Origin of the sequence: Flavobacterium araucananum, from assembly GCF_002222055.1 — a bacterium.
In the GTDB taxonomy this organism is placed as follows: Bacteria; Bacteroidota; Bacteroidia; order Flavobacteriales; family Flavobacteriaceae; genus Flavobacterium; species Flavobacterium araucananum.
This window is the reverse complement of sequence record NZ_MUGS01000009.1, coordinates 637-58,307: the sequence shown is the minus strand read 5'-3', so window position 1 is coordinate 58,307 and position 57,671 is coordinate 637. Positions and strand designations below refer to the sequence as shown.

Sequence of the window (57,671 nt, the reverse complement as noted above, 5' to 3'; positions counted from 1 at the left end):
TCCTCGAATTAATTTTAAAAATGATAAATGACCAAGCAAGACTGATCTAAAGTCATAATTTAATTTGTTAGGAGGTTGATGTTTTTTAAATGTTTCTTCCGCAGACCTCAATCCTCCTTTTTCCCAATTATTAAGCATTGCACGGACCTTTTGCAAATATTCTCTCTTGATATTTACTTTTTCATTAACAACTAATCCTGTAACTTCTTGACTTTCTCTTGAAGTGCGCAACCTAGTTTTTTCATCATTTATTCTAAAATTTTCATCTTCAACAATATTTTTAATTGATTTTACAAATGACTCATCTAAAATATTTCTGTTTGTAGAAAAACTCAAATCATCTGCATATCGTGAATATTTAATTCTATGTGTTAGGCAAAATTTAGAAATTTTTCTATCTAATTTTTGAGTAACAATGTTCGATAATAAAGGACTCAACGGAGAACCTTGAGGTAAATAATTTTTGTAAGTTCCAAGATTGGCGATTATGAAAGCTATTTTTTCTCGTTCATCGATCAAATTAAAAGGAGACAGTCCTAAAACAACTTTCACTCTTCTAAAATTTATTGATGGAAAAAAATCTTCAATATCCACATTTAAAACAAATTTTTTATTTGTGTGTGGAATAGCGTTTCTTTTAATATCTCTCCCAAGTAAAAACCCATTAGAACAATAATGCGATTGAGATTCAAAAATAATCTGAAGCAAAATATTAATTAAGCTTTGAACTCTTTTTAATAATTTATCAGGTGAATTTATTTGTCTGAGTTTACCACTTTTCTTTAAAATAGCAAATTCTGTATATCTACTGTCTTTTGATTTTGATAAATAATAAAGATGGGAAAAAGTTAGTTCAAAAATCTCTTCAGTAGAAGTTGAAATCTGACTTTCGATATAATTTAAAAGAGACACGAACTCTCGAACATTTCGAATTCTTTCAAATCTCACTTTAATTTCCGACTTAAATAAGTCATTTAAAAAGACACCAGCCATATTCTCTTGTGTAGGGTATAAGGATTTAAACCATCATAAGTTAAAAGCAATAGAGCAATAAAGCAATAATAGCATTATAGTAAAACAGCAATTAAGAAAATAGTCATATTAAGTAAATTAATAATAACTTGAATATAAAATATAAATTTGAAGGTAATTTGTATAAACAACCTTTCATCTATTTCCTAACATTAGTATTGACATCTCGATATCGAAATGCATGATCAATTTGCTGGTGTCTTAATTTTTTAATACTTCTAAAAAGCTAAAGTATTATTTTTTATCTACAAGCGAGAAAGATTGATAATCTTATTATAACTTTAATTACTAGAAACAAACTTCAGCCCAATGATCGAAGCAATTAAAGTCGACAGAAAAAATATTCTCCAGAATGTTGCGGGTTCTTTAAAAACCAAAATCCCAACTAAAACAGTTCCTACGGCTCCAATCCCTGTCCAAACGGCATAAGCGGTTCCTATGGGTAGAACCTGAGTGGCTTTATACAACAATAACATACTGATCGAAAGACAAACAAAAAAACCAACCATCCAATAGGTCGAAATCATTCCTGTGGTTTCTTTGGCTTTGCCCAGACAAGAGGCAAAACCTACTTCAAAAAGTCCTGCTATGATTAATAAAATCCAGTTCATATTCTTTTCATTTTTAAATTAAGTACAAATATGAGAAAAGCTGACGTAGAATCGTACAAAACATTCAAATTTTACAAAATAACACCATATCGATTATGTTAACAAACAGTAAAAACGAACTGATTATTTATGATTTAGAGCACTTTTCACTACATTTGCATCCATTTTAAAGAATTTATGAAAAACGCTGTACAAGTTGGATTCTGGGAAAAACTAGCCCGAATCATACTTAAGAACCGAATTATAATACTAGTAATCCTATCTGCTTTAACGATTTTCCTTGGTTATCAATGGAAAAACCTTTCTATGACATATACTGAAGCGAACTTGCTTCCTAAAAATCATATCGTAAACAGACAGTATCAACAGTTTTTAGACAAATTTGGCGAAGAAGGAAATCTAGTCGTAATTGGGTTTCAGGATCCGAAATTTTTTACTCCTAAAAACTACGCGGCCTGGAATGAATTAATGACAGGTTTAAAAAATTCTAAAGAAGTAGATTTGGTCGTTTCCTTAAACGATTTAAAGAAATTAGAAAAAGATACGGTTAACGAAAAATTTGTTCTGACTCCGTTTATCGACCAACAAAAAGCACTTGATCCTGAATATCTAAAAAAGGTACAATATGATTTGTTTCACAATTTGCCTTTTTACGAAGGATTATTGTTTAACAAACAAAGTGGTAGTATCCGTTCTGCAATTTATATTAATAAAGCGCTTGTAAATACGCCGGAAAGAAAGACTTTTATTCTTGAAAATCTGGTTCCGAAAATCGATAAATTCGAAAAAACTACGGGAGTTGATTTAAAAGTTTCCGGAATGCCATACATCAGAACGATTAATGCTGATAATATGAAAGGCGAAATTGGGCTATTTATTGGTGCAGCTTTATTCACTGTTTCCCTGATTTTCTTTTTCTTTTTCCGTTCGTTTAGAGCTACTTTTATTTCTATTTGTATTTTAATCATTGGTGTAATCTGGTCTTTCGGGACACTTGGATTATTTCATTATAAAATCACGATTCTAACGGCTATTATTCCGCCATTAATTATCGTAATTGGTATCACGAATTGTATTTTCCTGATCAATAAATACCAGCAGGAAATTAAACTGCACAACAATCAGGCAAAGGCTTTGCAACGTATTATTTCAAAAATTGGAGTTTCGACTTTAATGACGAATTTAACGACAGCAATAGGTTTTGCAACGTTTATGATTACCGGAAATGATTTGCTTTTTGAGTTTGGTCTGGTAACCTCGATCAACGTGATTTCGGTTTATCTGCTAACGCTTTTAATTGTACCAATTGTATATAGTTTTATGGAAATTCCGGGCGAAAGACATTTGTATCACTTAAACAAAACCTACATTTCGACTTTATTGAATTTTGTAGAAAATGTGGTAAAAAACAAACGAAAAGTAATTTATACAATCTATGGTTTGCTTTTGGTTTTGAGTGTTATTGGAGTTTCGCAAATGAAAGTTTCCGGAAGTCTGATTGGAGAAATGCCCAAAAGCGCTTCCTTTTATAAAGACATTTTATTTTACGAAAAAGAATTCAACGGCGTTATGCCGCTGGAAATAATGATTAACACCAAACATAAAAAAGGGGTTATGAAATTATCGACCATGCGCAAAATGGATGAATTGCAAAATACAATTGCAGAACTTCCTGAATTATCAAAACCGGTTTCTGTAGTAAATCTGGTTAAATATTCGAAACAGGCATTCTATAACGGAAATCCGGAATATTACCAATTACCAACGTCGCAGGAACAGACGTTTATTTTATCGTATGCCAAGAATGCAACGAAAAACACCAAAGACAATTTAATGAAATCGTATGTAGATTCGACTGGACAATATGCCCGAATTACGACTTTCATGAAAGATATTGGAACTCAGGAAATGGCTAGAGTAGAGAAAAAATTACGCTCAAAAATTGCTGAAATTTTTCCTGCAGACCGCTACGAAGTTACATTGACCGGAAAAGCGTTGGTATTCCAGAAAGGAACATCCTATCTGGTAGACAACTTAATCGAATCGTTGATTTTTGCAATTCTGGTAATCGCGGGATTAATGCTGTATTTGTTCCGATCTTTTAAAATGGTTATGGCATCGGTAATTACGAATATTCTACCACTTTGCATTACATCCGGATTAATGGGATACTTCGGGATTCCGCTAAAGCCTTCAACTATTTTGGTTTTTAGTATTGCATTTGGAATCTCGGTAGACAATGCGATTCAGTTTATGGCGAAGTACAAACATGATTTGATTCAGAGCAACGGAAAGGTCAAAAGATCTGTTTTTAGTGCTTTGAGAGAAACGGGAATCAGTACTTTTTACACTTCGGTGGTTTTAATTTTAGGTTTTGCGACTTTCACACTTTCAAGCTTTAGCGGAACAATCGCCCTTGGCGGATTAATTTCTTGTACACTGGCATTTGCGATGTTTGCAAATCTATTGGTTCTACCTGCCTTAGTTTTGACTTTTGAAAAGAAAAAAGCGAAGAAAGAGGATTTGGAGAATTTGGAAGGGTAAAAGTTTTTTTTGCCACAAATTGCACGAATTAAATAATGATGGGAAAAATAGAAATTTATTCTAGTAAGAAGAAGTCTTTCTTGTTATTAATTGCATCGCTTCTTTTTGTTATTGGAGGAATCTGGATGTTTATTGATGCTGAAAATTTAGCAAGTTATAGAGAAAGAAGCCCAATTTTTTTAAAAGGAATCGGAATTATTTCAGTCTTGATTTTTGGATTCGCAATTTATGTTTCGATAAAACAATTAGTAAAAAATCAATTGCTTCTCGTTGTTGATAAAAAAGGAGTTAATATTAATCCTAGAAAATCAGCATCTGAAAGTATTAAATGGGAGAATATAGATGGATTTTCTGAACTAAAAATACAAAGTCAAAAACTCGTAATCATTCAGGTAAATAATTCTGATTATTGGATTGAAAACGAAAAAAATCAAATACGAAAAAAATTAATGAAATTTAATTTCAATAATTATGGTTCTCCTTTTAATCTTTCAGCAAATTCGATGCAGATAAATCATGTTGAGCTTATAAAAGTATTAAGTGAGAACCTCGAGAAACACAAATATTTGACATAAAGAAAGATTTCCATAAAGTATGTCATTCCGAGCAACGAGGAATCTCCGTAAGTAACTCGACAAAGTATTTTATCAACTTTACGGAATTGTTTTGTGGAAATTCCTCGTTCCTCGGAATGGCGCGAAAGGAGAAAAATAGCGAATTAATTAGAAAACAGAATGAAGTCAAAGCTTGATGCAACTGAATTTAGAAATAAGATTAAAAGCAACACAGTAATTGGAAATCCAAAACTTAAATTTTTTAGTCCATTTTGGTTATTCAAAATATTTGAGGGGTTTTCAAAACCTTTTTATGGAAATTTTGACGATTCAACATTTCGTTTAACAATAAATTCGACTGTATCACCAACCTTTTATACCATCATAGGCAAGTACAAAACAACAAACAGAACATTAAATATTAGCTATAGTATTGAACCAACCCATAAATTTTCAAGTATTTGGACAAAGTATTTTCCAGTTGTTGCATTTTTGCTGGTAAATTCAGTAATGATTAGCAACGGAACCCCAGCAGAAGTTTATATCGTTTTTAATTTATTCCTTGTCCTTATCATGTTTTTGTCCAAACGAGGTCCCAAAAAAGAAAGGAAAAATTTAGAACGGAAATTCAACGAAATATTCGAAATAATTTAATCAAAAAATTATTAATTTATCTAAATAAACCATTGTAAAACACTTTATGAAGAACATATTTATTTATTTCGTTTTACTATATTCTTTTACCTTTTTTGGTCAAACTAAAATTGATGAAAACATTTCAATAACTTTTCCCAACAAACCAGAAATCTTTGAAATAAATCAGCAAAATGCGAAGGTAAAAGCATGTTATGTAAATTCAAAAGAAGATTCTTTTATTGCAATGAAAGTAAGTATTATACCTAATGATACTTTAAGTGAAGAAAAACCGAAGAACCTAAATGAATTAAAAAGAAGTTACGAGGTTAAAATAGCCGACCAAGTTAAAAACATGGCAAAAAAAGGCCTATTTCTTAAAGATTCATCTCAAATAAAAATCAATACTTTCTTGGCTTACAAATTAAATTTTAAAGGAAAAGATTCTGACGAAGAAATTGGAGAGAGCCAAATTTTATTTTTAAATGGCATTACTTATGTTTTTATTTACTCGAAAGTTGATACGTATAGTAAACTAAAAAAAGAACTATTTTTCAAATCTATAAAAATTAATAGTCCTGAAAATTTAACCCAAATTAGTGAGTCATTTAATTATTATACTGCTACTCTATCGATTCTAGGTTCTATTATTTTTCTTTATTTCATAAATAAATTTCGAAAAAACGAGAAAAAACGAAATCTAATACGATAAGAAAATTGCTGAGTTTTACAGTTATTAATCTTGGCAAAATAAATGTTTTCTCAAGTTTATCCTTTCATCTCATTTGCTAGATCAAGCCTTGCATCTTATTATTAGCGCGATTGCTTCGTTCCTCGCAATTACAATAATTGCCTGTTATAAAAACGATTGCCCTAGCCCCGATAGCAGCGATATCCTTTTTATTGCTGCTTTAGCAATAAAAAGATATAGCGGATAGCGGGAAACAGCTTCTAATTTTAATTATTATCGTTTATATTTGCAATTGTTACACAACAAATAATTTAATTTCAATATTATATATAAAATGAAACACACAAAAGTTAAAGACTTATTAAACAGTACTACGACGCTTCAGGAAGTTAATGCAAAAGGATGGGTGAGAACTTTTAGAAATAATCAGTTTATCGCTCTTAATGACGGTTCTACCATTAATAATATACAATGTGTTGTTGATTTTGAAAATACACCTGACGAAACTTTAAAAAGAATCACTACCGGTGCTGCAATTTCTGTAACAGGAACTTTGATCGAAAGCAAAGGTGCAGGTCAGAAATATGAAATTCAGGTAAACAAATTGGAGATTTTAGGAGATTCTGATGCAGAAAAATTCCCGATACAGCCAAAAAACAAGCCTAGTTTAGATTTCTTGCGTGAAAATGCGCATTTGCGTGTTCGTACGAATATGTTTGGTGCTATTATGCGTGTGCGTTCGGTATTGTCATTTGCGGTTCACAACTATTTTCAACAAAAAGGTTTTGTTTATGTAAATACACCAATTATTACAGGTTCTGATGCCGAAGGTGCAGGAGAAATGTTTAAAGTTACGGCTTTACCTTTTGACAATACGCCAAGAACTGAAGATGGAAAAGTAAACTATAAAGAAGATTTTTTCGAAAAAGAAACAAACTTAACGGTTTCGGGACAATTAGAAGGGGAAACGTATGCCATGGCCTTGGGTCAGATTTATACTTTTGGACCAACGTTTAGAGCAGAAAACTCTAATACTTCCCGTCACCTGGCAGAATTTTGGATGATCGAGCCGGAAGTTGCTTTCAATGATCTTGACGACAACATGGACCTTGCCGAAGATTTTATTCAGTACGTAATAAAATATGCTTTAGACAATTGTCAGGATGATTTAAAATTTCTGGAAGGCAGACTTCTTGAAGAAGAAAAATCAAAACCTCAGGCAGAAAGAAGCGAAATGGCTTTGTTAGAGAAATTGAACTTTGTATTGGAGAATAACTTTAAACGTGTTTCTTATACAGAAGCTATTGACATTTTGAGAGATTCGACTCCTAATAAAAAGAAAAAATTTCAATATATCATCAACGAATGGGGAGCTGATTTACAGTCAGAACACGAGCGTTACTTGGTCGAAAAACACTTTAAATGTCCGGTAATCTTGTTTGATTACCCAGCAAATATTAAAGCGTTTTACATGCGTTTGAATGACAACACGGAGCCTGGAAGAGAAACGGTTCGTGCAATGGATATCCTTTTCCCTGGAATTGGAGAAATCGTTGGTGGTTCTGAAAGAGAAGAGCGTTACGACGTTTTGATCGAAAAAATGAAAGCTTTAGAAATCGATGAAGAAGAATTATCATGGTATTTAGATACCAGAAGATTTGGATCTGCAACTCACGCCGGTTTCGGACTTGGATTTGAGCGCCTTGTATTGTTTGTAACCGGAATGACAAACATCAGAGACGTAATTCCTTTCCCGAGAACTCCTGGAAATGCAGAGTTCTAAGAAATAATATTTTGCCACGAAGGCGCGAAGACACTAAGTTTTTTTCTTAGTATCGTTGCGTGTAAACAAAGATTGCCACGAAGGCAAAAAGACGCAAATTTTTTTACAAATTTTGCTAATTAAAAAATAAAAATACCACGAAGACACTAAGAAAGTCGATCACGTATTTTTATTTTTAAAGATTTTAGTCTTTAATAAAAATTAACTTCGAGCCTTTGTGCCTCCGTGGCAAAAACAAAATATTATGCTCTCTGAAAGAACAGAAGAAATTGGAAAAATAATTGTACACTCAGCATTTAAGGTTCACAAACAACTTGGACCCGGGTTACTAGAAAGAGTTTATGAAGTTTGTTTAGCTTACGAAATTGAAAAAGCTGGTCTTAATGTGAAACGGCAAGTTGATATTCCGATCGTTTATGACGGAATTGAATTTAACGAAGGATTAAGATTAGATTTATTAATTGAAGATTCTATTATCATAGAAATAAAAGCGGTTGAACAAATAAATCCAGTTTGGGAAGCACAAATTATAAGTCATTTAAGACTACTGAATAAGGATTTAGGATATCTAATTAATTTTAACGTCCCATTGATCAAAAGCGGGATTAAACGATTTATACATACAAAAAAGAGTATTTTAGAAAATCAAATTAAAGCCTTTAAGGCAAATAAAAAATAAAAAACTTTGCGCCTTCGCGTCTTAGTGGCTAAAAAAAGTAGTGCCTTATTATGCTAAAGCAATTTTTAAATTTAAAATTATCCCAAAAATTATCTCCTCAGCAAATTCAGCTGATGAAGTTAATTCAATTGCCTACGCAAGCTTTTGAGCAACGTTTATTAGAAGAAATGAACGAAAATCCGGCTCTTGAAGCTGGAAAAGAAGAGGAATACGAAGCAGATGAATTTGCTAATGAAGAGTACGACGATTATGATGATGCCGAAGGTGACCGAATCGAAGCAGACGACATTAATATCGACGAATACTTAAGCGACGACGATACTCCGGATTATAAAACTCAGGTGAATAACTACAGTGAAGACGAGGAAAGAGAAACCCCTTTTGCTTCGCCAATAAGTTTTCATCAGGATTTAATCAATCAGCTCAATACTTTCATTTTGAATGATGAAGAGCGCGAAATCGCGGAATTTCTTGTTGGAAGCATTGATGATATGGGATACATTCGCAGGAGTGTTCCGGATATTGTAGATGATATGGCTTTTACTCAGGGTATTTATACTGATGATAAAATGGTCGAAAAAATGCTTCAGGTCATTCATGAACTTGAACCTTCGGGCGTTGGGGCGCGTGATTTGCAGGAGTGTTTATTGTTGCAGCTAAAACATAAAACACCAACAGAATATGTTGATTTAGCAATTGACATTATCGAAAATCAGTTTGATGCTTTTACCAAAAAACATTACGACAAACTGCTTCAAAAATATGGTGTTTCGAACGAGCAGCTTAAAAAAGCGATTCACGAAATCGAAAGATTAAACCCAAAACCGGGTGGCTCTTTTACCGGAAATAATAAAGTAACGGAGAATGTGGTTCCTGATTTCGCAATCAGAATTGTCGATGGCGAACTAGAACTGACCTTAAACGGCAGAAATGCTCCATCGTTGCACGTTTCTAAAGATTATCAGGAAATGATGCAAACGTACAAAGATTCACGTGACAAATCATCGGCTCAAAAAGATGCCGTTCAGTTTATTAAACAAAAACTGGATTCGGCCAAATGGTTCATAGACGCGATCAGACAACGTCAGGAAACACTTTTTGTAACCATGAATGCTATTATGCATTATCAGGAAGAATTCTTTTTAGACGGCGACGAAACCAAACTAAAACCAATGATCCTAAAAGACATTGCAGATATGGTTGGTTTAGACATTTCGACGATTTCGCGTGTAGCCAACAGCAAATATGTTGAAACGCCATACGGAACAAAATTGATCAAAGAATTTTTCTCTGAAGCCATGAAAAACGATCAGGGCGAAGATGTTTCGACGCTAGAGATCAAAAAGATCCTTAAAAATACAATTGAGGAAGAAGATAAAAAGAAACCTTTGCCAGACGATCAATTAGCCGATATTCTAAAAGAAAAAGGATACCCGATCGCTCGCAGAACCATTGCAAAATACCGAGAACAACTTGATATTCCGGTAGCGAGAATGAGGAAGAAAATTTAGATTTTACTACTATAAAATAACAAAACCTAACATATTTAAAAACCTGTTAGGTTTTGCTATATAGAAGCTAAAAACTCTGAAGGTGTCAGAACCGGAATTTCAGAATTTTTAAAATCTTTCTTATTCCGGGTTATAATAAATTCGCATTTGTGGTGCAACGCGCTAAAATACTGCACTGCATCTTCGAAATCGTCAAATTTTGAAATCAAGCTTTTATCGATAACAATTTCATCAATAGTAGAAACATCACATATAATTCGAAGCTTTTTTAAAGCCTCTAATACCGTCTTTTCTTCAACACTTTTGGAAACAACATAAACAATATTTACAAAAGACAGGGATGAAGCCGCTAATTTCAGCTCTTTGTTTTCTGCCATTGTTGCAATTACTGCGATATCATTAAAAAAAGGTTCTCTTTTATCAATCAGGTCTATCAATACATTTGTATCCAAAAATAAATTCATATCTATTTATGTTTTTCGGATAAATATTCTTGTCGGGCTTTTTTATAATCAAAATCTTCCGACATCTCTCCTTTTCCTACGGCAAGACTTTTTACAAACGAACTAATTTCGACGTTGTTTTCTGCCTTATCGTTTTCTGTAATGGCTTTCAAATAATTTTCCACCAAAAGAGATAAGCTATGTTGATGCTCTGCAGCATAAATCTTAGCTTTTTCAATCACACTCTTATCCAATTTCAATGTTAATTTTGCATCCATAACCGTTACATTTTAATACGTACAAATATAATAATTTCATCCGTGCAAATAACAAAACCCGACAAATTCAAAATCTGTCGGGTTTTATTTTCTAAAATAAGATCTACTTATTGATACTGCTCCGGAGTGATTGTAATCTCGAACAAATACTCTTCATTTTTATCGTCATAATTATAAATCAGAGTAAAATTATGATCCCGAAATGCTTTAAGTCCTGAATTTGCTTTAACAGTACTGAGCAGGCTTTCTTCGATATTTTGTTTTATGGTCTTAATTTCTGCCTTTTGTTTTTCGACATTGAGCAAAGTCAGGTTATACTGAACCACTTTATCTTTAGGCAAAGTAACATTATCCAAGCGAATTCCTTCCTGAATTGTTAGCGGACAATTGTCATTGTATTTCGCTACCAACCCGACCATTTCCTTATCTGCAACAGGTTCTTTAAAAGAGTAATATAGAATTAAAGCCAACGATAATGCTACAACTGCACTTATTACTAAAACAGTTAAATTCTTTTTCTTTATTGGTTCCTGCATTTTATAGTTTGTTTTTTTGTGAAGTAAAAAAATAGAACGTCTATTTATCCTGAATCTTTTTCATTGCATTATAATAAGCTGCACGGCTTAATGGCTCATATTCTTCGGTTTCGCCAAGCATGACTAATTTATCATTATCTGTTTTACGGAAACTGTAATTGGCAAGATTTCCTGTTCTGGTGCAAACAGCATGAACCTTGGTAACATATTCTGCGGTTGCCATAAGTGCGGGCATGGGTCCAAAAGGATTTCCTTTAAAATCCATATCTAATCCTGCAACTATCACTCGAATTCCCTGATTGGCAAGATCATTACAAACTGTAACAATTTCATCATCAAAAAACTGTGCTTCGTCTATCCCGATAACATCACAACCTTGTGCCAGAATAGCAATATTTGCGGCAGCGGGAACCGGAGTTGATCGAATTTCGTTGGCATCATGCGATACTACCATTTCGTCATGATAGCGGGTATCAATAGCGGGTTTAAAAATTTCGACTTTTTGTTTGGCAAATTGGGCGCGTTTTAATCTACGGATTAACTCCTCGGTTTTACCCGAAAACATTGATCCACAAATAACTTCAATCCAACCAAATTGTTCTTTGTGATTTACTGTATTTTCGAGAAACATTTTGTATTTTTCTACCTTTAAAAATGAATAGTTTTTATTACTTTGTACTGGTAATAAATCGTCGTGAAAAATTGCTGTTTTACACTTTTTCAAAAGTAGAAAATTTTTATCAAATCGAAGATTCGCGAGCGCTTATTAACAGAAATAAATGAATATCTTTTAGATTTCTACCGGGAATAACGACATTCAAATACAAAATATACTAAAATACCCTATTCACTATAATTTCAACAGTTATGAAAAAAAAATTGGAAGCCGATTTAATCAGCATTGCACATCGAATTTTAAAGCTTAAAAATAAATCCGATATCAATCAATTGTATCTTGAAACGCAGAAATTATATGAAAAATTAGCCATTTTAAAATTTGTAGAGGAAAATTTCGACACGTTGAAACCAACAATTGGTCAAAGCGAGATTCATACTGAAATTGAATCTATTTTTGATAAAGAAGAGGAAACTCCGGAAGAAATTAAAATCGAAGAGCCTGCAACAATTGAAGAAACTCCTGTTGAAACAATAGCTGAACCTGAAATTATTGAAGAAATAAAAGCCGAAGAAGTTCCTGAAGAAATCGTTGCCAAAGTTCCTGAAGAAATAATTCCGGAACCTGTTGTAGAAACTATTCCGGAGCCTGTTGCCGAAATTATCGAAGAACCTGTTATCGAAAAAGTAGAGGAGCCGATAGTCGAGACTAAAAAAGAAATAGAAACTGTCGAGGAAAATTCTTTTAGAACTTTTAGCGATTCAAAACCAATTCCGGATTTTAAACCTGCTTTTGAATTGGAAAAATTTGAAGAAAAAGAACCTGAAGCAGAAGAGCCAAAAGTAGAAACCTCATCAAAACAAAGTCCTGTTACGATCTCGTTTGAAGATTTTGGAATTAATTATGCCGATGCCCAATTTGTAAAAGTAGACAGTTTCGAAAACGTTACTCCTACTCCTGCTGCTCCATCAATAACCGAATTTAAAGAAAAGGAGACACCTGTTGAAACGGCTGTTTTAGAAACACGGACAGAACCAAAAACAGTTACTCTAAACGAAAAACTGGCAAAAGGTTTTCATGTCGATCTTAATGACCGAATTGCTTTTACCAAAAATCTTTTTGGAAACAGCTCTGAAGATTACAGCCGCGTTTTAAACCAACTATTGACTTTTGACACCTATAGCGAAGCTCAGGATTTTATAGAAAATATGGTAAAACCGGATTACAATAATTGGGAAGGAAAAGATGATTACGCAGAACGTTTCTTAGGAATTGTAGAGAAAAAATTCTCCTAAAAAGTAAAACACGAATTTCACAGATTTACACTAATTCATTTTCGTGAAATTTTAAGCACTTTAATCATTCGTGTTAATTCGTGCAATCTGTGTTTAAATATTTAAAATTAATTATGTCTAAATTATATATCGTTCCCACGCCAATTGGCAATCTTGAAGACATGACTTTTCGTGCCATCAGGATCTTGAAAGAAGTCGATTTGATCTTGGCCGAAGACACCAGAACGAGTGGTAAATTGTTGAAGCATTTTGAAATTGGCACGCACATGCACAGCCATCACATGCACAACGAACATAAAACAACCGAGAATTTGATTGCACGTTTGAAAGCCGGCGAAACTATTGCCTTAATCTCAGATGCAGGAACTCCGGCGATTTCTGATCCCGGTTTTTTATTAACGCGTGCTTGTGTCGAAAATAAAATCGAGGTTGAATGTTTGCCTGGCGCAACAGCTTTTGTTCCCGCTTTGGTAAACAGCGGATTACCAAATGATAAGTTTGTTTTTGAAGGTTTCCTGCCTGATAAAAAAGGACGTCAGACTCGATTTTTGGCTTTAGCCGAAGAAACCCGAACCATGATTTTATACGTTTCGCCACATAAACTCGTTAAGACTTTGGCGGAGTTTATTACTTATTTTGGCGAAGACAGACAAGTTTGTGTTTCTCGCGAATTATCAAAACTTCACGAAGAAAACGTACGCGGAACTGCTAGAGAAGTATTGACACATTTTGAAAAAACAGCACCACGCGGCGAAATTGTCGTAGTCGTTGCCGGAAAAACAATAATAAAAGAACCTAAGAAAAGTAAGTTTTCGAAGGATGAAGAAACAGAAGAAGAATAATTTTCGCCACGAATTTCACGAATTAGAACGAATTTTTTAAGTGAATTCAAATTGTAATTCGAGAAATTAGTGGAATTCGTGGCAAAAAAAACTAATACACAATATCATGAGCATTCAAGCCTTTTTAGAAAAAGTAAAACAAACTCCAACTCAAATAACATTCCCGGAAACTATTGCAGTAATCGAAGAAAATTACAACTTCACGCCAACCACTTTCCAGAACGGAACACAACACAATGCAGCCGGAGAAAATTCCGGTTCTTGCAAATTATTTTCTTTCGCAAAATTGCAAAATTTAAGCAAAGAGGAAACATTAGCTTGTTTTGGAGCTTTTTATTTTGAAGAAGTACTGGGAGACCCAAACGGAACAAACCACCAAAACATTAGAAACTTCATCAACTTAGGTTGGGACGGAGTTAGGTTCGAAGGAAATGCTTTAGAGGCAAAATAATTTTAGATTTTAGATTTCTTAAAGCCTGCCTTATTCTAAAATCCGAGCTCTAAAACCGAATATTTTTGCCACAGATTAAAAAGATTAACACAGATTAAAAATCTTTTAAAATCATTTAATCTGTGGCAATAAAAAAAATTACCTGTCTGATTAAACGATTTTGGATTTTGACAATCTAAAATCAACACTCTAAAATCTAAAATCAACCATGCGTTGGACCTTAAAAACAAGACCTTCTGAAGATAAAATCAAACATTTGGCACAAGCCCTGAATGTAGAAGATTTTGTAGCAACACTTTTGATTCAGCGTGGCATTGAAACTTTTGAAGATGCCAAAAATTTCTTTCGCCCTTCATTAGAACATCTTCATGATCCGTTCTTGATGAAAGACATGGACAAAGCAGTTTCCCGAATAGAATTAGCTATCGAAAATCAGGAAAATATCTTGGTTTTTGGCGATTATGATGTCGACGGGACAACTGCGGTTTCATTGGTTTCGGCGTATTTAAAATCTCATTATCCTAATATTGCCACTTATATTCCGGATCGTTATCTGGAAGGTTACGGAATTTCTTTTAAAGGAATTGACTTTGCTGATGATAACGGTTTCTCGTTAATCATTGCGCTGGATTGCGGAATTAAATCTATTGATCATATTGCTTATGCAAAAGAAAGAAACATTGATTTTATTATTTGCGATCACCACAGGCCCGGAGAATTTCTTCCGGATGCTGTTGCAATCTTAGATCCAAAAAGAGAAGATTGCTCCTATCCTTATGATGAATTGTGCGGTTGTGGTGTAGGTTTTAAACTGATTCAGGCTTTAGGAACAAACAGAAATGAGACGATCGAAGATTTAGTTCCGTACCTGGATTTAGTTGCAACAGCAATTGCTGCCGACATTGTACCTATTACAGGCGAAAACAGGGTTCTGGCTTATTTTGGACTACAGGTAATTAACTCTGATCCCAGACCTGGAATTAAAGCATTGGTACATCAGGTAAAAAAGAAAACACTGGACATTACTGATGTTGTTTTTATTATTTCGCCCCGTATAAATGCAGCAGGAAGGATCAAACACGGTAATCATGCTGTCGAATTATTGACGGAATTTAACTTTGAGCAAGCGCAACAATTTGCATCCGAGATAGAACAATACAACTCTGACCGAAAAGATCTGGACAAACAAATTACCAAAGAAGCTTTTCAGCAAATCCTGACCAACAACGAACAAGATCGATTCTCTACCGTTGTTTTTCAGGAAGACTGGCACAAAGGTGTTATTGGTATTGTCGCCTCAAGATTGATTGAAACGTATTACCGTCCAACATTGGTTTTTACTAAAAGTGGGGATAAATATGCGGCTTCTGCCAGATCTGTAAAAGGGTTTGACGTTTACAATGCGCTTGATGCCTGCTCTCAACATTTGGAACAATTTGGAGGACACATGTATGCGGCAGGAATGACTTTGAAAGCCGAAAACTATACCACTTTTAAAGAAGCTTTTGAAAAACAGGTCGAAGATACTATCCTTCCTGAAATGCGAACACCGGAAATAGAAGTCGATGCCGAAATAGACTTCGCCGATATTACCCCTAAACTTGTCCGGATCCTAAAACAATTTGAGCCTTACGGACCTCTAAACATGACACCTGTTTTTATGACAAAAGAGGTAAAAGATACCGGGTATGCTAAAACTTTGGGCGCAGACGACGAACATTTGAGACTTTTTGTAAAACAAAGTAACTCAGGCGGAATTGCTGCTATAGGTTTTGGTCTTGGAAAAAAAATGGACATCGTAAAAAATAAAAATCCTTTTCAGTTAGCCTATTCGCTTTCTGAAAACGAATGGAACGGAACTGTTTCTACTCAACTTATGCTAAAAGACATTAGAACTAATGAAAACTAAAACAAACAAACAAGATCCTTATCAGGCATTACGTTACAGAGAATTTAATGTATTTCTAATATTGCGTTTCGCCATGGTTTTTGCCTGGGCTATGCAGTTTATCGTGATAGAATGGGAAGTTTATAGTTTAACCAAAAACCCACTTTCGTTAGGAATTATTGGTTTAATGGAAGTTATTCCCGCCGTTGGTATGGCTTTATTTGCCGGACATATTGTGGACCAAAAGGAGAAAAAAGGGCTATTGGTAAAATGTATTCTGGGCTTTTCTGTAATTAGTTTTGGTCTGTTTTTAGTGACCTGGCCAAAAGTGGTTGGCGATTTATCTCCAACTGTTATTTTATATTCAATTTATACTTTAGTTTTTTTAGGCGGATTAGTCAGAGCTTTTCTTGGGCCTACTATCTTCTCTCTTCTATCGTTGATTATTCCTAAAAAAGCATATCCAAATGCAGCTACCTGGAGCAGTTCGGTTTGGCAAATCGGAGCCGTTATGGGTCCGGCGCTGGCTGGATTCTCCATTAACTGGATTGGCGTTCACTGGTCAATGTGCCTGGTTTTTGGGTTCTCAATTCTTTCTTTAATTGCTTTATCACAAATCAGTAAAAAACCAATCACAAATCCAAAGATTGGAGAATCAATAAAAGACAGTCTTACCGAAGGTTTAACTTTCGTATTTAGAAACCAAATTGTTTTAGGCGCTTTATCGCTTGACATGATTGCAGTGCTTTTTGGAGGGGCTGTAGCATTATTGCCTGTTTTTGCTCAGGATATTTTAAAAGTTGGCGCAGAAGGTTTTGGTATATTAAGAGCTGCTCCTGCAGTAGGAGCTTTTATTACGATGCTCGTTTCTGCTTATGTACCTTTGTATAAAAATGCAGGAAAGAAACTTTTAGTTGCCATATTTGTTTTCGGGTTATCGATCATTTTATTTGGTCTTTCTACGTCATTCTGGCTTTCTGTTTTCGCTTTATTTTTGAGCGGACTTGCTGACGGAATTTCGGTTGTAATTCGTCAAACGATTTTACAGCTTAAAACGCCCGATCATATGCGCGGAAGAGTTGGTGCTGTAAATTCGATTTTTGTTGGCTCTTCTAATGAATTAGGTGCTTTTGAAAGTGGTGCAACAGCAAAATTAATGGGAACTGTAACATCTGTTGTTTTTGGAGGAAGTATTACACTTTTGACTGTTATCGTAACGGCATTAAAATCGCCAACGTTTAGAAAGTTAGATCTTAATAAAGACATGGAAGATCATCAAAATATGGAATAACATTTTTTCTAATCCTATAAGTGATATCAGCACATTTAATCTGAATTCAGAATACTAAAATAAACTTATATCACTTATAGGGTGAATAATTTTTTCTAAATTTTATGATTTTTTATTTAGAATTAATATAAATAGTATTTATATTTGTTGGGATAAAAAGGATATAAAATGAGAGAAATTGAACAGTTATACCACAACAACTTCGGGATTGCTTTTTACTGGAAAAAAGAAAATGAAACTCTTACAGACAAAGTACAATTGGTTTTTAAGGAAACCGGATTTTATTTTACAGTTCAGGAACTGAATCATTTTTGTGATTTAATCGAAGACAGCATGATCGAAAATGCTTGTTGTGAAGCTTGCGAATTAAAAAACTCTTGTCATAAATTTTTACTTAAAACCCCTTGTGCTGCCATAGATTTAGCGGTTTCAGTAAAAGAATTAAAATCGATTAAAGATTTAGTCGAAGGCTCTTTATTTAGAATTGAGCTTGACGAATATGTTTACGGAGTTGGCTTAAACTAAGAAACATTCTAAATATTTTAACAACATCTTTTCATTATTGAAATATATTTTGATTTTCTTCAAAAAAAAGTATATTTACAATAATGAAAAAAGCACCTATTCTATTTCCCCTTCTTGCCTTACTTATTTTTTTTGCAAGCTGCAAGAATGAATCTGACAACTACATTGATCCACGCGGAACCAATTATGCCGGTTCTGAAAGTTGCATTCAATGTCATCAGGCACAATACGAAACGGCTTTTCATAGCTCTCATTTCAAAGCTTCTGCTCCCGCTACCAAAGAAAACATCTTAGGTCAGTTTACAAATGGTCAGAAAACTTTTGTTTACGACGCAGCTACCAAACTCGTTATGGAAGAGCGTAACGATAGTCTTTATCAGGTGCTTTATAAAAACGGAAAAGAAGTTGAAGCGCATCCGTTTGAGGTACTTTTTGGAACAAAGCATGCTCAGACAAGTGCTTTCTGGAAAAGCCATTATACTTACGAATTACCGCTGTCCTACTATAAATCTTTGAACAATTGGGCAACAAGCCCCGGATATTCAGCAACAGTTCCTAATTTTGAACGAAAAATAGATAAAGAATGTTACGGTTGCCACAGTTCTAATATCGCCAGCAGATATGTCACGACAAGTTCAGACAGCATTAATTTTATGACCCAGGATGTGGAGGACTTTATGAATCCGAAAACTTTAATTTACGGAATCGATTGTGAACGTTGCCACGGACCAGCCAAACAGCATGTTCAAAAACATTTGAAATTTCCGGATTTAAAGATTGCACAAAACATAACTTCGTTCAAAAATCTCAACCGTCAACAAAAACTGGATGCCTGCGCCTTATGTCACTCCGGAAATGACAAACAAAAATTAAAATCACGCTTTGAATACAGACCGGGAGATAATTTATTAAATTATTTTAGAGGAGTTCCGGGATCTAATGACAGCATTCATTATGATGTACACGGAAATCAGTTTGGGTTACTCGCTCAAAGCAAATGTTTTAAAAAGAGCGAAACCATGGATTGTATGACCTGTCATAATCCGCATGCAAATGCTTCTCAAAATCTTGCCGGTTATTCTAAAATTTGTATGAGTTGCCATCAGGGAATTCAGCATAATGCAACTACCTTAAAAACAATGTCAGGAAGTTTACTTGCCAATAATTGTGTAGGATGCCACATGCCCAAGAAAATGTCGGATGCCATTAAATTTCAAGCTTCAAACAACAAAAAAATGTCGAATTACATTCTGAGAACGCACAAAATTGGAATCTATACAGACAATAAAAAGTAATTATTGTTCGAATTTTTTAAGCTCAAAAGTTTCTCCATCAAAAACGCCATAGGTAAAATAACCAATCCAGTCCCCCAGATTTACATAATTGGCCTCTTCTCCAACCGGAATAATCATTGGCAGATGGCGATGACCAAAAACAAAGTAATTATAATGTTTGGTCTCGAGTTTGCGTTTGGCGTACAAAACGAGCCATTCGTTTTCCTCTCCCAGAAACTTTACATCTTCATCGCCTGAGATTAATTTGTTTTTGACTGATAAATATTGTGCCAGACTTACCCCAACATCTGGATGCAACCAACGAAAAAGCCATTTAGAAAACGGATTCGTGAATACCTTTTTCATTCGTTTATAACCTTTATCTCCGGGACCTTTTCCGTCGCCGTGACCAATCAGGAAAGTTTTTCCGTGGAAGGTAAATGCTGCATTATCATGATAAACCGGAATATTCAATTCGGTTTGAAAGTAATCGTTCATCCATAAATCATGATTCCCGACGAAAAAATAAATCGGAATTCCGCTATCCCTAATTTCAGCCAGTTTGCCTAAAACACGCACAAAACCCTTTGGAACAACTGTTTTATATTCGAACCAAAAATCGAATAAATCACCCAATAAAAAAATAGCTTCTGCATCTTGTTTTACAACATCTAACCACGCTACAAATTTTTGCTCACGCGGCAAACTCAACTCAGCAGTTGGAGCGCCAAAATGTTGATCTGAAGCGAAATATACTTTTTTCATTCGATTATTAGATTGTTAGACTTCTTAGATTGATAGACTTTTGTCTTATTGTGATTTGGAGCGATCCCGAAATTTTGGAAGAAGAATTGGAATTTGGAATTTAATTCTAGATATTATCAGATGCATACCATTCTGCAAACGAAGATTCGGTTTCCTGAAGTTTAAGCGAAAAAAGAGCAATTTCTTTAGGCAAACGTGCAATAATTCTTTCAGCAAAATCAACTACCATATTTTCGCTTGTTGGCTGATAATCTACTAAAATCACATGATGCCCGCGATTTTTTAATTCATTTGCCAGTTCAACATGTGGCGTAGTTTCGTTAAAAACCGTTGCATGATCAAACTGATCGACGATTTCTTCTTTTACAATTTTCTTCAGATCCGAAAAATCAATTACCATTCCAAATTTCACATTCGATCGATCCGTGATAGGCGAACCAATAACCGTTACCGATAATTTATAACTGTGCCCGTGAACGTTTTTGCATTTTCCGTCGTAACCGTACAAAGCATGTCCGGTTTCGAAACTAAATTGTTTTGTAATTCTGATATTACTCATCGATTTGAATTTTAGGTTGCAAATTTACAAATTAATAACCGTTTTCATCTCTTTTTTTAGCCCTGTTATACATCCAATATGCAATTACAAGCAAAACCACGAAAGGAAGAAACGAACCAATCACTACTCCAATCTGATAACCAGCATCAGGGGCTGTTTTAATTTTCTCTGCAACATCGACTTTCTGAAGTAATGAAATGATATACATGTTCTTATAGATTATGATTTAACAATATAGATTATGTCTTTTTTGCCACAGATTAAAAGATTAAAAAAAAATTAAATCTTGAACTTTGTCAAAGTTTAAAACTTTGACAAAGTTATCGTCACGAAAACTGTGACTGTGACTGTAAACTGAGACTGAAAACTTTACTTCTTAAACTGTGTCAGAGCATTTCTCGAAAAATCTGATAAAACCAATTTTCCTGTAATTGCGGCACGCTCAACCAGCAAGGATTCCCAATGTTCTGTTCCTTCCCAAATAATTTTCTTCATTTCTAATAAAGCTTCAGGATTGTATGAACTTAACTTTTGAGTAAAACCGGCAACAGCATCATCAAGTTTATCTGCTTGATGAATTTCCGAGAACAGTTTGTTTTCTAAAGCCCATTCTGCCGATTTCCATTCGTGTGCTGCCAAAGTCATTTCGGTCATTGCAGCCTTTCCTATTTTACGGGAAACAGCCGGCTCAATCACAAACGGACCAATACCAATGGCTAGTTCAGACAATTTTACTGCACTCTCAGGTGTTGCCAGCACATAATCGCAAGCTGATATAATACCAACTCCTCCGCCAACAGCTTTTCCCTGAACACGTCCAATAATAAGTTGAGAACAATTGCGCATCGCGTTTAACAAATGAGCAAAACCGGAGAAAAATTCAGTTCCCTGTATTTCATTTTCTACCTGCAAGAGTTCATCAAACGAAGCACCGGAACAAAAAGCCTTTGTCCCTTGGCTTTGTAAAACAATAACAGAAACTTTTGTATTGGTGCTTAACAAATTAATTTCTGCAGTAAGACGATCTAACAACTGACGCGGAAAAGAATTACTCGCAGGATGACCAAATTGCACTGTGGCAACGGTTTTATTAAAAGTGGTTTGCAAAGAACCACTTTGAATTTCTACACTCATAAAAAATATATTTGATCGTAAAGTTACGATTTTGACAACTATTTTCGATCGATGGCATTTGAAATTTGTTTTTTGAAAAATAATTGTCTTTATTTGCTATCGCTTTGGGGGATTAGCTCATTTGGCTAGAGTACTTGCCTGGCAGGCAAGGGGTGACCGGTTCGAATCCGGTATTCTCCACAAAAAACCGTATTACTTAATTGTAATACGGTTTTTTATTTGAAAACAGATAAATCTTTTAACGCTCACTGGCGTTATCCTCAAAATCCGGTTCGTCTTGATCCGGTTTTTAATGTTGTCGAATAAAAAGATTAATCTTACAAATTAACATATATTAAAGAGGCATGAATAATCTATTTTCCTACATTTGGTCTAATTAATTCTTAATTAAGACAAAATGAAAAAGTTGATTCTATTAGTAAGTTTAATAATAATGGTAGCATGTTCGTCGACTGATGGCAATGATTCCGGAAAAAATAGCGTAACAGATAATTATTTCAATCCTCCAACATGGATTCAGGGAACCTGGAAAGAGGATACCACCGGAGCGATATTAATCTTTACTACAAATGATATAAAATATAGTTTTAATAACAATACAACTTCATTTTCCAGAGAAATAACAAAGTTTTCATACGATTATCCACAGCAAATATCTTCTACTTCAAATTTATATATTGTAGATTTTACACAAGGTTTAAAAGGTACATTAGTTCGATTTAATTTTGTAAACGAATCCGGAACCAAAATCAAATCACAAGGATATTTAGCAGGAAACTATACCAAACAATAACGGGGATTTGCAATCCGTGCCCACAAAAAGCCTTCTGCCCTTACAGGGCTTAAACAACAATCGATATTCAATTTTAGTGCTTCGCACTATGTATTGCCAAAGCTCTTTCAGAGCAATTGGTTTTGGATAATTATGATTTGTACATGCATGATCAAATCAGGTTTATATGCTCAACTTTTGCAACTTTAATACAACTATTATAATTGTATGAAAAATTGTATTTTTACTTACTCTAAAACCATACAAAATGGTATCATACAGGGACGATCTTGTTTTTTACCAAAAACTATTTTGTAAAAGAATTTTAAATACCTTTGAATTATGAGCACAGCAGAAAAACCAAAACATATTGGCAGAAATATCAGCCGAATTAGAGAGCTTAAAGGTATAAAGCAAGAAGCACTTGCCTTTGCAATTGGCGTAAGCCAACAATCAGTTTCGAATATTGAGGCAAGCGAGAACGTCGACGATGAAAAACTTATAGAAATTGCAAAAGCTCTTGATGTAACAGTAGAGGCTTTAAAGAATTTTTCTGAAGAAAACATGATAACGTATTTCAACACTTTCAACGATAGCCAAGGAAACTTTGGAGATGGTTATAATGGCAATAATTGTAGTTTTAATCCACTCGATAAATTGATTGAAGCATTTGATGAAAACAAAAAACTTTACGAACGTTTGGTTCTGGCTGAAAAAGAGAAAGTGGAGTATTTAGAAAAAATATTGAAAGAAAAATAGTTCACACATTAATATTTGAGATCAAACAGGCCGTCTTATAGATTGGCTTTTTGTTTTATAATGATGAATTACTTTGCAGGTTTTACCAGCCAATTTTATCTCCGGTATGCTGGGTTTGGGAGGTCTTATTATTTGGGTTGGCTGGATAAGTATTGAAGCCTTTATCTTTTTTACACAACAAAAATCAAAGTTAGCGACAATAAATATTATTAGATGGTATTGCCTAAGCTCTTTCAGAGCAACTAAAAAAACTAATTCAACAAATACCCAAATCGGATACTTCCATAAAAATAGCCTGTGTTGGTGTTGGTATGAGGATCGTTTAGCTCTCTGCCGCGATAGATAAAAGAATACGACATATTAAAGTTGTTGTGTCTGTATTTTAAGCCAAACTCTGCATTAAATCGAAGTGGTTCGAGATCGAAAGTTACGGGACTTGTATTGCTAAACATGCTTCCCTGTATAGTAGCGTCATAAAATTGGTAATTGACACTTGGCATTGCATAAAAATAAAATTCTCTGATATTGTATTGCGGCTGGAAACTTACCGAAGCATCATGCAGGTTAGAATCGTAAATTGGGAGTAGTTTCCTGAAACCAATTCTGGTTAGAAATCCTGTAGAGATACCGTCGAAAATTGTTCCCAGATTGGCTTCTGACTGAAAATGAAGGTCTATAAAATCATTGTGTTTTGATGCAAACATTTTCTTGGAATACATAACATGTGCCTGAACAGCAAATGCATTATGCAACTGATTCTCCCAACCAAAAACCTCTTTATACCCAATAAGATGATGAAAACTTTCCTGTGTTTCTCTCCCTAAAGCATTTGGCCCCATAAAACCTAACTGAAAATTGGTCTTTAGAACTGATTCGCTTTTATAAAAAAAACTTCTCCCTGCCTGGGCAAAAAGATATCCTGTAAAGGGACGATCATTTATAGTAACCGCTGCTTTGTTAATAAACCTTGGATTATAAATATATTGACCAATACGGAATTCGGTAATTTTCTTGTTGATTTTTTCGTTGTTATTTTTCGATAAAAAACGATAAAAAAGCTCTAAACCATTGGTATAATACATGTCATTTTTAGACGATGTATACAAATCGTTATCGGTTATAAAACCTGTTTCTGTGGTTTTAGCCTGTCCAAAACTCAATGCTGATAGCAGAAAAGAGAGCGCAACAAAGAATTTTTTATTTCGCATTATAATTTATTTTTCCAACAGAGCGCATTTCACGAACAATTCTTTCTTTTCTTCTATTAATATAACTTGAAGATCCTGTTGCCTTAAATTTTCTTGGGTTTGGTAATATCGCTGCAATTCCGGCTGCCTGCATTGGTGTTAAGCTCGAAGCATCACGACGGTACCAATGTTCTGTTGCTGCATAAGCCCCATAAACGCCATCGCCCATTTCGATACTGTTCAGGTATACTTCCATGATGCGCTCCTTGCCCCAGATTACTTCGATCAAAACGGTAAAATAAGCTTCTAATCCTTTACGGAAATAACTTTTGCCTTGCCATAAAAACACGTTTTTTGCAGTTTGTTGCGAGATCGTACTTCCACCACGAATCCTGCGTCCGCGTTCGTTGCTTTTATACGCTTTTTGAAGTGCTTTGAAATCAAAACCATTGTGTTTTAAAAAAGATCCGTCTTCGCTGGCGATCACCGCTTTTTGCAAATTCATCGAAATCTTTTCTATGGGTTCCCAATCGTGATCAAAATAAACTTCTTTGCCACCAAATTTATTTTCGATAGCACGAATCACCATTAGTGGTGTAAAAGGTACTGGTACATATTTAAAAAATACAACCGATGCGATCGAGACTCCAAAAAACCAAAGACATAATTTTATAAAAAACCATTTTACTTTATCCCCAAAAGAGCGTTTGCTTTTTTTGGGTGCTGGTTTTGGTTTGGGTTTCGGTTTGTTTGCGGTTGGTTTTGGTGCCGGTTTTTTGGTTACTGCCATTATATTAAATCTGCTAATTCTGTTCCTATTAAACTCCCAATTGCTACACCCATTCCGCCTAAACGCACTCCACAAAACACGTTTTCAGACAATTGCGTAACAACAGGATTTTTACTATTTCCTACTCCCATGATTCCACTCCATCGTTGTGCAATCTGGAAATCCTGATTTGGTAAAATTACATTTTTAAGTAAATCTTCCAATTTATTTTGTACAATTTTCGTTTGACCAAATTCTGTGGTATTTTCTGTCTCAAAATCTAAATTTCGTCCACCGCCAAGCAAAATTCTGTCATCAATATTTCTAAAATAATAATACCCGCGATCTAAATGAAACGTGCCTTTAATATCTAAATTAGGTATAGGCTCCGTAATTAGAACCTGTGCTCTTGCAGGTTGTACTGCTCCTTTTGTTATTGTATTGGCAAAACCATTTGTGGCAAAAAGTATTTTTTTTGATTTATAACTAAAATCGTTTAATACCACCTCGACCTGATTTCCCAGATCAGCATAAGAAGTTACCGTTTGCTGGTTTAATATCAATATATTTTGAGAAACTGCTTGTCGCAACAATTCCTGCATCATATTTCCGGTGTCAATCTGAGCCTCAAACGGATTAAAAATCAAATATTCCTGAATATCGCCAAACCCAAAACGATCTGTTTCTTTATTAAAAACAGCTGCTTTGAATAATGGTTTCAAAATTTCGTTGACAAAAGGCAACCTCGCCATGCATTCATTAAATCCGCCTTCGTCTTCTTTCAAAAACAATTCATAACCGCCATGAGGTTTAAAATCAAGTGTAGCATCTCCCAGTTTTTTGCGGAGCAACTGCAATCCTTTCCAACGTTTTTCGATCAGATTAATTACCTCTTCTTCTGTATGTGTTTTTAAATCTTCCATAATTTCAGAAAGACTTCCAAAGCAGGCAAAGCCCGCATTCTTGGTACTCGCGCCTTGCGGCAGCATTCCTTTTTCTAACACCAGAATTTTTGCTGTCGGAAATCTTTCGCGTAAGCGCAATGCAGCATGCAAGCCTACAATGCCACTGCCCACAATAGTATAATCAACATTTGTAAACCAATTTTTAAGTTCCCAATAGCTTAATTCCATGTGTCAATTTTTTATAAAAATACTGATTTTTTTGAACCCTGTAAGTAATGTAAGTTCTTTAAAGTATTTATTTTTTAGCGACAGATTAAAAATGTTTTTTTTAATCATTCTAATTTTTAATATACTTAAAAGATAAGTATCAAATGTTTATTATTAGACATCTTACTTTATAAACGATCAATTAATTACTGCTTCATTTTTCTTAATCTCTTGTTGGTAAAAAGAAAACTTTTAAATGAACTTAGAACACTTATATGGTTTAAACAGTTTAATACTTTTTAACATTTACTTGCTAAATTATATTCGTATTTTTAGCTCCACGAAAATTAGAATTTTATTATGAAAAAAGTATTATTTACAACCTTAATAATGATGAGTTTAAACGCTATCGGACAAAATGTTATGTCGCCAGAGTTGTTATGGAAATTAGGAAGAGTGAGTGCACTTGGACTTTCAAAAGATGAGAAGAATGTTGTTTTTAAGGTTTCGACTCCTTCTATCGAAGAGAACAAATCATCTTCTAAGTTTTACATTATACCGGTAAACGGTGGAAATGCAACTGAAATTAAAGACACCAAAGAAGTTTTGGCGGACAAAAATGTATCGCCTGACGGAAAATTTTTAGTGTACAATGAAGAGGTAAAAATTGACAAAGTTTTAGGAAAAGATTTTTATCCGAAGCTTGACAAATCTGATGCTCAAATTTATGATGGTTTAGATTATCGCCATTGGGATACCTGGAATGAAGGCAAATTTAACCATGTTTTTTATAAAGAAAACAAAGAAGGCGCAACCGGAATTGACATCCTGAAAGGGGAGAATTTCGATTCTCCGCAAAAACCTTTTGGTGGCGACGAAGATTATATCTGGTCTCCTGACGGAAAAAGTATTGTATATGTAAGCAAGAAAAAAGCCGGAACACAGTATGCCACTTCTACAAATACGGATCTTTATGAGTACAATTTAGAAACTCAAAAAACAACAAACAGAACCGATGGAAACTTAGGTTATGATACGGCTCCACAGTTTTCTCCAACAGGAAACCTGACCTGGCTGCAAATGAAACGTGACGGTTATGAGTCTGATAAAAATGACATTATTGTTGATTTTAAAGGAATCAAAACCAACTTAACGGCAAATTGGGACGGAACAGTAGATAATTTTATCTGGAGTAAAGATGGCAAAAATGTATTTTTTGTTGCTCCGGTTGATGGTACAAAACAAATTTTTACGGTAAACTTTCCGGGATTAACAAGGATTGCAATCACAGTTCGTCAGTTAACAAATGGAGATTTTGATGTAAATGATTTAGTTGGTTTTGCCGGTGATGATATCATCGTAACCAGAAACGATATGAATCATGCTCCGGAAATTTATTCTTTTAACTTAAAGAAAAATAGCTGGAAACAATTATCAAATGTAAATACAGAAACATACAAAACGTTGGCAATTAGCAAGACTGAGAAACGTTATGTAACAACAACTGATGGCAAAAAAATGTTGGTTTGGGTAATTTTACCTCCAAATTTTGATGCTACAAAAAAATATCCAACTTTATTGTTTTGTCAGGGAGGACCGCAAAGTCCGTTGACACAATCGTATTCTTTCCGTTGGAATTTTCAATTAATGGCTGCCAAAGGTTATGTAGTTGTGGCTCCAAACCGTCGCGGAATGCCGGGACATGGTGTTGAATGGAATGAAAAAATCAGTAAAGACTGGGGCGGACAGGTGATGGACGATTATCTATCTGCAATTGATGATGTGTCTAAGGAAAACTATGTAGACAAATCACGTTTGGGTTGTGTAGGTGCAAGCTACGGAGGATATTCTGTGTTTTATCTAGCCGGAATTCATAAAAACCGATTTAAAACATTTATCGCTCACGATGGTGTTTTTAATACCGTAAGTATGTTAGGAACTACAGAGGAGGTTTTCTTTAACAACTGGGATTTTGGTGGTGCTTATTGGGAAAAAGATAATGCTGTAGCTCAAAAAGCATACACTACTTTTAATCCTGCAACACTGGTTCAGAACTGGAACAGACCAATCTTGATTTTTCAGGGAGGAAAAGATTTCCGTGTACCAATCGGGCAAGGACAAGAAGCTTTTCAGGCAGCACAGTTAAGAGGGATCAAAAGTAGATTTGTTTATTTTCCGGATGAAAATCACTGGGTTTTACATCCTCAAAACGCTCAGGTTTGGCAAGGTGAATTTTTTAAATGGTTAGACGAAACACTTTAATCTAATCGATACAGATAAAAATAGCCGTAGATTTTATATAATCTACGGCTATTTTGTTTCTAAAACCTTTTAATTATGTAAATATTTGATTTGTATTTACTTTTTTGAGATCAAATTTTTAAATAAATTGCAGGGAATTCCAACCTAAAAAAACTTCGTCAACCCCAGATAATATTATGGAGAGCAAAAAAAGTTATACCGCACTCAAAGTTTTATTCAGTTATGTTGCATTACTGGCTTTGGTTGTTACGGTTGGTTGGTTTTTATATGCAGAAAATGTAGTCTATAATAAGCTTGAAAATAAAATTGCTTTCGAAAAAACTAAAATCCTTAAGGTTAGTAAATTGTTTTCGAACGTATACAAGACCGAAAGTTTAGCCAGAAAAACAATTCAAAACAATTCTGAGCAGGATTTTAAAAGTTATATTATCGAAACCGATTCCCTAAAATCAAGAATCGACACGCTCAAGCAAATTGTTACAACACAATATCAAAAAACTTTACTGGATAGTGTTACGTATTTACTGTCTGAAAAAACAAAGAACATCCGACAATTAAAAACGATAAAAAACAAAGCCGAAGACGAAGTTTCGGTAAACACCGCTATTGACGAAATTACTAAAATGGAGTTCAAACTCCGAAAATTAGAACTTCAGGATTTCAACAAAAACCCAAATCAACTGGGGAGTTACCAGCGCAATGTACTTCAAAAATATGTTGATTATCTCAATCAGAATATTCCGGATGACAGCACCAATACGTTAAGCAAACAGGCTTCGGATTCAATTTTGGCGAATTCAAAGAAACTATTAAGTAATGTAAAACTGAAGGCGGAAAAGAAAAAAGAATCGCTGAATTTTGAGGAGAATAAATTGCTAAAAAATGAAATAGCCATTTCTGACCAACTCCGAAAAGTGCTTCGAATTATCGAAAGAGAAATCATTATCAATTCGATAAAAAACAATTCACTAAAAGAAAAATCACTTAAAAAAGTCAACGAAATTGTTACAGCATCAGCTATTATTGGTTTGGTGTTAACCTTGTTTTTCTCGATCTTGATTGTTAGCGATTATTCTAAATCGCAAGTGTATAAAAAGCAGTTAGAAATTGCCAATTTCAAAACGAAGAATTTATTAAAGAGCCGCGAACAATTAATTTCGACGGTAAGCCACGATTTAAAAACACCTTTGAGTACTATTGTGGGCTATTCTGAGCTTTTGGGTAATTCTGATGTAAATACAAAACAGTCGTATTTTATTAAAAACATTAAAAATTCATCAGAATATATTACGCAATTGGTGCAGGATTTACTGGATTTTTCTAAAATTGAAGCGGGAAAAATCACGATCGAAAAAGTTCCGTTTTTACTCCCTGAAATTATCGATGAAGTTGCCAGAAGCATTCAGACGGTTTACAAACAAAAAGACATTGACCTTATTATCAATATAGACGAAAAACTAAATACAAGAATCGTTGGTGATCCGTTTCGTCTCAAACAAATTTTGAGTAATATAATTGGAAATGCTTATAAATTTACCGAAGGGGGTTTTATCAAAATCAGCGCTTATACAACTGATAATAGCGAGAGGTTTATTATTACGATTCAGGATTCTGGTATTGGGATCGAAAAAGAAAACCTGAAATTAGTTTTTGAGGAATTTGCGCAGGCGAATGAAAATATTGAAAAAAAATATGGCGGAACGGGCTTGGGCTTGTCTATTTGCCAAAAAATAATCTCGATTTTGGGTGGCGATTTAAAACTGGAAAGCACTTTTGGAAAAGGAAGTACTTTCGAAATTCAACTTCCGCTACAGTTTGATACGAGTCAAAACTTAATTCCTGAAGTAAAAAAACCTGTAATTCGCAATACCAGAAAACAAACTTTTATTGTTCTGGATGACGATATCAATCTTCTTAATTTGACCAGCGGGGTTTTAAGACAGGAAAAGCATCAGGTATTATCTTTTAGCAGCGCCACAAAAGCATTAGAGGCCATTAAGAACACCAATTTTGATTTTGTTATTACAGATATTCAAATGCCGGAAATGGATGGTTTTATGTTTCTGAAAAAATTAAAAAACTCAGGATACAAAACCTATAAAAACCAACCTGTAATTGCCCTGACCGGAAGAACTGACCTTGACTTTTCTGTCTATAGCGAAGCCGGATTTACCACAGTGATCCAAAAACCATATTCGCCTAAAATATTGCTTGAAACGATTCAGCTAATTTTAGAAAATGATACGTTGCCAACTGTTGCTATTCATGATGAAGAAGAAAAAACAACATCAAAATTGTATTCTCTTGAAACCCTGAAAGAATTTCTGGGCAATGATAGTGAAGCTTTAAATGAGGTATTGAAATCTTTTATAGAAAGTAGCAGAGAAAACCTGACCTTGTTAGAAAATGCTATAACCGAAAAAAACACAACCGAAATCAATTCTATTGCACATCGTATTGCGCCAATGTTCAAACAAATTCAGGCGCGTGAAATTGGTGAGCTTTTGAAAGTATTAGAAAACAAGGATCTTGAGATTGCGGACTTAAAGGATAATTTTAAGGTTTTACGATCAAAGACAGATTTACTTTTTACCGTTTTAAAACAAGAAATAGCTTAATCTATATTGTAATGTTTTAATTTATTGTAAAGTGTTTTTCTGGTGATTTTAAGCAATTTGGCTGCTTCAGATTTATTATTCTGCGCTTTTGATAAGGCATGAATAATAGTTTCTTTTTCATTTTCGGACAAAGAAAAATTACCATCAGCCGTATTTTGTTGCTTCTGAATCTGAAAAAATTCGGCTGGCAAAACATCACTTTTAATATATTCTCCCTGCGTTAAAAGCGTGGCACGTTTAACACAGTTTTGCAGTTCGCGCAGGTTTCCCGGCCAATTGTAATTTTGAAAAATTGTAACGACTTCCGGCGAAAATCCTATGATGTCTTTATTCAATTGCTGGTTGGCTTTCTCGAGAAAATAATCAGCAAAAACCATTAAATCTTCGTCCCTGTCTTTTAAAGAAGGTGATTCGATCGAAAATTCGTTGATTCTATGGTATAAGTCTTCTCTAAAATCACCGTTTTTAACGGCTTCACGCAAATCTTCGTTTGTAGCTGTAATGATCCTAATATCGACGTTTATTTCTTTATTGCTCCCAACAGGTTTGATTTTACGTTCCTGAAGTGCTCTTAATAGCTGTATTTGATTTTCGTATGAAAGATTCCCTATTTCATCTAAAAAAAGAGTTCCACCGTTAGCAGCTTCAAAATAACCCATTTTGTCGCTGATAGCTCCTGTAAAAGATCCTTTTAAGTGCCCGAAGAATTCACTTGCCGCCAATTCTTTAGGAATAGCTCCACAATCGACTGCAATAAAATTATTATTTTTTCTCAGACTTTGCTGATGGATGCTTTTGGCAATAATTTCTTTTCCGGTCCCGCTTTCTCCAATAATTAAAACCGACATATCTGTCGGGCTTACCAAATGAATGTGGTCTAATAACTTTTTTGAAGCTACTGAAATTCCTTTTACAAATTCATTTTCAGTACTTGCAACTTGTTTTTTTACGGCTTTCTTTTCCTTTACCGGAACTTCTTCTGTTGTGGCACTATTAAGAGCATTTGTAATTACGAGTAAAACCTCATCAGGATTAAAGGGTTTTGAAATATAATCTGCAGCTCCATTTTTTATTGCTTTTACAGCCGTATTTACATCAGAATAACCTGTCATAAGTATCACAGGGATTTCAGGATAAGCGGCTTTAAATTCAGACATTAAACCAATACCATCAGAATCAGGCAAACGAAGGTCTGTCAAAATCAAATCAAACGATTCTTTTTTGATTGCTAATCTGGCTTCGGCAGCAGAAAAAGCAATAGTTACCTCATATCCGTTTTTTATTAGAAATTTCTCTAATAATTTGCAAAACGAAATATCATCCTCTATCAGTAATATCTTTGGCATTTGTTTTTAGGGTCTTTTTTGCTAAAATAATACTAATAAAATTGTCTTTTCATAAAATTATGCAAAAAAAAAGAGATTGCATATCGCAATCTCTTTTTTACCAAAAACATAAATCTAAATTCACCTAATTTATATCTTCAACCAGTTACCATTGACATCTGAAAAAACAGTAGCCTTCTGGTCTCCAACTGATATTTCGAGTTTATACTCTTTCTTTTCGTTTACAAACGCTTTATTCAGTTTTGCACCTGGATAAGCAGTTTGCAGTGCAGTTTTTACCGCAGCAGGAACAGCATCTGCGCTAACCTCTGTATATTCGGCCTGAACATACGAAGCAATTTTAGTTTGCTCCTGAGTTGTAGCTGTATTTGCATGAATGGAGAAACTTCCTAAAACAATCGCTACTGATAAGATTAACTTTTTCATATTCTTTTTTTTTTAATATTTAGGTGCGATGACTCCTTTGTCATCTGTAAAAACAAAATGTTTATTTTGTCTTTCGCCTGAATTAAGTTCTAACTTATATTGCTTTTTTGGATTAACATAAGCTTTTACAAGCTTCGAACCCGGAAAAGATTTTTCTAAAGTAGCTTTTACTCCTTCAGGAAGAGCTTCAAATTTAATTTCCTTATAATCATCCTGAAACGTTACAACGTTCAAAACTGATTTTTTTACTATTGCTGCTTCTGCATTTGTAAATAAACTTCCTAAAATGATTACAGCTGATAAAATTAATTTTTTCATAATGTTTGATTTTTCAATTAGTATTAGCTGATAAAATTAGTCATTTATTTTTTTATAATATTTCCTGAAGCATCTGTATAAACAGTATACTTTTTATCACCACTGGAAATTTCTAACTTGTACTCATTCTTTTCGTTTTTGTATGCTTTTTCAAGCTTTGTTTTTGGAAAAGATTTTTCGACAGTAGATTTTACAGCTGCAGGTACGGCATCGGCCCCAATTTCAGTAAATTCGTCCTGAACCATCACTGACTGTGTCATTGAAGTTTTTACTACAGGATTAGCTGCCTGAACTGACATACCTCCTAAAATGATTGCTGCTGATAAGATTAACTTCTTCATAATATTAGTTTTTATGGGTTACTTAATTATTTTTTAAGAATGTTACCGGAAGCATCTGTAAAAACAGTCGATTTTTCACCTCTTACGGTAATCTCAATTTTATACTCTTTCTTCTCGTTTACGTATGCTTTATCCAATTTTACACCTGGATAAGCATTGTCAAGAGCGGTTTTAATAGCTGCCGGAACGGCATCAATTTCTTTATAATCGTCCTGAACACTTACGGATTTTACCAATGAACTTGTCACGGTTACATTTCCTGCCTGCATGGACAAACTACCTAATACGATAGCTGCCGATAAGATTAACTTTTTCATAATGATATTTTTTTACGGTTAGTTTTTTGATTATTTTTTAATCCATGATCCATCTGCATTAGCAAATACAGAACCTACTTTGTCACCTACTGTAACATCAAGTTTATACTCTGATTTTGCATTTTTGTATGCTTTTGAAAGTACTGCATCCGGATAAGCTTTTTTAAGAGCATCTGTTACGGGAGCCGGAATTTCTTCTAACTTAATTTCAGTGTACTCGTCTTGAATTGAAATTGTTTTTACGATTGTATTTGAGATTGGAGAAGTTGAAGCAAATGATGTTAAACCTCCCAAAACGATTGCGGCTGATAAAAATAGATTTTTCATAATAGTTCTGTTTTAGTACTGTTAATTTTATTTTAGTATTATAAATTTGAATCTTCACGAGAATTCGTCAGATTATTTTTTAATCCAGGTTCCATCTGCATTAGCAAAAAGATTTCCTACTTTGTCACCCACGGTAACATCTAATTTGTATTCTGATTTTTCGTTTTTATATGCTTTCGTAATTACGGCATCCGGATAGGCTTTTTTCAAAGACTCAGCAATTGGAGCCGGTAATTCTTCTAATTTTATTTCTGTGTACTCCTCTTCTACTGCCATTGATTTTACAATAGTATTTGTAATTGGAGAAGTTGAAGCGAATGAAGTTAAACTTCCTAAAACAATTGCGGCTGATAAAAATAAATTTTTCATAATGTGTATATATTTAATTATTAATAGTTGTTTACGCTTTAGATAATGAAATTATTATGCCGTAACTCAAACATTCCCTTCACAACCGTGCAAACCTCTATTTTTAAAGACATTAACGCGATTGTGCCAAAAAAACATATTATCGACAAGTGTGTAATTTTATGAAATACTGTGTAATAAGTATACATAAATTGTGTTTCCTTCGAGATTTTAAACGACAAAACCCAACAAGGATCAAAAGCTTATTGGGTTTCTTTATTGTTATAAAATAAGAAAGGCTGCCAAAATTGGCAGCCTTTCTAGTATTCTTCTAATATTATTCTTCTATAGGTTTCATTTTGAATGTATCCATAAAGGCAGTTGTATAATCTCCTGCAATATATCTTGGATCATCCATTAATTGTCTATGAAAAGGTATTGTTGTTTTTACACCTTCGATAACGAATTCATCAAGAGCTCTTCGCATTTTGCTAATTGCTTCTTCACGAGATTGTGCAGTCGTAATTAACTTAGCAATCATTGAATCGTAATTTGGCGGAATTGTGTAACCGGAATAAACGTGAGTATCTAAACGAACTCCGTGACCTCCCGGCATATGAAGTGTCGTAATTTTTCCTGGTGAAGGACGAAAATCGTTATAAGGATCTTCGGCATTAATACGACATTCGATAGCGTGTAATTCCGGTAAATAGTTTTTTCCTGAAATTGGAATTCCCGCAGCTACCATAATTTGTTCCCGAATTAAATCGTAATCAATAACTTGTTCAGTAATTGGGTGCTCTACCTGAATACGGGTATTCATTTCCATGAAGTAGAAGTTTCTATGTTTGTCTACCAGAAATTCTACCGTTCCGGCTCCTTCATATTTAATGAATTCAGCTGCTTTTACAGCTGCTTCTCCCATTGCGGTACGTAGCTCATCTGTCATGAATGGCGAAGGCGTTTCTTCGGTCAATTTTTGGTGACGACGTTGTACTGAACAGTCTCTTTCAGAAAGGTGACATGCTTTTCCGTATGAATCTCCAACCACCTGAATTTCGATATGACGTGGTTCTTCAATAAGTTTCTCCATGTACATTCCGTCATTTCCAAATGCAGCCGAAGCTTCCTGACGTGCGCTTTCCCAAGCTTTCAATAATTCTTCTTCTTTCCAGACAGCACGCATTCCTTTTCCACCACCACCGGCAGTAGCTTTAAGCATTACCGGATAACCAAATTCTTTGGCCAATTGTTGTGTTTGCTCAAAAGATTCTAATAATCCGTCTGAACCTGGTACACATGGAACTCCTGCAGCTTTCATTGTTGCTTTTGCAGAAGCCTTGTCTCCCATTTTATCAATCATTTCAGGAGCAGCACCAATAAATTTGATTCCGTGTTCCTGACAAATTTTTGAGAATTTTGCATTCTCAGAAAGAAATCCATATCCTGGATGAATTGCATCTGCATTTGTAATCTCTGCAGCGGCAATAATATTTGACATTTTCAAATACGATAAGTTACTTGGAGGAGGACCAATACAAACCGCTTCGTCAGCAAACTTAACATGTAGACTTTCTGCATCGGCTGTAGAGTAAACTGCTACAGTTTTGATTCCCATTTCTTTACATGTACGAATTACACGAAGTGCAATTTCTCCTCTATTCGCAATTAATATTTTTTTAAACATCTTATTTTAATTAGATAATTAGACAATTTGATAATTAGATAATTTTAGATGGTTAGCAAAACTTTTATTGTGAACCGTTCTAAAATCTAAAATCTAAGATCTAAATTTATTTATGATGGATCAACTAAGAATAAAGGTTGGTCAAATTCTACAGGAGACATATCATCTACAAGAATTTTTACAATTTTACCTGAAATTTCTGATTCGATTTCGTTAAATAATTTCATTGCTTCAATTACGCAAAGAACATCCCCTTTTGCAATAGTACTTCCAACTTCAGTAAACACTGGTTTGTCCGGAGATGGTTTTCTATAGAAAGTTCCAATAATTGGAGATTTAATAATGATGAATTTAGAATCTTCAGCAGGAGCCGGCGCCTCAGAATTTACATTAACAACTACTGGTGCTTGTTGAGGAACAACTGCTTGTGGCAATGTAGCCTGAGGTAATTGTTGTACATAAGTAGTTTCAGTTACATTTCCTTCTAAAGTTGTTCTGATCGTGATTTTTACATCATCCATTTCTAACTTTACTTCTGCAACTCCCGAATTTGCTACAAATTTGATTAGGTTTTGAATTTCTTTTAAATCCATAATGATTTGTTTTTAGTTTTAATTTATTTCTTATCGTAAGCCCATTTTAGGTAAATAGATCCCCAAGTGAATCCACCACCAAAAGCGGCAAAAATAATATTATCTCCTTTTTTGAACTGGTGTTCAAAATCGCTTAATACTAATGGCAATGTAGCTGAAGTTGTATTACCATACCTTTCGATATTCATTAATACTTTTGATTCTTCAAGATTCATTCTGCTTGCAGTAGCGTCTATAATACGTTTATTAGCCTGATGTGGTACTAGCCAGTTAACATCTTCATTTGTCAAATTGTTTCTTTTCAAAATCAATTCGCTTGCATCGGCCATATTGGTAACAGCAAATTTAAAAACGGTTTTTCCGTCCTGAATAATATTGTGTTGATTGTTTTGAACGGTTTCTAAAGTAGTTGGTATTAGAGAACCTCCGGCAGGAATTTTAAGATAGTCGCGACCTAAACCATCGCTTCTTAAGTATTCATCTTGTAAGCCTAAGCCTTCATAATTTGGTTCGAAAAGAACGGCACCCGCTCCATCTCCAAAAATAATACAGGTGGCTCTGTCTGTATAATCTACAATCGATGACATTTTATCGGCACCAATCAACAGTACTTTTTTGTATCTTCCTGACTGTATGTAAGCAGCAGCAGTCGACATTCCGTATAAGAAACTGGAACATGCAGCTTGCAAATCATACGCAAATGCATTTTTAGCTCCAATTTGTGTTGCAACAAAAACTCCTGTAGAAGCCACGGGCATATCTGCAGTAGCTGTTGCCATTATAACCATATCAATCTCTAACGGATCAATATTTGCTTTCGCAATTAAATCCTGTGCTGCTTTTATAGCAAGAAACGATGTTCCTTTATCAGCATCTTTTAAGATCCTTCTTTCTTTAATTCCAGTACGAGTAGTGATCCATTCGTCATTGGTATCAACCATTGTTTCTAGTACTTTGTTTGAAAGAACAAAGTCAGGAACGTAAGCTCCAACAGCGGTAATTGCGGCTGTGATTGTATTCATTATATTCTATTATTTCGTTTCAAATAGTATGTATTTGAAAAATTTTTAAAAGACTTGAAAATTACAAAAAAAAACAAAACGAATTTGTATCTATTTTCTTAAAAACAGAAAATTATAACCAACAAAAAAAACTCTCACTATGTGAGAGTTCCAGTATAATTTACAAAAACGTATTAAGCAACCGCTACAGATTTATCGATAACAACTTGCCCTCTGTAATACATTTTACCTTCATGCCAGTAAGCTCTGTGGTATAAATGTGCTTCTCCAGTAATAGGACATGTAGCGATTTGAGCTACAGTAGCTTTATAATGTGTTCTTCTCTTATCTCTTCTTGTTTTCGAGATTTTTCTCTTAGGATGTGCCATTTTACTATATTATTTATCCGTTAATAGTTTCTTTAATTTGTCCCAACGCGGGTCAATATCTTCTTCTTGTTTACTCTCTTCTTTTTCGTCTTTGACTGTGTTTATGGTCAGTTCATTTAGTTTCTTCAAGGCTTCTGTCTGTAAACTTCCGTCTTTTACTCCTGGATGAACCCGTTTTAGCGGTACCGAGAGGGCAATCATTTCATAAATGTATTGTGCAACATCTATTTCATGCTCTCCGTGTGGCAAGATCAACAACTCTTCATTATCATTATTAAATTCATCCCCAAAACGAACAATCAGCTTCATTTTACCTTTTAAAGGCAAATCAAAATCTTCGCTTGTCAGATCACAAGGTACATTTACAGTTCCTTTGTGTTTGAATTCCAACTCTAACATGTTGCTTTTCTTATCTAAAACCAAACCTACTTTGATATCTGAACTTTGAAATTCATCGTAATCAAAGTTCTCAAAGAACGCGTTACTTATTTGATACTCAAAATGGTGTTTTCCTAGCTTTAACCCTATAAAAGGAATTAAAAATTCTTTTGTTTTGCTCATCTCAACATCAATTTCACCAACCCTAATCTAAAAATCAGATACCTGAATTGGGGTGCAAAGATATAAAATTATTATAAAACTAATAATCTTATTCACCTTTTTTTGTTTATAACTGTTTTTCTTTTATTTTAAGAGGTTTTTTACTAATCTCCTCATACTGATTACGCGAGTGAAAAATATCGATTGCAAGATAAACAGCTTCTTTAAATGAATTAAAATCAGCCATGTCTTTTCCAGCAATATCATAAGCTGTACCGTGATCCGGCGAGGTTCTGATCTTATTTAAACCTGCTGTATAATTAACTCCTTTTCCAAAAGACAAGGTCTTAAAAGGAATTAATCCCTGATCGTGATACGTCGCTACAATAGCATCATATTTTTCATATTGACCGCTTCCAAAAAAACCATCAGCAGGAAAAGGTCCAAAAACCATCGTTCCGGCATCAAATATTTTCTTTAAAGCAGGCTTTAAAATCAAATCATCTTCTTTTCCTATCACTCCGCCATCTCCTGCATGTGGGTTTAATCCCAAAACAGCAATTTTTGGTCGTACGATACTAAAATCCTGAATCAAAGATTTTCTAACGGTCTCAATTTTTCTTGTAATCAATTCTTCTGTCAAATGCGACGAAACTTCACTCAAAGGAACATGATCTGTCAATAAACCAACTCTTAGATTATCCTGCACCATCATCATCAAAGCATTTCCTTCTAGCTCCTGATCTAAATAATCGGTATGTCCGGGAAATTTAAAATCTTCTGACTGAATGTTGTATTTATTAATTGGAGCTGTAACCAGCACATCTACCAGGCCTTCTTTTAGAGCCTTGGTTGCCGCAACAAATGATTTTATGGCATACTCTCCTATTTTCTCATCGTTTGTTCCTAAATTAATATCGACACCTTCTTTCCAGAGGTTGTAAACGTTTACTTTTCCGGGCACAACCTGATCCAATTTATCAACACCATGAAACTGAACCGTCGAGGTAAAGCTCTTTTTTACAAAAGAAAGGATCTTGGCATTGGCAAAAATAACCGGTGTACACATTTCTAACATGCGAGAATCTTCGAATGTTTTTAGTATAACTTCGCTTCCAATACCGTTTAAATCTCCAATTGAAATTCCAACAATTATATTTTCTGCTTTTTTATTCATGTGCTCAGGTTATTTATTACTAATTTTGATGTGCAAATTTAGTAAAATAAAACAACAATGTTTACAGGAATTATAGAAACCCTTGGAAGGATTCACGAAATAAAAAAAGATCAAAACAATCTGCACGTCACAGTAGACGCTTCTATCACAAATGAATTAAAAATAGACCAAAGTGTTTCGCACAACGGAATATGCTTAACGGTTGTTGCCATAAAAGATTCCTTTTATACGGTAACTGCGATCGAAGAAACAATTTTAAAAACAAATATTGGCGACTGGAAAGCCGGAGATGTTGTAAATCTGGAAAGAGGCATGAAACTTGGCGACCGTCTTGACGGACACATTGTACAAGGTCACGTAGATCAAACCGGAACCTGCATTAAGATCGAAGAAGCAAACGGAAGCTGGAATTATACTTTTGAGTATGATAAAAACCTAAGCAATATTACTATCGAAAAAGGTTCTATTACAGTAAATGGGGTGAGTCTTACGGTAGTAAACTCTAAAGCAGATGAGTTTAGCGTTTCGATTATTCCGTATACTTTTGAAAACACCAATTTTAAAAACTTTAAAGTGGGCACAAAAATCAATCTGGAATTTGATGTTGTGGGAAAATACATCTCGAGACTTTATTCGATCAGCAAATAAAATCCAAAACTATTTTACAAAAGAAAAGCTTCAATTTATATTGAAGCTTTTCTTTTTAAGTTGTATTTATATATCGTGTACAGTCCAAAAGACAATGCAGCTATAAGCAGTAAAAATAAGTTTTGATCGATAGCCCCTCCCGGAGGTGGCGGTGGTACAGCACTAGGAGCCATTGGCGCAGGTGGTGTAGCAGCAATAGCAGCTGACAAATTTATCAAAGTCAAAAAAATTGCAACAAAAATGGTCTTTATTATCTTCATAATTTTAACATGCTGCAACACAGCAAGGTAGGTTGTTAAATTTATCTATTTTAATATAATTCGCACAAAAACAGAGGCTTAGATTTAATTCTTCGACAAATGTATAAGATTTTCGCAAAAACACAAGATTTAAATCAAAAAAAACTTCATTAAAACGATCTTCTCTCTTTATATACTAAAAACAAATTCAAAAATATAAATTTATATTTCAATAACTTACGGATAAATTTGCGATTTGGATTTTTATAAAGACGTTTTCTCTAAAAAAATTACAGCATCCTCAAGAATTATCTCTTTAGTTTTTTTATCCATTTGATATAAAACTTCGTACAACCTGACTATACAGGTAAAAAATCTTCAACTATAATAGTTCTTTCCTACCCTTTACAAAAAAAAAACATAAAACAACTGGCAACTAAATCATTAACAAACTGAATAATGCTTGTTCTAAAATAAAATTGTATTGTTGTTTTTAAATGCACACCAAAAAAAGGTTATTAAACTTAAAAAAAAGCAAAAAGACGACCTGCCCATTCCCCTTCATTTAAGTAAGATTATTATCATATGTACGATTGCAGTCTCCTATTCTACATTTACTATTATTTAATAAAAAATCTTACAATTTTATTTGGCTGTTAATTTTTATATCTATATTTTCGTCCGTAATTGATTACTAACTTTGCTTTTATTCCTATAAAAAGCAAATCAAAAAAAGTACTTTAAATACAAAAAAGAGGTATTCTAAAATCAGTTGGAATACCTCTTTTTTGTCTACACTAGTTACAACATCAAAGGGTATCCTAAAAACAAAATATTTTTTAACAACTTAACAATTTAATTATTTTTATATGGCATTTAAAGCAATTTTAGAATTTGAAGGAAACGAGTACCAGGTATTATTTTCAAAAGTAGATCTAATCAGACACACTGATGGTAAAGGAGCAGTTTCATCTGAAATTAAAGGAGGTAGATTAAATTTAAAGTTAAAATCTACAGACAACACTACTGTTATTGAGCAGGCAGTAAACAGTCAGCACAAACCGGTAAGCGGAAAAGTAAAGTTTTTTAAAGCTGATTCTGAGCAAGTAATGAAAGAACTTTCTTTTGAAAACGCTTTTATTGTATTCTTCAGTGAGCAGTTAGATGCTTTGGCTGAAACTCCAATGACTACTGAGATCACTTTCTCTGCAGAGAAAATTACATTAGGCAATGCAACATTAGATAACAATTGGGCAAGAGTTTAATTTTTATTCTTTAATAAAAGCGGCACTAGTGCCGCTTTTATTTTGCTTACTAGTTACTATAATCATTAGAAATAACTATAGTAATTACTCATTTCAATTTTATTAATAGCCTAAAAAACCATGATACAAGAAAAAATTATATTCGGAGTTGATAGAAAAGAAGTTTCTCATTTTACTTCTATCGAAGTCGTGCAAAGCATCAACAACCATCATCAATTTACCATAAAAGTACCTCACTCGGTAATAGAACAACCCAGATCTTTTACTATGGAAAATGCTCAAAATTGGCTGGGCAAAGTGGTGCATATCGCTTTGGAGAGGCAAAACAATTTTCTGGGAATAGTAACCAATATTCAGTATGCGCAGGAATTAGGGCATGTTGGGAGTCAAATTATCCTGACAGGTTATTCTAAAACCATTTTATTAGAGTCAGGAGAAAAGCTACATTCCTGGGAAGACAGCACTTTGCAGGAAATCGTGCAGGAAATCATAAAAAATGCAGCAGGCGAACAATTGCAAAACGACATAAAACCTGAATATATATCCAAAATTGATTACCAGACACAATATCTGGAAACTGATTTCAGGTATATTCAGCGTTTATCCAAACAATACAACGAATGGCTGTATTATGATGGTGAAAAACTATTTTTTGGAAAACCAAAAGCCACAAACAAAACAACAAAATTAACCTACAATAAAGATTTATACAACCTAAACATATCAGTGCAGGCCACCCCAAATCAGTTTTCAGGTTTTACCTATAATGAAAATTCCAACACCCTGTATCAAGCCAAAACTCAGGAAAGAATAGAAGGATTGCCAAAACTGGGCAATCAGGCCTTCGACGCTTCCGAAAAAATATATTCAACGCCTTCTTTTGAGTACGGGCGAATCGCTACGGGCGATGATATGTTTTTAGAAACTATCTTAAAAAGAAGACAGGAAAGCAGTATGGCCGATGCTACTTTTATTACGGCAACCAGCAGTAATAATACCTTAAAAATAGGGGCTGTAATCACCATCGAGTCTCAGCAGGTTATGGATAAACTTGATGTACACAATAAAAAACTAGACACCAGCAAGGTACATTACCAAACCTACGAAATTGGGACTTATATTATTACCGAAATTACCCATAAAGCTACCGATATTGGCGAATATGAAAATAGCTTTAAGGCCCTGCCGGCTTTTATAAAAAAACTGCCAGAGCCACCAATAACTTTTCCGCAGGCTCAAACCCAACAAGCTATAGTAGTCGAGAATGCCGACCCCCAGAATAACGGAAGAATAAGAGTAAAAATGCTTTGGCAGCAAACCAAAAACCTAAGAACACCGTGGCTTAGAGTTATGACTCCCGATGCAGGAACAAGCTCAGAAGTTTCTACCAATAGAGGAATGGTTTTTATCCCGGAAGTAGGAGATCATGTTATGCTTGGTTTTCGCTACAACGATCCTGACCGCCCTTTTGTAATTGGTAGTTTGTTTAATGGGAAAATTGGCGCCGGCGGGCAAGACAACAATAATATCAAAAGTATTTATACCAGAACCGGAAGCACCATAACCTTTGATGAAGGCGTAAGCAGCATTTTAGTAAAAGACCCATCAGGCAACACTTGGTTTATGGACGGAAAAGGGAATATCAATGTTACTGCACCAAAGAATATTACCATGCAGGCAGGAGAGGATTTTATTGTCAGCGCAGGTAAAAATGTAAAAATTGATGCGGGAGAAAACATGGATTATGATGCCGGAAAAAACATCTCTCAAACAGCCGGTAATGATTTAACTCAGACCGCAAGTGGAGATATTACTGAAAGTTCTGACAATAGAAAAGAACTGGTTGATAAGGATTTTTTGCGTCAGGCAAATATCTCTAATGTAGTAGCTTCCGGAGTTACTATTTTTAGCAATAAAGAGAATTTAACCCTGCAAAGCGGTAAAACGGTAGAGGTTAATAGTGTAGAGAAATCTAAAATGTTTTAAATTATGGCAATCAACAAAATTTCTAAAAACAGAACAGTGATGGTTAAAAATGACTATAATTTAATAGTTGGTGGTAAATTAACAAAAATCGCCAATCAATTTAATATGGAAGCCACAACGGAGAACCTGACTTTAATATCAAATAAAAAAATAACATCCGATGGCAACAAACATTAGTTTTGGCAACTACACGCCACCAGATAAAACGGAAAAAGAGATAAAGGAAATGACCTTAGCAGTGCTGTTTGACGGTACCTTAAACAACCAGCGTAATACCTACATTAGAAAAGAAAAAGAAAAAAAGAAAAAAGGAGTTTCTTATGATAAAGATGCTGTAAAAGATGATCCTTGGGGTGTGGACAAAGACAGTTATGATAATGATTATTCTAATGTAGCCAGAATACAGGAATTTTATTCATTAGGAAAAGATAAAGCATTGTATATTGAAGGCATAGGTACTCTGGATGGAGATACGGATACTCTTGCGGGTTATCTTACAGGAACAGGCGAAACAGGCATAAGAGCAAAAGTGCGCTCGGGTTGCGAAAAAGTTTTTAACGAGGTATCCAAACTTAAGGGCGCAAAAGTAAATTTAGTTTTAGACGTCTTTGGTTTTAGCCGTGGCTCGGCAGCGGCAAGAGCTTTTGTTAATGAAGTTACTAAAGGGGCTTACACCGCCAGCAAAGTGTGGGATTCAGAGAAAGAGAAATGGAACTACTATGATCTGGACTCAAAGAAAGTCGAGAAAGAACAGTTGCCCAAACGAGGTCATTTGGGTGTGTTGTGCGAGAAAAATGAAATTGAAATCAATACCGTAAAAATTCGGTTTGTAGGGTTATATGATACTGTTTCATCCTATGGTGTAAATTTTGAAGATGATGCGACAGGCAAAGATGATGTTCGGGAAATTAATTTGAAAGCAATAAGTGATAGTGCTGTTAAAAATGTAGTACAAATAGCAGCAGGTCATGAATGGCGCAAAAACTTTAACCTTACCAATATTAATAGTGCCGGAACTAAAGGCATTCAATACCTGTTACCCGGCTGTCACTGTGATATTGGGGGCGCTTATGAAAATGGATCTTTTGAGCAGGACCATTTTGTTAAAATGGACAAAGACGGCAGAGATGCAGCAATGAAATACGGCTTTGCAAGTAAACAATTTGAGCCTTTTAAGGAAAAATACAAAAAAGAGTTGGTAGAGAGTGGCTGGTACAAACCAGATCAGTTAAAATTTGTAATGGTCACAGACGATTATAACATTATGTACAAAGGTACCCGCTATATAGACCAGAGGTACAGCTTTCTATCCTTACATTTTATGAGTGGGTTTGCCAAAGAAAAAGAGGCAGGTTTTGATATAGATGGTATAAAGAAAAAATTTAAAATACCTGAAAAAGCAGGTGATAAAGAGCATATTTTAGGTTATGTCAAAAAGAAACTGGAAGCGTACATAGAGGCTGTAAAAAACACCGAAGATTACAAACGTTCGACCCTATCTTATAAAAAGTATCTTGATTTTGCCAATGAAAAAACACTAATTAACACCAACTTGCATTGGTCTGCCACAGACAAAACGGGTCATGGACCAAGAGCGAATCAAATAAGAAAAATAATAGATGGATAATCCTATAAAACAATTAATCAAAATTATACTCTTTATTACCTGGAGTATAAACCTAACTTCTTGCCAATATTTTACCATGAAAGAATATAAATACGATGCTTATGCCAGTTGCGATAAACAATACCAAATTACTGTTTATTCAAGCTCTTTTCACACTCCTAATGGCTTTTTGCCACTTGTAGGGCCTACTGGTACATTAGGAGGACCTTGGGGTTCAGGTGGTAGCGATGTAGTAGGTGATGGTTTTAATGAAGTGCCCAAAGATTTAAGAATTCATTTTTATTCAGAAACCGAAGATAAATTTTATGAAAGCACTTTTGATTTACCATCAGAAGAAATAGAGAAATTGCTACAAGAAGAAAGCACTGACCCGTTACGTCAAGGTAAAACCTTTGATGACTCACAATCCGGCAAAGTATTAAAATACATGAAGTATGACCAGATCATTGCAGGTGTTTCTTTGGGGGGCGAAGTTACAGTTTGGATGGCAGGCATGAGAGAGCAAAAACTAATAGCCACCTATTATGCAAAAGAAGTACCAAATGTAAAATGGGAAAATATATCTGAATACGGTACCCGTGAAGAAAATATGCAAGACAATATGAATACAATATTTTCAGAAAGAGTAAAACAAGAAATAAAAAACAAAACATTGCCCTATAAATTATGGCAAACCTATAAAGAAAAATACAATTGGTCATTTAAGCTAACAGGCACAAATGGAGAGAAATTAAATGAGATGTATTTTAAAATGATCAATGCCGAAGAAGAAAGTATCTATAGCAACAATCCTTTATTAAATAATGATCCTTATCAGTCCAGGGCTATTCCTTATAATTTAGAGCCAAGATGGCAAGATGCATCAGGACAAAAATATGTTGCTGATATTATGTTGCGGGAAGACATTAAATATTATTTAAATAAATATCATTCTGAAATAATTAAGGATCAAAACCCACAAGATTTTCAGGAAGAAGAAATATTTAAAGCATTCAATAGCCTGGATAAAAACAAACCCATCGAAATCTTATTTAAAGTTAACGGTTCTAATAAAGAATGTAAGGTAATAGTAAAACAAGAAAACAAAGAAATTCCGTTGACCAAAATAATTGTCAGGGTTTTTAAGGATTAATTGCGGGATTTATTTGTGAACTATAAAATGGAGTATATAGAAATAAATTGAAATTTATGACTGCACAATATTTAAAAACTGTAACACTATTTTCCGGAATAAGTTTAGTAGCATTGTTGGGAATAGTTGTTTCCTCAACAATTATGATAAGCCTATATGATATGGACCAAAAAATACAAGGCTGGGTAAATTTGTTATGGATTCCGTTTATAATTGCAATACTAATAATAGACAGAATTTGTGTGAGGATATTTGGAGTAAGGAAAATTAACAGAATTGAGATGTACATCTTGGGAACTATGCTTTTGTTATTCTCATTTTATAGAATGTTTATTTTTTTTTCAGAATTGTAGACTAATTTTTAACCTGCAAAACAATAAAATCCTATCAGGAAAATAGATTTTGAGAATATGTGGAAGTATGAAGATTAAAAAAGGGAAATTCATAAATACCTTAGGTTGCAACATATCTTTTCTTCGAAAGTGTAAAATTGAACAAAAAACATGAAAAAAAATATTTACTTCTTGATTATTATTGCTATTCTACTATTATTATTTTTAGACAGATGTACAACCTATAACATAACAACAAATGATTTATTTAAGTCAAAAGACTTAAATAATTCTAAAAGTCTTATAGAAAAACCACAATCTAAAAATTATGAAATTGTACCAGTAGAGGGCACTTTTCCTATATTGTACGATAGTATTAATAATGATTTTTACGTTTCTAATAATAAGGGATTGACTAAATACGATTATTTAGGTAACATTGTTATTTCTGATGATTTAGCAAAAGAAAAATATACCTCTGTTTTTGATTTCGCAAATTTTATTCCATATGTATTGGCAGAAAATGGGGTGTATGATTTTTCAGGAAAGAAGCTGGTTTATACTAAGTTTTTGCAAGTACTAAATTCTCAAAATGAAATTAAGGACGCTGACTTTAAATTACTATTTGAAAAGTATTACAACGACGCTGAAGTGGTAGTTTATGATACCGATAGGAATTTTGATTATCAGGCTGACAACATTCCCATGTATTTTAAAATAAAAAACAATTGGATTTTATTATTCTCACAAAAAGGAGATCGTAGGTTTACACATTGTCTAAGCAGCGAGTTTGAAAGTGAGACTATTGGTCAGATCGATTTTTTAAATTTTCCAGCAAAATTTGCTGGTAAAAGATTAATTGTTTTAAAAGACCAGAATAAAAGAATTTATTCTACCAAACAGATTGGCGAAAAAATAGATGATAATTATCTAAAAATGTATTCTGCACAACTGTTAAAAGAACAAAAATTTGATTACCAAAGTTCAAATTCAATTCAATTGATTTCTCGAAAAAAAGAGGAGTATTATTACACGGGAGGTTTTTTTGATTTTCCGGATTGGGTTGCCCCATCTTTTATAAACACAGGCTATTATCAAGTTATTTATAACAACGAAAGTTTATTTTTTAAAGAGAAAGCAATAAAGTATTTTAAGGATTCAGAATGTAAAAACGATTTATATTTATACGAATTACCCAAGCATTTGAGAACAAAATCAAAAGTGGCATTTATGCACTATGCAGTTAATGTTGGTGGCTATGCAAACGATAGTACAGGTGTTTATGAGCCTATCATAAAAAATGCAGGGTTGTATATTTTGAGACAAAAAACTATCGCTGACCATTTGGCAGGAATGTAATTTTTGTGGTAAAATCTGGTTTGGAGTTCAAGTTTGGGTTTATTCAAAGAATAACGTTAGCGGCAATTTTACATAACAACTCTATAAAGAACAGGCAAATGAAAAAAAAGATTTAATAACAGCAATATTGCTAATTACAGCTTTACTGGTAGCAGGCTACTTATTTTTGGGGGCAATAGCTCATATTGGAAGTCATACAGGAGTTAGATAACCTGTTTATCCATACTTTATCACAACAGGACAAACGTGGAAGTATGAAAATCAAAAAAACAAGAAAGACATAAATACTATAACAGAAAAATGAAACTAATCTATCTTACAAAATATCCTATTAATGAAGGAGATACGCTAGAGAGTGTTGCCAAAAAATTAAATATTCAGACAGAATACTTAAAAGAGGTACACAATGCTAAAGCTGGCTTCTGGGATAAAATAAGAAACAGTTTTCCTAAACACCTGACCGAAATTTATGTTTACTCAGATGTATTAGAAGAACAATCCCCCAAAAAAGAGGTACAAAAAGAAATAGGAAGCAACCTGTTTCCGATGCGGTTTTATACCCAAAAAACCTATGGTTATACGCTTGAAAATTATGAGGGAGATCTGCTCAAAAACAAGATTCAGTATGAGGTAGATGCGGTTTATAAAAAAAACGACTATAATTTTAAAATTATAGAAATAAACCGCAAACAAGTTTATGTAAACCATAAAATGCCTGAAGTTGCAGTAGAACAACTCTTGGATAAAATCGCTCAAAACATGTTCCCTATCGCGCTGCGAATAAGCGATACCGGAGAAATAAAAGGAATTGCAAACCATACCGAAATAAAAGAACGCTGGCTTGCCAATAAAGACGAACTAACGAATTATTACAAAAAAGAACAGTCTGATACTATTATACAAAAAGCTGACTTGTACTTTAATAACGAAAATACATTGCTGGGAATGCTGTCTAAAAATTGGTTTTTTAACCTGTTTTTTAAACCTATATATGCTCATTATCCTGAAAAAAAAGAAATTCAATATACAGCCAAAGTACCCTTCCTGTCCAACAGATTGGTAGAATATGAAATAACACAAACCCTGAAAGACCTTTATACGATGAGTGGCAAAGTGATCATCGATCATATAGCAAAAACAATAGATCACAGAACTGTCAAGGAAGTTTTGCAAGACAAAATGGTACTAGAAAAAGACCGTCCTAACATTCAATTGATACAATCTGAGGGAAATGTACAATACAAGCTCAATAGCACTGATAATAGTATATTTTCTATACTAGGAACTTTCAGTACCAAAATGAGCAACGAGAAAATCAACAAAATTCAGGTAGAAATATATCAACAATAAATTTTTGTTTGAATCTAAAAAATAAAAAATTATGGCCGAAAAACACGTAGTTGTCCATGGAGCTACTTGCCTGTGCAAGTTTAGCGAAGCTCCTCAAACCGATATTTTGCAGGTAAAAACACACTCTAAACATTATGGCAATGACAAAGACGGAGCCAAAAAACTCATTGCTACCACCAAAGAAATTGGGCAGACGCTAAAGGCAAATACCTTTGGCAAATGCAAAAAACAACCCACAGGTTTTAGTTACAAACCCTGCCAGGCCGTAATTACAGAGTGGAGTAGTTTTTATCAGGAAGTTGTGCTCTCTAACCAGGGCCAGATCCTGCTGGAAGACAGTAAAGCCACTTGCCCAATAGGAGGACCAGATTGCATAAGCATAAAAAACCACGGACAGGTTGCAGAGTTAAGCCAGCAAAATATAAAAAATACCAGTCCTGAAGTTGCAACCGAATTATTTCCCGGCTTTGATTTGGATGATTCAGAAAATGATATTTTAAAAATACCTAATGATTTATAATCCAAATGAGATGGAAAACGAAATACACATCATACCTCAAAAGGTAGAAGAAGGACAACAATACGACCCTAAACTAAACAGTTTATTGTTAAAAAAAGCAGCGACTTTTGCTATAAAAATAAAAGAAATAGAGGACTTAAAAAAACAAAGACCTATAGCCCCTAAACTCTTAAACGATTTATCTCAGAACTATAATTTACTAAGCGAAACAGGAAAATGGAATTATACGGTTAATAAAAAGCAATATGATATTGATCTAGAAAAATACAATGCAGAACTAAAGGTATACAATGAAAATTTAAAAAAATTCGACGACTTAAACTGGACCTGGCAATTAGTATATAACGGATTAGATCCCAATAAAATAACACATTATGATGCTTTTACAAAAGGCATTCATGAGCGTATCTCATTTCCTGAATTATTAGAAGGAGGAGGTATTGCGTGGCTTGAGGCGTGGCATGAAAATGAAAAGCCCAAAGGAACATCTCCCTTTGGGATGTATGTGCAGGCAGAAGGTATCGCCAGGATTGTTCGTACAGAATGGACGGATTGCAGGTACAACACAATTAATGAGATTACACCAGTAGCTTTTGGATCTAAGGTCATACTACATATTTATACTGCCGGACTGTATGGTCAGGAAGTCGATATATATTTGGAAGATAGTGAAGCTTTTAAACCCAATGACAAGCTGAAAATTGCTGAAAAAGATTTTTTTAATCGCGAAGTAAAAGTTCATAAACTAAAACCCGTCGATCTTAATAAAAAAGGCGTATCGGGTATTCTGACAATTAATGATGCCCCGGTAAATTATGCTCAAAAAATAGAAATAGAAGTAGTTCTTGATAGTTCCTGGATAAAAACGGCAGGAGAAAATCTAAAAATATTTCCTATCATAAAATCTGTAAAAACAGGAACTTTTTTTACCGGTTTTAGCAGGAGTTATTTGCTCGTAAGTACAGATAAAAAAAGTATAACACCAGATCAGGAGCCAATTCCTGCTACCAATATGCCATTGATTGTAGGGGATATTGAGACCAATGTGTCGCATTTTCAGCATTGCAGGTACGATAGTGTAAAGCTCGATGGCACCTCAATTTTTGATTCTAACAATATCTATCAGCGAATAACAAACACAATCAATGTAGACGTTATTGCAGGAAAGAAAAAAGCCCGCTCCCTGGATTTTGATTTTAAAACTGACGAATGCGAAAATAAACCTGTCAAACACATTAACAAAGAACTTACCGTACTTAGCATTCCTAAAGATTATGAGCTAAAAGTTGATGCCAGTTCTAAGGCGGAGCATAAGGCTAAAAAAGAAGAAAAGGAATTAATAAAAACAGAATCGAAAAGTAGCTCCGGTATTACATACATGGGCGGACTAAAAACAACTCAAAAAGAAGCGGTTCCTAAAGAAAAAGGAATAATAACGGTAAAACAAAATCAAATAGAGTTTGATGCGTTTTATAATTATGACATTTCTATGGATAGTCCGTCCAGATATATTGATGTAGCAAAATATTTCTGGCTTGGTAATCTTGAAACACAAGGCAAACTTTCAAAAATAGAAGCACTGGCAAACACTTGTGCTTTTAAGCAAAACGTAAATATTACTATTTATCCGGACATAAAATGGAGTATTGTTTTTGGCTTTAATGTTAAAAAAGACCAATTAACAACACTTATTCCTTCATGGGATCAGAAAAAAACAATTGAAAAATTCAGTTGGGATGGCAACAAGTTTACAGAAAAACTTCAGGAAAAACTCAATACGGAGACTAATGAAGATACCAAGAGAGAAATACAGCAAAAAATAGATAATGAGAAGAATAAAAAAGAAACTTTAGATAAGATAAATCAAAAAACACTTGATGTTTATAAAAATGTTTATGGCGAAGCAAAACCAAAACCTAATCCTGTAGATAAACCCAATACCACGAAAGGAAAATTATCTACTTTACTCAAAATCATGCAAGATGTAGATGTGTCTATAAAAGCACAAATATATGAAGATACTAAACTAGAGCTGACAAGGGATTTTTTCGAAAACACAGCAGCTCTGGCCAAACAGTACAAAGACCTTTTTGAGATGGTAAAATGGGTATCTGACACCATTCAAGGCAAGAAAGATACACCCAAAAACAAAGCAGATGGAGACAAAGAGATCAATGAACTCTTAAGTGATGCACGATCACGATCAAGAATTAAAGGTCTCGAAGAATCACTCACCCGATCTACGCAAGAGGTAGAGATCTTGTATCCTAAATTTAAAATTGGGGCCGATTGGAAATTTGAGCTTGTCGATCCCAAAAAATACCCTGCCTTGACAGGACGCTCAGGATTGGGCTACAATGTTGCTTTTATGGCAGACCCACTAATAGGGATGAAAATTACGTGGCATATTCTGGATTTGCTTTGCCGCAGGCACCCTATCGCTTATGCAGTGCTGGCAGCAGTAAAAACATTATTGGCAGCTTTGGGCGATAACCCAGACGGTATAGTAGTAGATTTTTGGGTACAGGGACAAATAAGTACTGATCTAAGTTACAAAGGCAACGTACTCGCAGGACCCCAAAAAATAACAGCCAAAGGCGATGCGCATATTACAGCAGGAGTTGAACTCTCTATAAATATTAAAGGCGAATTGGTTGTAGGAAAATATACTTCCGTCGCAGAAGTAGGTGTTGGTGCCAAAGGAGAAGTAGGCTTGGGTATTGTTGGAACCTTAGGGGTAGACGACGAAGGGATTTGGACGCAATCGAGCCTCGTTTTTGATGGTATAAAACTAACTTTTACAGCCATAATCGGAGCGAGAGTTAAAAAGAAGATTTTAAAAAAAGATGGAACTGTAGAAGAAATAGAAATAGTTGGAGGAGAATCAAAAGTAGAAATAGAAATTACCATGTTGGAACATACTTTTGAATCAGATAAATTTTATTTAAAATAAAGAATATGAACAAATACATTATAAAAACAATGGCAGTAGCAACGATTTTGATAACTCTAAACGGTTGCGCACAAAACACTAAAAAACAAGAAAGTATGAGTACTCAGTTCCAAGATAAAATTAAAAATAATTATAAAAATATAAAAATTTACGATTACAATCCTGTATATCAAATACGTTTTGATAAATATAATTGCCCTATCGAAATTTATATCAATGAAATATTGGTAGTATCATTATTAGATAATGATCGATCTGCAGGGGAACAAATTATACAAATTCCAGAATATATTCTTAAAAGTGGATTACAAACTATTAGAGTGAAAATTTATCCCTTATTAGATAAAAATAAAAATTTTGAGAAATTTGTTTCTAGAGATCTCTGGTTAAAGTTAAGAGTTACTTATCAAGATTACGAAAAAGATAAAACTGCTGAAGCCAAAGAAGTTTTTAAGGCTGAGTTACCAAAAATTGAAGAAGATTCTCCTTATCTTGAGTTTAAAAGAGAATTTAAAGCCACAGTTCCTTATACGCTAGAAGGTTGGAGCAAAGGAGTTGATTTGAGCAAAGAAGACCCTGAAAAGCTAGAGGCAGAAGTAAAAGGCAGAATGAAAGAAATTGCCGACTTGTACCAAAATAAAGATATTGAAGGGCTAATAAGAGAACAATATAAGAGAATGCAGGAAGTTGACCAATCTTATTATTTCCATACTAAAAAAAATTCAGAAGATTTACTGGTTGAACTGCAAGAATCATTAAATGAGTCAAAAAAAACAGAACTTTTAGAAGGTAAAATGAAACTAATGGCTAACGGGAAATTGGTCACAATATTAGTTGATAAAGGTGTATTCTTTAATGAGGGTATAATACGCACGGACATTGGAGATTCATATGCTTTTTACCCACAATTTTTTTATCGCCCGAGCCCTGGAGCAAAACTCGAAATTATTAGATAAATATGAAATCAACTTATAAATTTTTCTTGTTTTTTAGTCTGTTATTGTTGCAAAACAGTTGCGCACAAAACACTAAAAAACAAGATACTATGAGTACAGAATACAGAGATAAAATTAAAAATATTTATAAAAATGTTAAATCATACGATTACAATCCTATATATCAAGTAAGATATGATAAATTTAATTGTCCTCTTGAAATTTATGTGAATGACATATTAGTTATCTATTTACCTGATAGTGGTAAATCTGCAGGAGAACAACATATTGATATACCAGAATATATTCTAAAAAGTGGCTTGCAAAGTATAAAAGTGAAAATTTATCCCTTATTAGATAAAAGCAAAAATTTTGAAAAATTTGTTTCTAGAGATGCAAAATTAAAATTAAGAGTGGTTTATGGTGATTATGAAAGAGAACTTAAAAATTGGGATAATTTTAAAGAAGTTATGAAAGCTGACCTACCCAAAATAGACAAAAACTTACCCTTTATAGAATTGGAAGGAAAATTTACAGCTACAGTTCCTTATACATTAGAAGGTTGGAGCAAAGGTATTGATTTAAGCAAAGAAGACCCTGAAAAGCTAGAAGCAGAAGTAAAAGGCAGAATGAACGAAATTGCCGATTTGTACCGAAATAAAGATATTGAAGGATTAGCAAAAGAACAATACAATAGACTAAAAGAAATAGATCAAGCTTTTTATTTTACTACCAAAGAGAATACTGCAGAATGGGAATCTCAGCTACAAGAAGCTTTAAATGAATCAAAGAGTTTAGAATTACTAGATGGTAAAATGAAAATTATGGCTGATGGAAAATTAGTAACCATATTGGTAACAGATGGTTCTTTTAGAAATCAATCCATAATTCGTAGTAGAGTCGATGGAGGTTATTCTGATTTTTACTCTCAATATTTTTATCGCCCGAGCCCTGGCGCAAAACTCGAAATCATTAGATAAAGATGAAATCAACTTATACATTTTTCTTGTTTTTTAGTCTGTTGTTGTTACAAAACAGTTGTGCACAAAACACTAAAAAACAAGAAAGTATGAGTACAGAATACAGAGATAAAATAAAAAACAATTATAAAAACGTAAAAATTTACGATTACAATCCTATTTATCAAGTTCGCTATGAAAATTATGATTGTCCAATGGAACTTTACATTAACGATGTTTTGGTTGTTTATTTAGCAGGTGGAGGTAAATCTGCGGGAGAGCAAATTCTCCAAGTACCCGATTATATTCTTAAAAGTGGAATACAAAGTTTTAGAGTGAAATTTATCCATTGTCAGATAAAAATAAAAATTTTGAAAATTTTGTTTCTAAAGATGCAAAACTAAAATTAAGGGTAACGTATCAAGATTACGAAAGAGAAAAAAATGGAAAACATACTGAAGTTATTAAAGCTGAATTGCCTAAAATAGACAAAGATTTACCTTTTATAGAATTGGAAGGAAAATTTACAGCCACAGTTCCTTATACGTTAGAAGGTTGGAGCAAAGGCATTGATTTAAGCAAAGAAGGCCCTGAAAAACTAGAGGCAGAAGTAAAAGGCAGAATGAACGAAATTGCCGATTTGTACCAAAATAAAGATATTGAAGGGCTAATAAGAGAACAATATAAGAGAATGCAGGAAGTTGACCAATCTTATTATTTCCATACTAAAAAAAATTCAGAAGATTTACTGGTTGAACTGCAAGAATCATTAAATGAGTCAAAAAAAACAGAACTTTTAGAAGGTAAAATGAAACTAATGGCTAACGGTAAATTGGTCACAATATTAGTTGATAAAGGTGTATTCTTTAATGAGGGTATAATACGCACGGACATTGGAGATTCATATGCTTTTTACCCACAATATTTTTATCGCCCTAGCCCTGGTGCAAAACTAGAAATTATTAGATAAATATGAAATCAACTTATACATTTTTCTTGTTTTTTAGTCTGTTGTTGTTACAAAACAGTTGCGCACAAAACACTAAAAAACAGGATACTATGGGTACAGAATATATAACTAAAGTAAAAAATATCTATAAAGAAATAAAATCATACGATTACAATCCTATATATCAAGTGCGTTATGAAAATTATGATTGTCCAATGGAACTTTACATCAATGATGTTTTGGTTGTTTATTTAGCAGGTGGAGGTAGAACAGCAGGTGAACAAATTATACAAGTTCCTCAATACATCCTTAAAAGTGGTATACAAACCACAAAAGTAAAAATTTATCCATTATTAGATACAAATAAAAATTTTGAAAAATTTGTTTCTAGAGATACTCAATTAAAATTAAGAATAACGTATCAAGATTACGAAAGAGAAAAAAATGGTAAATATACTGAAGTTATGAAATTCAAACTACCGAAAATAGACAAAGATTTACCATTTGTAGAATTGGAAGGAAAATTTACAGCCACAGTTCCTTATACGTTAGAAGGTTGGAGCGAAGGTATTGATTTGAGCAAAGAAGACCCTCTAAAGCTAGAAGCAGAAGTAAAAGGCAGAATGAACGAAATTGCCGATTTGTACCGAAATAAAGACATTGAAGGATTGGCAAGAGAACAATATAGCAGATCAAGAGAAATTGAACAATCTTTTTATTCTAATACAAAAGAAAACTCAGAAGAATTAATCACTGAATTGCAAGATGGGTTAAAGGAATCAATAAAAACAGAAGTATTAGAAGGCAAAATGAAACTAATGGCGAACGGCAAGTTGGTTACAATATTAATTAATAAAGGGCCTTTTTTTAATAAAGCAATAATTCGAGATAAACTTAAAGAAGGTTTTGTTGTTTATCCTCAATATTTTTATCGCCCCAGGCCAGGTGCAAAACTCGAAATCATTAGATAACTATGAAATCAACTTATAAATTTTTCTTGTTTTTTAGTCTGTTGTTGTTGCAAAACAGTTGCGCACAAACTAGTAAAAAACAGGATACTATGGGTACAGAATACAGAGATAAAATTAAAAATATTTATAAAAATGTTAAATCGTACGATTACAATCCTATATATCAAGTAAGATATGATAAATTTAATTGTCCTCTTGAAATTTATGTAAATGACATATTAG

60 protein-coding genes and 1 tRNA gene (1 of these 61 running past the window's edge) are annotated in these 57,671 nt (G+C 33.9%); 34 read left to right on the top strand and 27 right to left on the bottom strand.

The genetic code is table 11. The features are described 5' to 3' along the window. Together B0A64_RS07970 and B0A64_RS07965 are read right to left on the bottom strand one after the other, a co-directional pair. Positions 1–993, bottom strand: the 5' portion of a protein-coding gene (locus B0A64_RS07970; RefSeq protein WP_089478990.1) for a reverse transcriptase domain-containing protein. 696 nt of this gene lie to the left of the window's left edge; only the first 993 of its 1,689 coding nucleotides appear in the window; it begins with the start codon at positions 991–993; its stop codon lies off the left edge, out of view. Positions 994–1,313: 320 nt separating this feature from the next. Further along, entirely contained in the window at positions 1,314–1,643 is a 330-nt protein-coding gene (locus tag B0A64_RS07965; protein ID WP_089478989.1) for a DMT family transporter, read from the bottom strand. A 177-nt stretch (positions 1,644–1,820) separates the two neighbouring features. On the opposite strand from B0A64_RS07965, the gene B0A64_RS07960 reads away from it, so the two are divergent. The 7 genes from B0A64_RS07960 (at position 1,821) to rpoN (ending at position 10,038) form a co-directional block, all read left to right on the top strand. Beyond that, on the top strand, positions 1,821–4,187 hold the full coding sequence (locus B0A64_RS07960) for an efflux RND transporter permease subunit (protein ID WP_089478988.1): 2,367 nt from the start codon (positions 1,821–1,823) through the stop codon (positions 4,185–4,187). Positions 4,188–4,222: 35 nt separating this feature from the next. Beyond that, positions 4,223–4,762 carry an STM3941 family protein gene (locus B0A64_RS07955; protein WP_244285373.1) on the top strand — a complete coding sequence of 180 codons (540 nt, stop codon included), beginning with the start codon at positions 4,223–4,225 and terminating at the stop codon, positions 4,760–4,762. A 159-nt stretch (positions 4,763–4,921) separates the two neighbouring features. Then, on the top strand, positions 4,922–5,395 hold the full coding sequence (locus B0A64_RS07950) for a hypothetical protein (RefSeq protein WP_089478986.1): 474 nt from the start codon (positions 4,922–4,924) through the stop codon (positions 5,393–5,395). A gap of 46 nt (positions 5,396–5,441) precedes the next feature. After that, complete coding sequence (locus tag B0A64_RS07945; RefSeq protein WP_089478985.1) at positions 5,442–6,086, top strand: hypothetical protein; 645 nt, start codon at positions 5,442–5,444, stop codon at positions 6,084–6,086. A 313-nt stretch (positions 6,087–6,399) separates the two neighbouring features. After that, positions 6,400–7,848 (top strand): asparagine--tRNA ligase, encoded by a 1,449-nt coding sequence (gene asnS / locus B0A64_RS07940; protein WP_089478984.1) that lies wholly within the window; start codon positions 6,400–6,402, stop codon positions 7,846–7,848. A 244-nt stretch (positions 7,849–8,092) separates the two neighbouring features. After that, entirely contained in the window at positions 8,093–8,527 is a 435-nt protein-coding gene (locus B0A64_RS07935; protein WP_089478983.1) for a GxxExxY protein, read from the top strand. Between the two features lie 50 nt (positions 8,528–8,577). Beyond that, a complete protein-coding gene (rpoN, locus tag B0A64_RS07930) occupies positions 8,578–10,038 on the top strand; it encodes an RNA polymerase factor sigma-54 (protein WP_089478982.1) in 1,461 nt (486 codons plus the stop codon). A 56-nt stretch (positions 10,039–10,094) separates the two neighbouring features. Here the strand turns inward: rpoN and B0A64_RS07925 are convergent, their stop codons facing one another. The 4 genes from B0A64_RS07925 to B0A64_RS07910 form a co-directional block, all read right to left on the bottom strand. Next, on the bottom strand, positions 10,095–10,502 hold the full coding sequence (locus B0A64_RS07925; RefSeq protein ID WP_089478981.1) for a type II toxin-antitoxin system VapC family toxin: 408 nt from the start codon (positions 10,500–10,502) through the stop codon (positions 10,095–10,097). 2 nt (positions 10,503–10,504) lie between these two features. Further along, on the bottom strand, positions 10,505–10,759 hold the full coding sequence (locus tag B0A64_RS07920) for a DUF6364 family protein (protein ID WP_089478980.1): 255 nt from the start codon (positions 10,757–10,759) through the stop codon (positions 10,505–10,507). Between the two features lie 107 nt (positions 10,760–10,866). Next, entirely contained in the window at positions 10,867–11,295 is a 429-nt protein-coding gene (locus B0A64_RS07915) for a hypothetical protein (RefSeq protein ID WP_089478979.1), read from the bottom strand. A gap of 40 nt (positions 11,296–11,335) precedes the next feature. Then, positions 11,336–11,926 carry a thymidine kinase gene (locus B0A64_RS07910; protein WP_089478978.1) on the bottom strand — a complete coding sequence of 197 codons (591 nt, stop codon included), beginning with the start codon at positions 11,924–11,926 and terminating at the stop codon, positions 11,336–11,338. A gap of 236 nt (positions 11,927–12,162) precedes the next feature. Between B0A64_RS07910 and B0A64_RS07905 the strand changes: the two genes are divergently transcribed. From B0A64_RS07905 to B0A64_RS07875, 7 genes are all read left to right on the top strand, one after another. Further along, entirely contained in the window at positions 12,163–13,206 is a 1,044-nt protein-coding gene (locus B0A64_RS07905; protein ID WP_089478977.1) for a hypothetical protein, read from the top strand. A gap of 113 nt (positions 13,207–13,319) precedes the next feature. After that, on the top strand, positions 13,320–14,048 hold the full coding sequence (gene rsmI / locus B0A64_RS07900) for a 16S rRNA (cytidine(1402)-2'-O)-methyltransferase (protein ID WP_089478976.1): 729 nt from the start codon (positions 13,320–13,322) through the stop codon (positions 14,046–14,048). Positions 14,049–14,154: 106 nt separating this feature from the next. Next, entirely contained in the window at positions 14,155–14,499 is a 345-nt protein-coding gene (locus tag B0A64_RS07895) for a HopJ type III effector protein (RefSeq protein ID WP_089478975.1), read from the top strand. Between the two features lie 208 nt (positions 14,500–14,707). Continuing rightward, positions 14,708–16,408 carry a single-stranded-DNA-specific exonuclease RecJ gene (gene recJ, locus B0A64_RS07890; RefSeq protein WP_089478974.1) on the top strand — a complete coding sequence of 567 codons (1,701 nt, stop codon included), beginning with the start codon at positions 14,708–14,710 and terminating at the stop codon, positions 16,406–16,408. Beyond that, positions 16,398–17,678, top strand: coding sequence for an MFS transporter (locus B0A64_RS07885; protein ID WP_089478973.1), 1,281 nt, complete (start codon positions 16,398–16,400; stop codon positions 17,676–17,678). The genes recJ and B0A64_RS07885 overlap by 11 nt, the downstream gene beginning before the upstream one ends. 168 nt (positions 17,679–17,846) lie before the next feature. Continuing rightward, entirely contained in the window at positions 17,847–18,203 is a 357-nt protein-coding gene (locus B0A64_RS07880; protein ID WP_089478972.1) for a hypothetical protein, read from the top strand. Between the two features lie 83 nt (positions 18,204–18,286). Beyond that, positions 18,287–19,498, top strand: a complete 1,212-nt coding sequence (locus B0A64_RS07875) for a cytochrome c3 family protein (protein WP_089478971.1) — start codon at positions 18,287–18,289, stop codon at positions 19,496–19,498. On the opposite strand, the gene B0A64_RS07870 is transcribed toward B0A64_RS07875, so the two are convergent. The 4 genes from B0A64_RS07870 to B0A64_RS07860 all read right to left on the bottom strand — a co-directional run bounded on the left by B0A64_RS07870 (position 19,499) and on the right by B0A64_RS07860 (position 21,935). Beyond that, the gene (locus tag B0A64_RS07870) at positions 19,499–20,242 is read right to left on the bottom strand and encodes a UDP-2,3-diacylglucosamine diphosphatase (RefSeq protein ID WP_089478970.1); all 744 of its coding nucleotides are present in this window, start codon (positions 20,240–20,242) and stop codon (positions 19,499–19,501) included. A 106-nt stretch (positions 20,243–20,348) separates the two neighbouring features. Beyond that, positions 20,349–20,801, bottom strand: a complete 453-nt coding sequence (locus B0A64_RS07865; protein WP_089478969.1) for a 6-pyruvoyl trahydropterin synthase family protein — start codon at positions 20,799–20,801, stop codon at positions 20,349–20,351. A gap of 31 nt (positions 20,802–20,832) precedes the next feature. After that, positions 20,833–21,009, bottom strand: a complete 177-nt coding sequence (locus tag B0A64_RS25115; RefSeq protein WP_165769780.1) for a hypothetical protein — start codon at positions 21,007–21,009, stop codon at positions 20,833–20,835. A gap of 161 nt (positions 21,010–21,170) precedes the next feature. After that, the gene (locus B0A64_RS07860; protein ID WP_089478968.1) at positions 21,171–21,935 is read right to left on the bottom strand and encodes an enoyl-CoA hydratase/isomerase family protein; all 765 of its coding nucleotides are present in this window, start codon (positions 21,933–21,935) and stop codon (positions 21,171–21,173) included. Between the two features lie 106 nt (positions 21,936–22,041). Between B0A64_RS07860 and B0A64_RS07855 the strand changes: the two genes are divergently transcribed. The 3 genes from B0A64_RS07855 to B0A64_RS07845 all read left to right on the top strand — a co-directional run bounded on the left by B0A64_RS07855 (position 22,042) and on the right by B0A64_RS07845 (position 23,466). Continuing rightward, positions 22,042–22,115, top strand: a tRNA-Ala gene (locus B0A64_RS07855). Positions 22,116–22,332: 217 nt separating this feature from the next. Next, positions 22,333–22,728, top strand: a complete 396-nt coding sequence (locus B0A64_RS07850) for a hypothetical protein (protein WP_123875890.1) — start codon at positions 22,333–22,335, stop codon at positions 22,726–22,728. A gap of 321 nt (positions 22,729–23,049) precedes the next feature. After that, positions 23,050–23,466 (top strand): helix-turn-helix domain-containing protein, encoded by a 417-nt coding sequence (locus B0A64_RS07845; protein ID WP_089478966.1) that lies wholly within the window; start codon positions 23,050–23,052, stop codon positions 23,464–23,466. 251 nt (positions 23,467–23,717) lie between these two features. Here B0A64_RS07845 and B0A64_RS07840 read toward each other — a convergent pair whose 3' ends face one another. The 3 genes from B0A64_RS07840 to B0A64_RS07830 are packed head-to-tail and all read right to left on the bottom strand — an operon-like array spanning position 23,718 to position 26,555. Then, a complete protein-coding gene (locus B0A64_RS07840; RefSeq protein WP_089478965.1) occupies positions 23,718–24,674 on the bottom strand; it encodes a lipid A deacylase LpxR family protein in 957 nt (318 codons plus the stop codon). Further along, positions 24,664–25,443, bottom strand: a complete 780-nt coding sequence (gene mtgA, locus B0A64_RS07835; RefSeq protein WP_089478964.1) for a monofunctional biosynthetic peptidoglycan transglycosylase — start codon at positions 25,441–25,443, stop codon at positions 24,664–24,666. The genes B0A64_RS07840 and mtgA overlap by 11 nt, the downstream gene beginning before the upstream one ends. Continuing rightward, positions 25,443–26,555: an NAD(P)/FAD-dependent oxidoreductase gene (locus B0A64_RS07830; RefSeq protein ID WP_089478963.1), complete on the bottom strand. Its 1,113-nt coding sequence runs from the start codon at positions 26,553–26,555 to the stop codon at positions 25,443–25,445. Before B0A64_RS07830 ends, mtgA begins: the two co-directional genes overlap by 1 nt. 339 nt (positions 26,556–26,894) lie before the next feature. On the opposite strand from B0A64_RS07830, the gene B0A64_RS07825 reads away from it, so the two are divergent. Both B0A64_RS07825 and B0A64_RS07820 read left to right on the top strand, forming a co-directional pair. Further along, the gene (locus tag B0A64_RS07825; protein WP_089478962.1) at positions 26,895–28,796 is read left to right on the top strand and encodes a S9 family peptidase; all 1,902 of its coding nucleotides are present in this window, start codon (positions 26,895–26,897) and stop codon (positions 28,794–28,796) included. 176 nt (positions 28,797–28,972) lie between these two features. Further along, complete coding sequence (locus tag B0A64_RS07820) at positions 28,973–31,414, top strand: ATP-binding protein (RefSeq protein WP_089478961.1); 2,442 nt, start codon at positions 28,973–28,975, stop codon at positions 31,412–31,414. Here the strand turns inward: B0A64_RS07820 and B0A64_RS07815 are convergent. From B0A64_RS07815 to pdxA, 13 genes are all read right to left on the bottom strand, one after another. Further along, on the bottom strand, positions 31,411–32,760 hold the full coding sequence (locus B0A64_RS07815; protein WP_089478960.1) for a sigma-54-dependent transcriptional regulator: 1,350 nt from the start codon (positions 32,758–32,760) through the stop codon (positions 31,411–31,413). The genes B0A64_RS07820 and B0A64_RS07815 overlap by 4 nt on opposite strands. 129 nt (positions 32,761–32,889) lie before the next feature. Next, complete coding sequence (locus B0A64_RS07810) at positions 32,890–33,186, bottom strand: hypothetical protein (protein ID WP_089478959.1); 297 nt, start codon at positions 33,184–33,186, stop codon at positions 32,890–32,892. A gap of 12 nt (positions 33,187–33,198) precedes the next feature. Beyond that, on the bottom strand, positions 33,199–33,504 hold the full coding sequence (locus B0A64_RS07805; RefSeq protein WP_089478958.1) for a hypothetical protein: 306 nt from the start codon (positions 33,502–33,504) through the stop codon (positions 33,199–33,201). Positions 33,505–33,548: 44 nt separating this feature from the next. Then, positions 33,549–33,845: a PepSY-like domain-containing protein gene (locus B0A64_RS07800; protein ID WP_089478957.1), complete on the bottom strand. Its 297-nt coding sequence runs from the start codon at positions 33,843–33,845 to the stop codon at positions 33,549–33,551. 26 nt (positions 33,846–33,871) lie between these two features. Then, positions 33,872–34,162 carry a hypothetical protein gene (locus tag B0A64_RS07795; protein WP_089478956.1) on the bottom strand — a complete coding sequence of 97 codons (291 nt, stop codon included), beginning with the start codon at positions 34,160–34,162 and terminating at the stop codon, positions 33,872–33,874. 30 nt (positions 34,163–34,192) lie between these two features. Then, a complete protein-coding gene (locus B0A64_RS07790) occupies positions 34,193–34,489 on the bottom strand; it encodes a hypothetical protein (protein ID WP_089478955.1) in 297 nt (98 codons plus the stop codon). Between the two features lie 72 nt (positions 34,490–34,561). Next, complete coding sequence (locus B0A64_RS07785; protein ID WP_089478954.1) at positions 34,562–34,858, bottom strand: hypothetical protein; 297 nt, start codon at positions 34,856–34,858, stop codon at positions 34,562–34,564. 316 nt (positions 34,859–35,174) lie between these two features. Beyond that, the gene (gene accC, locus B0A64_RS07780; RefSeq protein ID WP_089478953.1) at positions 35,175–36,524 is read right to left on the bottom strand and encodes an acetyl-CoA carboxylase biotin carboxylase subunit; all 1,350 of its coding nucleotides are present in this window, start codon (positions 36,522–36,524) and stop codon (positions 35,175–35,177) included. Positions 36,525–36,634: 110 nt separating this feature from the next. Continuing rightward, positions 36,635–37,117: an acetyl-CoA carboxylase biotin carboxyl carrier protein gene (gene accB / locus B0A64_RS07775; protein ID WP_089478952.1), complete on the bottom strand. Its 483-nt coding sequence runs from the start codon at positions 37,115–37,117 to the stop codon at positions 36,635–36,637. 23 nt (positions 37,118–37,140) lie between these two features. Continuing rightward, on the bottom strand, positions 37,141–38,139 hold the full coding sequence (locus B0A64_RS07770; protein ID WP_089478951.1) for a beta-ketoacyl-ACP synthase III: 999 nt from the start codon (positions 38,137–38,139) through the stop codon (positions 37,141–37,143). Between the two features lie 173 nt (positions 38,140–38,312). Beyond that, positions 38,313–38,507, bottom strand: coding sequence for a 50S ribosomal protein L32 (rpmF, locus tag B0A64_RS07765; protein WP_007137315.1), 195 nt, complete (start codon positions 38,505–38,507; stop codon positions 38,313–38,315). A gap of 9 nt (positions 38,508–38,516) precedes the next feature. After that, positions 38,517–39,068, bottom strand: a complete 552-nt coding sequence (locus tag B0A64_RS07760) for a YceD family protein (RefSeq protein WP_089478950.1) — start codon at positions 39,066–39,068, stop codon at positions 38,517–38,519. A 106-nt stretch (positions 39,069–39,174) separates the two neighbouring features. Then, the gene (pdxA, locus tag B0A64_RS07755; RefSeq protein WP_089478949.1) at positions 39,175–40,224 is read right to left on the bottom strand and encodes a 4-hydroxythreonine-4-phosphate dehydrogenase PdxA; all 1,050 of its coding nucleotides are present in this window, start codon (positions 40,222–40,224) and stop codon (positions 39,175–39,177) included. A 57-nt stretch (positions 40,225–40,281) separates the two neighbouring features. On the opposite strand from pdxA, the gene B0A64_RS07750 reads away from it, so the two are divergent. Then, on the top strand, positions 40,282–40,872 hold the full coding sequence (locus B0A64_RS07750; protein ID WP_089478948.1) for a riboflavin synthase: 591 nt from the start codon (positions 40,282–40,284) through the stop codon (positions 40,870–40,872). Positions 40,873–40,907: 35 nt separating this feature from the next. Here the strand turns inward: B0A64_RS07750 and B0A64_RS07745 are convergent, their stop codons facing one another. Beyond that, positions 40,908–41,132 (bottom strand): hypothetical protein, encoded by a 225-nt coding sequence (locus tag B0A64_RS07745; RefSeq protein ID WP_089478947.1) that lies wholly within the window; start codon positions 41,130–41,132, stop codon positions 40,908–40,910. Positions 41,133–41,980: 848 nt separating this feature from the next. Here B0A64_RS07745 and tssD point away from each other — a divergent pair. The 14 genes from tssD (at position 41,981) to B0A64_RS07675 (ending at position 57,449) form a co-directional block, all read left to right on the top strand. Continuing rightward, complete coding sequence (gene tssD / locus B0A64_RS07740; protein WP_089478946.1) at positions 41,981–42,376, top strand: type VI secretion system tube protein TssD; 396 nt, start codon at positions 41,981–41,983, stop codon at positions 42,374–42,376. A 120-nt stretch (positions 42,377–42,496) separates the two neighbouring features. Further along, positions 42,497–44,362 carry a type VI secretion system Vgr family protein gene (locus B0A64_RS07735; protein ID WP_089478945.1) on the top strand — a complete coding sequence of 622 codons (1,866 nt, stop codon included), beginning with the start codon at positions 42,497–42,499 and terminating at the stop codon, positions 44,360–44,362. Between the two features lie 3 nt (positions 44,363–44,365). After that, positions 44,366–44,539, top strand: a complete 174-nt coding sequence (locus tag B0A64_RS25110; RefSeq protein WP_165769779.1) for a hypothetical protein — start codon at positions 44,366–44,368, stop codon at positions 44,537–44,539. Beyond that, positions 44,523–45,989, top strand: a complete 1,467-nt coding sequence (locus B0A64_RS07730) for a T6SS phospholipase effector Tle1-like catalytic domain-containing protein (RefSeq protein WP_089478944.1) — start codon at positions 44,523–44,525, stop codon at positions 45,987–45,989. The genes B0A64_RS25110 and B0A64_RS07730 overlap by 17 nt, the downstream gene beginning before the upstream one ends. Continuing rightward, a complete protein-coding gene (locus B0A64_RS07725; RefSeq protein ID WP_089478943.1) occupies positions 45,982–47,121 on the top strand; it encodes a DUF2931 family protein in 1,140 nt (379 codons plus the stop codon). Before B0A64_RS07730 ends, B0A64_RS07725 begins: the two co-directional genes overlap by 8 nt. 503 nt (positions 47,122–47,624) lie before the next feature. Further along, a complete protein-coding gene (locus B0A64_RS07715; protein ID WP_089478941.1) occupies positions 47,625–48,812 on the top strand; it encodes a hypothetical protein in 1,188 nt (395 codons plus the stop codon). A gap of 300 nt (positions 48,813–49,112) precedes the next feature. Continuing rightward, on the top strand, positions 49,113–50,162 hold the full coding sequence (locus B0A64_RS07710; RefSeq protein ID WP_089478940.1) for a hypothetical protein: 1,050 nt from the start codon (positions 49,113–49,115) through the stop codon (positions 50,160–50,162). A gap of 31 nt (positions 50,163–50,193) precedes the next feature. Next, complete coding sequence (locus B0A64_RS07705) at positions 50,194–50,682, top strand: DUF4280 domain-containing protein (RefSeq protein WP_089478939.1); 489 nt, start codon at positions 50,194–50,196, stop codon at positions 50,680–50,682. Between the two features lie 10 nt (positions 50,683–50,692). After that, entirely contained in the window at positions 50,693–53,635 is a 2,943-nt protein-coding gene (locus tag B0A64_RS07700; RefSeq protein WP_123875889.1) for a hypothetical protein, read from the top strand. A gap of 5 nt (positions 53,636–53,640) precedes the next feature. Continuing rightward, positions 53,641–54,591, top strand: coding sequence for a hypothetical protein (locus tag B0A64_RS07695; protein WP_089478937.1), 951 nt, complete (start codon positions 53,641–53,643; stop codon positions 54,589–54,591). Between the two features lie 89 nt (positions 54,592–54,680). After that, positions 54,681–55,550, top strand: a complete 870-nt coding sequence (locus B0A64_RS07690; protein ID WP_123875888.1) for a hypothetical protein — start codon at positions 54,681–54,683, stop codon at positions 55,548–55,550. Between the two features lie 89 nt (positions 55,551–55,639). After that, positions 55,640–55,933 (top strand): hypothetical protein, encoded by a 294-nt coding sequence (locus B0A64_RS07685; RefSeq protein WP_123875887.1) that lies wholly within the window; start codon positions 55,640–55,642, stop codon positions 55,931–55,933. Further along, the gene (locus tag B0A64_RS07680) at positions 55,879–56,499 is read left to right on the top strand and encodes a hypothetical protein (RefSeq protein ID WP_089478934.1); all 621 of its coding nucleotides are present in this window, start codon (positions 55,879–55,881) and stop codon (positions 56,497–56,499) included. Before B0A64_RS07685 ends, B0A64_RS07680 begins: the two co-directional genes overlap by 55 nt. Before the next feature lie 89 nt (positions 56,500–56,588). Continuing rightward, entirely contained in the window at positions 56,589–57,449 is an 861-nt protein-coding gene (locus tag B0A64_RS07675; RefSeq protein ID WP_123875886.1) for a hypothetical protein, read from the top strand. The last annotated feature ends 222 nt before the right edge of the window (positions 57,450–57,671 follow it).

What these genes read in the sequence shown, in the direction of transcription:
- rpoN (WP_089478982.1), top strand. Translation starts at nt 8,578, where the DNA reads ATGCTAAAGCAATTTTTAAATTTAAAATTATCCCAAAAATTATCTCCT.
- accB (WP_089478952.1), bottom strand. Translation starts at nt 37,117, where the DNA reads ATGGATTTAAAAGAAATTCAAAACCTAATCAAATTTGTAGCAAATTCG.
- B0A64_RS07935 (WP_089478983.1), top strand. Translation starts at nt 8,093, where the DNA reads ATGCTCTCTGAAAGAACAGAAGAAATTGGAAAAATAATTGTACACTCA.
- B0A64_RS07905 (WP_089478977.1), top strand. Translation starts at nt 12,163, where the DNA reads ATGAAAAAAAAATTGGAAGCCGATTTAATCAGCATTGCACATCGAATT.
- tssD (WP_089478946.1), top strand. Translation starts at nt 41,981, where the DNA reads ATGGCATTTAAAGCAATTTTAGAATTTGAAGGAAACGAGTACCAGGTA.
- B0A64_RS07700 (WP_123875889.1), top strand. Translation starts at nt 50,693, where the DNA reads ATGGAAAACGAAATACACATCATACCTCAAAAGGTAGAAGAAGGACAA.
- B0A64_RS07820 (WP_089478961.1), top strand. Translation starts at nt 28,973, where the DNA reads ATGGAGAGCAAAAAAAGTTATACCGCACTCAAAGTTTTATTCAGTTAT.
- B0A64_RS07950 (WP_089478986.1), top strand. Translation starts at nt 4,922, where the DNA reads ATGAAGTCAAAGCTTGATGCAACTGAATTTAGAAATAAGATTAAAAGC.
- B0A64_RS07690 (WP_123875888.1), top strand. Translation starts at nt 54,681, where the DNA reads ATGAGTACAGAATACAGAGATAAAATTAAAAATATTTATAAAAATGTT.
- B0A64_RS07725 (WP_089478943.1), top strand. Translation starts at nt 45,982, where the DNA reads ATGGATAATCCTATAAAACAATTAATCAAAATTATACTCTTTATTACC.
- B0A64_RS25110 (WP_165769779.1), top strand. Translation starts at nt 44,366, where the DNA reads ATGGCAATCAACAAAATTTCTAAAAACAGAACAGTGATGGTTAAAAAT.
- mtgA (WP_089478964.1), bottom strand. Translation starts at nt 25,443, where the DNA reads ATGGCAGTAACCAAAAAACCGGCACCAAAACCAACCGCAAACAAACCG.
- B0A64_RS07840 (WP_089478965.1), bottom strand. Translation starts at nt 24,674, where the DNA reads ATGCGAAATAAAAAATTCTTTGTTGCGCTCTCTTTTCTGCTATCAGCA.
- B0A64_RS07800 (WP_089478957.1), bottom strand. Translation starts at nt 33,845, where the DNA reads ATGAAGAAGTTAATCTTATCAGCAGCAATCATTTTAGGAGGTATGTCA.
- B0A64_RS07910 (WP_089478978.1), bottom strand. Translation starts at nt 11,926, where the DNA reads ATGTTTCTCGAAAATACAGTAAATCACAAAGAACAATTTGGTTGGATT.
- B0A64_RS07745 (WP_089478947.1), bottom strand. Translation starts at nt 41,132, where the DNA reads ATGAAGATAATAAAGACCATTTTTGTTGCAATTTTTTTGACTTTGATA.
- B0A64_RS07710 (WP_089478940.1), top strand. Translation starts at nt 49,113, where the DNA reads ATGAAACTAATCTATCTTACAAAATATCCTATTAATGAAGGAGATACG.
- B0A64_RS07705 (WP_089478939.1), top strand. Translation starts at nt 50,194, where the DNA reads ATGGCCGAAAAACACGTAGTTGTCCATGGAGCTACTTGCCTGTGCAAG.
- B0A64_RS07815 (WP_089478960.1), bottom strand. Translation starts at nt 32,760, where the DNA reads ATGCCAAAGATATTACTGATAGAGGATGATATTTCGTTTTGCAAATTA.
- B0A64_RS07865 (WP_089478969.1), bottom strand. Translation starts at nt 20,801, where the DNA reads ATGAGTAATATCAGAATTACAAAACAATTTAGTTTCGAAACCGGACAT.
- B0A64_RS07675 (WP_123875886.1), top strand. Translation starts at nt 56,589, where the DNA reads ATGGGTACAGAATATATAACTAAAGTAAAAAATATCTATAAAGAAATA.
- B0A64_RS07850 (WP_123875890.1), top strand. Translation starts at nt 22,333, where the DNA reads ATGAAAAAGTTGATTCTATTAGTAAGTTTAATAATAATGGTAGCATGT.
- B0A64_RS07915 (WP_089478979.1), bottom strand. Translation starts at nt 11,295, where the DNA reads ATGCAGGAACCAATAAAGAAAAAGAATTTAACTGTTTTAGTAATAAGT.
- B0A64_RS07805 (WP_089478958.1), bottom strand. Translation starts at nt 33,504, where the DNA reads ATGAAAAAATTAATTTTATCAGCTGTAATCATTTTAGGAAGTTTATTT.
- B0A64_RS07760 (WP_089478950.1), bottom strand. Translation starts at nt 39,068, where the DNA reads ATGAGCAAAACAAAAGAATTTTTAATTCCTTTTATAGGGTTAAAGCTA.
- recJ (WP_089478974.1), top strand. Translation starts at nt 14,708, where the DNA reads ATGCGTTGGACCTTAAAAACAAGACCTTCTGAAGATAAAATCAAACAT.
- B0A64_RS07870 (WP_089478970.1), bottom strand. Translation starts at nt 20,242, where the DNA reads ATGAAAAAAGTATATTTCGCTTCAGATCAACATTTTGGCGCTCCAACT.
- B0A64_RS07875 (WP_089478971.1), top strand. Translation starts at nt 18,287, where the DNA reads ATGAAAAAAGCACCTATTCTATTTCCCCTTCTTGCCTTACTTATTTTT.
- B0A64_RS07955 (WP_244285373.1), top strand. Translation starts at nt 4,223, where the DNA reads ATGATGGGAAAAATAGAAATTTATTCTAGTAAGAAGAAGTCTTTCTTG.
- B0A64_RS07880 (WP_089478972.1), top strand. Translation starts at nt 17,847, where the DNA reads ATGAGAGAAATTGAACAGTTATACCACAACAACTTCGGGATTGCTTTT.
- B0A64_RS07960 (WP_089478988.1), top strand. Translation starts at nt 1,821, where the DNA reads ATGAAAAACGCTGTACAAGTTGGATTCTGGGAAAAACTAGCCCGAATC.
- B0A64_RS07715 (WP_089478941.1), top strand. Translation starts at nt 47,625, where the DNA reads ATGAAAAAAAATATTTACTTCTTGATTATTATTGCTATTCTACTATTA.
- B0A64_RS25115 (WP_165769780.1), bottom strand. Translation starts at nt 21,009, where the DNA reads ATGTATATCATTTCATTACTTCAGAAAGTCGATGTTGCAGAGAAAATT.
- B0A64_RS07825 (WP_089478962.1), top strand. Translation starts at nt 26,895, where the DNA reads ATGAAAAAAGTATTATTTACAACCTTAATAATGATGAGTTTAAACGCT.
- B0A64_RS07845 (WP_089478966.1), top strand. Translation starts at nt 23,050, where the DNA reads ATGAGCACAGCAGAAAAACCAAAACATATTGGCAGAAATATCAGCCGA.
- B0A64_RS07860 (WP_089478968.1), bottom strand. Translation starts at nt 21,935, where the DNA reads ATGAGTGTAGAAATTCAAAGTGGTTCTTTGCAAACCACTTTTAATAAA.
- asnS (WP_089478984.1), top strand. Translation starts at nt 6,400, where the DNA reads ATGAAACACACAAAAGTTAAAGACTTATTAAACAGTACTACGACGCTT.
- B0A64_RS07965 (WP_089478989.1), bottom strand. Translation starts at nt 1,643, where the DNA reads ATGAACTGGATTTTATTAATCATAGCAGGACTTTTTGAAGTAGGTTTT.
- B0A64_RS07945 (WP_089478985.1), top strand. Translation starts at nt 5,442, where the DNA reads ATGAAGAACATATTTATTTATTTCGTTTTACTATATTCTTTTACCTTT.
- B0A64_RS07795 (WP_089478956.1), bottom strand. Translation starts at nt 34,162, where the DNA reads ATGAAAAAGTTAATCTTATCGGCAGCTATCGTATTAGGTAGTTTGTCC.
- B0A64_RS07920 (WP_089478980.1), bottom strand. Translation starts at nt 10,759, where the DNA reads ATGGATGCAAAATTAACATTGAAATTGGATAAGAGTGTGATTGAAAAA.
- B0A64_RS07885 (WP_089478973.1), top strand. Translation starts at nt 16,398, where the DNA reads ATGAAAACTAAAACAAACAAACAAGATCCTTATCAGGCATTACGTTAC.
- B0A64_RS07750 (WP_089478948.1), top strand. Translation starts at nt 40,282, where the DNA reads ATGTTTACAGGAATTATAGAAACCCTTGGAAGGATTCACGAAATAAAA.
- B0A64_RS07770 (WP_089478951.1), bottom strand. Translation starts at nt 38,139, where the DNA reads ATGAATACAATCACAGCCGCAATTACCGCTGTTGGAGCTTACGTTCCT.
- B0A64_RS07810 (WP_089478959.1), bottom strand. Translation starts at nt 33,186, where the DNA reads ATGAAAAAGTTAATCTTATCAGTAGCGATTGTTTTAGGAAGTTTCTCC.
- B0A64_RS07695 (WP_089478937.1), top strand. Translation starts at nt 53,641, where the DNA reads ATGAACAAATACATTATAAAAACAATGGCAGTAGCAACGATTTTGATA.
- rpmF (WP_007137315.1), bottom strand. Translation starts at nt 38,507, where the DNA reads ATGGCACATCCTAAGAGAAAAATCTCGAAAACAAGAAGAGATAAGAGA.
- accC (WP_089478953.1), bottom strand. Translation starts at nt 36,524, where the DNA reads ATGTTTAAAAAAATATTAATTGCGAATAGAGGAGAAATTGCACTTCGT.
- B0A64_RS07735 (WP_089478945.1), top strand. Translation starts at nt 42,497, where the DNA reads ATGATACAAGAAAAAATTATATTCGGAGTTGATAGAAAAGAAGTTTCT.
- B0A64_RS07685 (WP_123875887.1), top strand. Translation starts at nt 55,640, where the DNA reads ATGAGTACAGAATACAGAGATAAAATAAAAAACAATTATAAAAACGTA.
- pdxA (WP_089478949.1), bottom strand. Translation starts at nt 40,224, where the DNA reads ATGAATAAAAAAGCAGAAAATATAATTGTTGGAATTTCAATTGGAGAT.
- rsmI (WP_089478976.1), top strand. Translation starts at nt 13,320, where the DNA reads ATGTCTAAATTATATATCGTTCCCACGCCAATTGGCAATCTTGAAGAC.
- B0A64_RS07790 (WP_089478955.1), bottom strand. Translation starts at nt 34,489, where the DNA reads ATGAAAAATCTATTTTTATCAGCCGCAATCGTTTTGGGAGGTTTAACA.
- B0A64_RS07925 (WP_089478981.1), bottom strand. Translation starts at nt 10,502, where the DNA reads ATGAATTTATTTTTGGATACAAATGTATTGATAGACCTGATTGATAAA.
- B0A64_RS07730 (WP_089478944.1), top strand. Translation starts at nt 44,523, where the DNA reads ATGGCAACAAACATTAGTTTTGGCAACTACACGCCACCAGATAAAACG.
- B0A64_RS07830 (WP_089478963.1), bottom strand. Translation starts at nt 26,555, where the DNA reads ATGGAATTAAGCTATTGGGAACTTAAAAATTGGTTTACAAATGTTGAT.
- B0A64_RS07895 (WP_089478975.1), top strand. Translation starts at nt 14,155, where the DNA reads ATGAGCATTCAAGCCTTTTTAGAAAAAGTAAAACAAACTCCAACTCAA.
- B0A64_RS07785 (WP_089478954.1), bottom strand. Translation starts at nt 34,858, where the DNA reads ATGAAAAATTTATTTTTATCAGCCGCAATTGTTTTAGGAAGTTTAACT.